Annotated in this window: 56 protein-coding genes (2 of these 56 only partly in view); 44 read left to right on the plus strand and 12 right to left on the minus strand. The window is 35.9% G+C overall.

Annotated elements, in window-relative coordinates; translation table 11 throughout:
* From spxA to HCB38_RS11620, 14 genes are all read left to right on the plus strand, one after another.
* Positions 1-378: the 3' portion of a transcriptional regulator SpxA gene (gene spxA / locus HCB38_RS11555; protein ID WP_003720569.1), read on the plus strand. 18 nt of this gene lie to the left of the window's left edge; the window shows 378 of its 396 coding nt (coding positions 19-396); the start codon falls outside the window, past its left edge; its stop codon occupies positions 376-378.
* A gap of 221 nt (positions 379-599) precedes the next feature.
* Entirely contained in the window at positions 600-1,253 is a 654-nt protein-coding gene (mecA, locus tag HCB38_RS11560) for an adaptor protein MecA (protein ID WP_185319347.1), read from the plus strand.
* 126 nt (positions 1,254-1,379) lie between these two features.
* Positions 1,380-2,495 carry a competence protein CoiA gene (locus HCB38_RS11565; protein WP_185638613.1) on the plus strand — a complete coding sequence of 372 codons (1,116 nt, stop codon included), beginning with the start codon at positions 1,380-1,382 and terminating at the stop codon, positions 2,493-2,495.
* A 72-nt stretch (positions 2,496-2,567) separates the two neighbouring features.
* Positions 2,568-4,373, plus strand: coding sequence for an oligoendopeptidase F (gene pepF, locus HCB38_RS11570; protein WP_185638615.1), 1,806 nt, complete (start codon positions 2,568-2,570; stop codon positions 4,371-4,373).
* Between the two features lie 312 nt (positions 4,374-4,685).
* Complete coding sequence (locus HCB38_RS11575; RefSeq protein WP_185319344.1) at positions 4,686-4,952, plus strand: DUF3116 family protein; 267 nt, start codon at positions 4,686-4,688, stop codon at positions 4,950-4,952.
* 215 nt (positions 4,953-5,167) lie between these two features.
* Positions 5,168-5,794 carry a heme uptake protein IsdC gene (gene isdC, locus HCB38_RS11580; protein WP_185319343.1) on the plus strand — a complete coding sequence of 209 codons (627 nt, stop codon included), beginning with the start codon at positions 5,168-5,170 and terminating at the stop codon, positions 5,792-5,794.
* Positions 5,795-5,806: 12 nt separating this feature from the next.
* The gene (locus tag HCB38_RS11585) at positions 5,807-7,525 is read left to right on the plus strand and encodes an NEAT domain-containing protein (RefSeq protein WP_185638617.1); all 1,719 of its coding nucleotides are present in this window, start codon (positions 5,807-5,809) and stop codon (positions 7,523-7,525) included.
* A gap of 85 nt (positions 7,526-7,610) precedes the next feature.
* Entirely contained in the window at positions 7,611-8,483 is an 873-nt protein-coding gene (gene isdE, locus HCB38_RS11590) for a heme ABC transporter substrate-binding protein IsdE (RefSeq protein ID WP_185319341.1), read from the plus strand.
* Positions 8,473-9,462, plus strand: a complete 990-nt coding sequence (locus tag HCB38_RS11595; protein WP_185319340.1) for a FecCD family ABC transporter permease — start codon at positions 8,473-8,475, stop codon at positions 9,460-9,462. Before isdE ends, HCB38_RS11595 begins: the two co-directional genes overlap by 11 nt.
* A complete protein-coding gene (locus tag HCB38_RS11600; protein ID WP_185319339.1) occupies positions 9,443-10,222 on the plus strand; it encodes an ABC transporter ATP-binding protein in 780 nt (259 codons plus the stop codon). The genes HCB38_RS11595 and HCB38_RS11600 overlap by 20 nt, the downstream gene beginning before the upstream one ends.
* Before the next feature lie 3 nt (positions 10,223-10,225).
* The gene (gene srtB / locus HCB38_RS11605) at positions 10,226-10,966 is read left to right on the plus strand and encodes a class B sortase (RefSeq protein WP_185319338.1); all 741 of its coding nucleotides are present in this window, start codon (positions 10,226-10,228) and stop codon (positions 10,964-10,966) included.
* 58 nt (positions 10,967-11,024) lie between these two features.
* A complete protein-coding gene (locus HCB38_RS11610; RefSeq protein ID WP_185319337.1) occupies positions 11,025-11,501 on the plus strand; it encodes a siphovirus Gp157 family protein in 477 nt (158 codons plus the stop codon).
* A gap of 190 nt (positions 11,502-11,691) precedes the next feature.
* Positions 11,692-15,135, plus strand: a complete 3,444-nt coding sequence (locus HCB38_RS11615) for a MucBP domain-containing protein (RefSeq protein ID WP_185638619.1) — start codon at positions 11,692-11,694, stop codon at positions 15,133-15,135.
* 180 nt (positions 15,136-15,315) lie between these two features.
* On the plus strand, positions 15,316-20,163 hold the full coding sequence (locus tag HCB38_RS11620; protein ID WP_185638621.1) for an MSCRAMM family protein: 4,848 nt from the start codon (positions 15,316-15,318) through the stop codon (positions 20,161-20,163).
* 47 nt (positions 20,164-20,210) lie between these two features.
* On the opposite strand, the gene HCB38_RS11625 is transcribed toward HCB38_RS11620, so the two are convergent.
* Positions 20,211-20,558, minus strand: a complete 348-nt coding sequence (locus HCB38_RS11625) for a magnetosome magnetite crystal formation protein family (protein WP_003724594.1) — start codon at positions 20,556-20,558, stop codon at positions 20,211-20,213.
* A 105-nt stretch (positions 20,559-20,663) separates the two neighbouring features.
* Positions 20,664-21,227, minus strand: a complete 564-nt coding sequence (locus tag HCB38_RS11630) for a TetR/AcrR family transcriptional regulator (protein WP_185638659.1) — start codon at positions 21,225-21,227, stop codon at positions 20,664-20,666.
* Between the two features lie 184 nt (positions 21,228-21,411).
* On the opposite strand from HCB38_RS11630, the gene HCB38_RS11635 reads away from it, so the two are divergent.
* The 6 genes from HCB38_RS11635 (at position 21,412) to HCB38_RS11660 (ending at position 28,885) form a co-directional block, all read left to right on the plus strand.
* Entirely contained in the window at positions 21,412-22,173 is a 762-nt protein-coding gene (locus HCB38_RS11635) for an SDR family oxidoreductase (protein WP_185319334.1), read from the plus strand.
* 179 nt (positions 22,174-22,352) lie between these two features.
* Positions 22,353-23,426, plus strand: a complete 1,074-nt coding sequence (locus tag HCB38_RS11640) for a GGDEF domain-containing protein (protein WP_185638623.1) — start codon at positions 22,353-22,355, stop codon at positions 23,424-23,426.
* A gap of 105 nt (positions 23,427-23,531) precedes the next feature.
* Positions 23,532-24,899 carry a sigma-54 interaction domain-containing protein gene (locus HCB38_RS11645; RefSeq protein WP_185607835.1) on the plus strand — a complete coding sequence of 456 codons (1,368 nt, stop codon included), beginning with the start codon at positions 23,532-23,534 and terminating at the stop codon, positions 24,897-24,899.
* A gap of 231 nt (positions 24,900-25,130) precedes the next feature.
* Positions 25,131-26,714 (plus strand): acyl CoA:acetate/3-ketoacid CoA transferase, encoded by a 1,584-nt coding sequence (locus HCB38_RS11650; RefSeq protein WP_185638625.1) that lies wholly within the window; start codon positions 25,131-25,133, stop codon positions 26,712-26,714.
* Positions 26,711-27,934, plus strand: a complete 1,224-nt coding sequence (locus HCB38_RS11655; RefSeq protein WP_185319330.1) for an L-lactate MFS transporter — start codon at positions 26,711-26,713, stop codon at positions 27,932-27,934. Before HCB38_RS11650 ends, HCB38_RS11655 begins: the two co-directional genes overlap by 4 nt.
* 21 nt (positions 27,935-27,955) lie before the next feature.
* Positions 27,956-28,885: a DUF561 domain-containing protein gene (locus HCB38_RS11660; protein WP_003737240.1), complete on the plus strand. Its 930-nt coding sequence runs from the start codon at positions 27,956-27,958 to the stop codon at positions 28,883-28,885.
* 43 nt (positions 28,886-28,928) lie between these two features.
* Here HCB38_RS11660 and HCB38_RS11665 read toward each other — a convergent pair whose 3' ends face one another.
* Together HCB38_RS11665 and gloA are read right to left on the minus strand one after the other, a co-directional pair.
* On the minus strand, positions 28,929-29,087 hold the full coding sequence (locus HCB38_RS11665) for a hypothetical protein (protein WP_003763485.1): 159 nt from the start codon (positions 29,085-29,087) through the stop codon (positions 28,929-28,931).
* Positions 29,088-29,112: 25 nt separating this feature from the next.
* Positions 29,113-29,502: a lactoylglutathione lyase gene (gene gloA / locus HCB38_RS11670; protein WP_010991098.1), complete on the minus strand. Its 390-nt coding sequence runs from the start codon at positions 29,500-29,502 to the stop codon at positions 29,113-29,115.
* 131 nt (positions 29,503-29,633) lie between these two features.
* On the opposite strand from gloA, the gene HCB38_RS11675 reads away from it, so the two are divergent.
* The 10 genes from HCB38_RS11675 (at position 29,634) to HCB38_RS11720 (ending at position 37,839) form a co-directional block, all read left to right on the plus strand.
* Positions 29,634-30,251, plus strand: coding sequence for an MBL fold metallo-hydrolase (locus HCB38_RS11675; protein ID WP_185319329.1), 618 nt, complete (start codon positions 29,634-29,636; stop codon positions 30,249-30,251).
* 66 nt (positions 30,252-30,317) lie between these two features.
* Entirely contained in the window at positions 30,318-30,989 is a 672-nt protein-coding gene (locus HCB38_RS11680) for a cyclic nucleotide-binding domain-containing protein (RefSeq protein WP_185319328.1), read from the plus strand.
* 252 nt (positions 30,990-31,241) lie between these two features.
* Positions 31,242-31,937 carry a Crp/Fnr family transcriptional regulator gene (locus HCB38_RS11685; protein WP_185319327.1) on the plus strand — a complete coding sequence of 232 codons (696 nt, stop codon included), beginning with the start codon at positions 31,242-31,244 and terminating at the stop codon, positions 31,935-31,937.
* Between the two features lie 69 nt (positions 31,938-32,006).
* Positions 32,007-32,885, plus strand: a complete 879-nt coding sequence (gadR, locus tag HCB38_RS11690; RefSeq protein WP_185319326.1) for an acid resistance transcriptional regulator GadR — start codon at positions 32,007-32,009, stop codon at positions 32,883-32,885.
* Between the two features lie 74 nt (positions 32,886-32,959).
* On the plus strand, positions 32,960-34,036 hold the full coding sequence (locus HCB38_RS11695) for a Gfo/Idh/MocA family protein (protein WP_185620286.1): 1,077 nt from the start codon (positions 32,960-32,962) through the stop codon (positions 34,034-34,036).
* A 15-nt stretch (positions 34,037-34,051) separates the two neighbouring features.
* Complete coding sequence (locus tag HCB38_RS11700) at positions 34,052-34,792, plus strand: sugar phosphate isomerase/epimerase family protein (protein WP_185607837.1); 741 nt, start codon at positions 34,052-34,054, stop codon at positions 34,790-34,792.
* Between the two features lies 1 nt (position 34,793).
* Positions 34,794-35,516 carry a ThuA domain-containing protein gene (locus tag HCB38_RS11705; protein ID WP_185323128.1) on the plus strand — a complete coding sequence of 241 codons (723 nt, stop codon included), beginning with the start codon at positions 34,794-34,796 and terminating at the stop codon, positions 35,514-35,516.
* A gap of 2 nt (positions 35,517-35,518) precedes the next feature.
* The gene (locus HCB38_RS11710) at positions 35,519-36,487 is read left to right on the plus strand and encodes a sugar phosphate isomerase/epimerase family protein (RefSeq protein ID WP_185319322.1); all 969 of its coding nucleotides are present in this window, start codon (positions 35,519-35,521) and stop codon (positions 36,485-36,487) included.
* 22 nt (positions 36,488-36,509) lie between these two features.
* A complete protein-coding gene (locus HCB38_RS11715; protein ID WP_185319321.1) occupies positions 36,510-37,559 on the plus strand; it encodes a Gfo/Idh/MocA family protein in 1,050 nt (349 codons plus the stop codon).
* 94 nt (positions 37,560-37,653) lie between these two features.
* On the plus strand, positions 37,654-37,839 hold the full coding sequence (locus HCB38_RS11720; RefSeq protein WP_003722282.1) for a CsbD family protein: 186 nt from the start codon (positions 37,654-37,656) through the stop codon (positions 37,837-37,839).
* Between the two features lie 144 nt (positions 37,840-37,983).
* Here the strand turns inward: HCB38_RS11720 and HCB38_RS11725 are convergent, their stop codons facing one another.
* Entirely contained in the window at positions 37,984-38,325 is a 342-nt protein-coding gene (locus HCB38_RS11725) for a YxeA family protein (RefSeq protein ID WP_185319320.1), read from the minus strand.
* Positions 38,326-38,858: 533 nt separating this feature from the next.
* Here HCB38_RS11725 and HCB38_RS11730 point away from each other — a divergent pair.
* The 5 genes from HCB38_RS11730 to HCB38_RS11750 all read left to right on the plus strand — a co-directional run bounded on the left by HCB38_RS11730 (position 38,859) and on the right by HCB38_RS11750 (position 43,421).
* Positions 38,859-41,153 carry a ribonucleoside-diphosphate reductase subunit alpha gene (locus HCB38_RS11730; RefSeq protein WP_185319319.1) on the plus strand — a complete coding sequence of 765 codons (2,295 nt, stop codon included), beginning with the start codon at positions 38,859-38,861 and terminating at the stop codon, positions 41,151-41,153.
* 55 nt (positions 41,154-41,208) lie between these two features.
* Positions 41,209-42,258: a ribonucleotide-diphosphate reductase subunit beta gene (locus HCB38_RS11735; RefSeq protein ID WP_185319318.1), complete on the plus strand. Its 1,050-nt coding sequence runs from the start codon at positions 41,209-41,211 to the stop codon at positions 42,256-42,258.
* Positions 42,255-42,692: a flavodoxin gene (locus tag HCB38_RS11740; RefSeq protein ID WP_185319317.1), complete on the plus strand. Its 438-nt coding sequence runs from the start codon at positions 42,255-42,257 to the stop codon at positions 42,690-42,692. Before HCB38_RS11735 ends, HCB38_RS11740 begins: the two co-directional genes overlap by 4 nt.
* Positions 42,689-43,015, plus strand: coding sequence for a thioredoxin family protein (locus HCB38_RS11745; protein ID WP_185319316.1), 327 nt, complete (start codon positions 42,689-42,691; stop codon positions 43,013-43,015). The genes HCB38_RS11740 and HCB38_RS11745 overlap by 4 nt, the downstream gene beginning before the upstream one ends.
* Positions 43,016-43,121: 106 nt before the next feature.
* A complete protein-coding gene (locus tag HCB38_RS11750; RefSeq protein WP_185319315.1) occupies positions 43,122-43,421 on the plus strand; it encodes a nucleotide pyrophosphohydrolase in 300 nt (99 codons plus the stop codon).
* A 45-nt stretch (positions 43,422-43,466) separates the two neighbouring features.
* Here the strand turns inward: HCB38_RS11750 and HCB38_RS11755 are convergent, their stop codons facing one another.
* Positions 43,467-43,643: a hypothetical protein gene (locus HCB38_RS11755; protein ID WP_185319314.1), complete on the minus strand. Its 177-nt coding sequence runs from the start codon at positions 43,641-43,643 to the stop codon at positions 43,467-43,469.
* A gap of 198 nt (positions 43,644-43,841) precedes the next feature.
* Between HCB38_RS11755 and HCB38_RS11760 the strand changes: the two genes are divergently transcribed.
* On the plus strand, positions 43,842-44,159 hold the full coding sequence (locus tag HCB38_RS11760; protein ID WP_185319313.1) for a nucleoside triphosphate pyrophosphohydrolase family protein: 318 nt from the start codon (positions 43,842-43,844) through the stop codon (positions 44,157-44,159).
* Positions 44,160-44,208: 49 nt separating this feature from the next.
* On the opposite strand, the gene HCB38_RS11765 is transcribed toward HCB38_RS11760, so the two are convergent.
* Positions 44,209-44,850 carry a DUF1361 domain-containing protein gene (locus HCB38_RS11765; protein WP_185319312.1) on the minus strand — a complete coding sequence of 214 codons (642 nt, stop codon included), beginning with the start codon at positions 44,848-44,850 and terminating at the stop codon, positions 44,209-44,211.
* Positions 44,851-44,905: 55 nt separating this feature from the next.
* Entirely contained in the window at positions 44,906-45,913 is a 1,008-nt protein-coding gene (locus tag HCB38_RS11770) for a YeiH family protein (RefSeq protein ID WP_185319311.1), read from the minus strand.
* A gap of 105 nt (positions 45,914-46,018) precedes the next feature.
* On the opposite strand from HCB38_RS11770, the gene HCB38_RS11775 reads away from it, so the two are divergent.
* The 3 genes from HCB38_RS11775 (at position 46,019) to HCB38_RS11785 (ending at position 48,807) form a co-directional block, all read left to right on the plus strand.
* Positions 46,019-46,873: a LysR family transcriptional regulator gene (locus HCB38_RS11775; protein ID WP_185607839.1), complete on the plus strand. Its 855-nt coding sequence runs from the start codon at positions 46,019-46,021 to the stop codon at positions 46,871-46,873.
* 68 nt (positions 46,874-46,941) lie between these two features.
* On the plus strand, positions 46,942-47,958 hold the full coding sequence (locus HCB38_RS11780) for a PTS sugar transporter subunit IIC (RefSeq protein WP_185607840.1): 1,017 nt from the start codon (positions 46,942-46,944) through the stop codon (positions 47,956-47,958).
* A 114-nt stretch (positions 47,959-48,072) separates the two neighbouring features.
* Positions 48,073-48,807, plus strand: coding sequence for a GntR family transcriptional regulator (locus tag HCB38_RS11785; protein WP_185638627.1), 735 nt, complete (start codon positions 48,073-48,075; stop codon positions 48,805-48,807).
* 37 nt (positions 48,808-48,844) lie between these two features.
* On the opposite strand, the gene HCB38_RS11790 is transcribed toward HCB38_RS11785, so the two are convergent.
* Positions 48,845-50,587, minus strand: coding sequence for a class I mannose-6-phosphate isomerase (locus tag HCB38_RS11790; RefSeq protein WP_185638629.1), 1,743 nt, complete (start codon positions 50,585-50,587; stop codon positions 48,845-48,847).
* A 213-nt stretch (positions 50,588-50,800) separates the two neighbouring features.
* Here HCB38_RS11790 and HCB38_RS11795 point away from each other — a divergent pair, with 213 nt between their 5' ends.
* Positions 50,801-51,448 carry a GntR family transcriptional regulator gene (locus HCB38_RS11795; RefSeq protein ID WP_185638631.1) on the plus strand — a complete coding sequence of 216 codons (648 nt, stop codon included), beginning with the start codon at positions 50,801-50,803 and terminating at the stop codon, positions 51,446-51,448.
* A gap of 606 nt (positions 51,449-52,054) precedes the next feature.
* Here the strand turns inward: HCB38_RS11795 and HCB38_RS11800 are convergent.
* From HCB38_RS11800 to HCB38_RS11810, 3 genes are read right to left on the minus strand one after another with little or no spacing between them, the layout of a single operon-like run.
* Positions 52,055-52,528 carry a GNAT family N-acetyltransferase gene (locus HCB38_RS11800; protein ID WP_185319305.1) on the minus strand — a complete coding sequence of 158 codons (474 nt, stop codon included), beginning with the start codon at positions 52,526-52,528 and terminating at the stop codon, positions 52,055-52,057.
* A gap of 16 nt (positions 52,529-52,544) precedes the next feature.
* Positions 52,545-53,780 (minus strand): ABC transporter permease, encoded by a 1,236-nt coding sequence (locus tag HCB38_RS11805; RefSeq protein WP_185638633.1) that lies wholly within the window; start codon positions 53,778-53,780, stop codon positions 52,545-52,547.
* Positions 53,773-54,675, minus strand: coding sequence for an ABC transporter ATP-binding protein (locus HCB38_RS11810; RefSeq protein ID WP_185319303.1), 903 nt, complete (start codon positions 54,673-54,675; stop codon positions 53,773-53,775). Before HCB38_RS11810 ends, HCB38_RS11805 begins: the two co-directional genes overlap by 8 nt.
* Before the next feature lie 194 nt (positions 54,676-54,869).
* Here HCB38_RS11810 and HCB38_RS11815 point away from each other — a divergent pair, with 194 nt between their 5' ends.
* The 4 genes in view from HCB38_RS11815 to HCB38_RS11830 are tightly spaced (at most 16 nt apart) and all read left to right on the plus strand, a layout consistent with a single transcriptional unit that may run on beyond the window.
* Positions 54,870-56,327 (plus strand): BglG family transcription antiterminator, encoded by a 1,458-nt coding sequence (locus HCB38_RS11815; protein ID WP_185620281.1) that lies wholly within the window; start codon positions 54,870-54,872, stop codon positions 56,325-56,327.
* A gap of 11 nt (positions 56,328-56,338) precedes the next feature.
* On the plus strand, positions 56,339-56,812 hold the full coding sequence (locus tag HCB38_RS11820) for a PTS sugar transporter subunit IIA (RefSeq protein ID WP_185638635.1): 474 nt from the start codon (positions 56,339-56,341) through the stop codon (positions 56,810-56,812).
* A gap of 12 nt (positions 56,813-56,824) precedes the next feature.
* Entirely contained in the window at positions 56,825-57,136 is a 312-nt protein-coding gene (locus HCB38_RS11825; protein ID WP_185319300.1) for a PTS fructose transporter subunit IIB, read from the plus strand.
* A gap of 16 nt (positions 57,137-57,152) precedes the next feature.
* A protein-coding gene (locus HCB38_RS11830; protein ID WP_185638661.1) for a PTS fructose transporter subunit IIC crosses the window boundary here: on the plus strand, positions 57,153-57,671 show its start. It continues 573 nt past the right edge of the window; 519 of the gene's 1,092 nt are visible here — the first part of the coding sequence; its start codon is at positions 57,153-57,155; its stop codon lies off the right edge, out of view.

Below are 57,671 nucleotides of genomic sequence, written 5' to 3' on the forward strand. Positions count from 1 at the left end.
TCACCTAGTTGCACATCTTGCCGAAAAGCTCGTGCATGGTTGGAAGAACATGATATCCCTTATAAGGAAAGAAACATTTTTTCTGAACCACTTAGTTTAGATGAAATTAAAGAAATTCTTCGCATGACTGAGGATGGAACAGATGAAATTATCTCCACTCGTTCAAAAACTTTCCAAAAATTGAACGTGGATTTAGATAGTCTTCCTTTACAACAACTATTTGAATTAATCCAGAAAAATCCTGGCTTATTAAGACGTCCTATCATTATTGATGAAAAACGTTTGCAAGTTGGGTACAATGAAGATGAAATTCGCCGTTTCTTACCGCGCCGTGTTCGTACGTATCAATTACGTGAAGCGCAAAAAATGGTTAACTAAGATTGATAAAAGTGGTTGCCGAGAATTCCATTCAATTGGATTCTTGGCACTTTTTTTGTAATTTAAGTAATTGTTCTTGAATTTTTTTCGTTTTTCAGCTAAGATAATAATCCACTAAGGAAAAATGGTGGTACTATTTTCTAATATGAGCTACAATGAATTTAACCAATTAAGTTTTACCCTTCATTGTCAATGACTAAGAAGGAAGGGAGAGTGTGACGATGGAAATTGAACGAATTAATGAGGATACTATCAAGTTTTATATCTCTTATCTGGATTTGGAAGAGCGTGGTTTTAATCAAGAAGATGTTTGGTATGACCGCGAGAAAAGTGAAGAACTTTTCTGGGATATGATGGATGAGCTGAAATATGAAGAAGAGTTCTCTCCAGAAGGTCCGCTCTGGATACAAGTCCAAGCCTTAAAACATGGCTTAGAAGTATTCGTAACAAAAGCTACAATTGGTGGAAAAGGCGAAGACGGATTTGATGTCACGCTTAGCTCCCCAGATGAGCTTGCAGAAGAAAAAATTGAAAAACTACTCGAAGAAAACTTCAATCCAGTGAAGAAAGAATCACTTGGAGAAGATGATACGTTAGAGTTTATTTTAGAGTTCCGTGATTTTGAAGATGCTATTTCACTTTCACGAGCAACAGGACTGGAAAATTTAGTAACTAAGCTATTCTCGTATCAAGGGAAGTATTATTTGAATGTAGAGTTTCCTGAGAATAAGTATGATGAATCTAACATTGACAATGCCGTTAGTATTTTACTTGAGTACGGTTTAGAGTCGAATTTAACTGGTTATATGCTAGCAGAGTATGGAAAAGTAATCTTTGACGTGCCTGCCTTAAAGCAAATTAGAAAACATTTCTAGAATATTATTTTAAAGATCCGTTTGTGCTGAAAAATAAGCCAAATGGGTCTTTTTTGTGATTTTAAAAATAAGAAAGGAATTCGGCAGCTTCATGGCGAATAATAATACTAAAGAGTTAATAGGAGAGTGATAATTATTTTTACAGCCAGAAATAACATGGGAAAAACTTTTACTATTACTAAGAAGAATGTGGAACGAATTAAGCAAGAAGGAAAGCTATTTTGTAAAGCTTGTGCAAGTCCGGTAACTATAAAAGCAGGACAAATAAAAATACCACATTTTGCTCATGAGAAAGCTATGAAATGCACCTTTGCTTCAGAAGGAGAGAGTGAAGAACACTTAGCGGCTAAAAAGCAAATCATGAGGTGGTTTTGTTATCAGCGTATTCCTGTCGAAGTAGAAAATTACTTTCCAGAAATAAATCGACAAGCAGATATTTTTGTGAATGGAAAGACCGTCATTGAATTTCAGTGTTCTTCTATTTCAATTAGTGAAATGGTTCAACGTACAATGGACTATTTATCGCTTGGCTTAGAAGTTCAATGGCTACTTGGCCAAGTAGTAAAGAAAGAGAAAGGTCGAATTTGTCTCTCTGCCTTCCAACAAGCATTTATTCAATCCGATAATAAACGGGGGTATCACTTTTGGCACTATTCTGCTGAGCGTGAAATTTGTACGCTGTATTATCATTTAACATTTGAAAAAGGAAACCGTTTTTTCGCAAGCGAAATGAAGTTTTCTATGAAAGCACCTTTAACAGAATGGAATAAGAAGTTAGCTAGAATTATTTCACGCCATGCCTACGTCAAACGAGATAGAGAATTAGAAAGACAAAAAATCTGTTTTTACTATGCTAAATATAAAAAACATGGCCAATTTATGCAAAAATTATTTAATGCTGGTTATTACTTGCACTATTTACCGAAAGAAATTGGGATAGATTTAGAAGAACAATTTTTAGTTATAACACCTGCTGTTGAATGGCAATTTGACTTGTGGGAAAAATTTTTAAAAGGCTTAGAGAAGGGGGATACCTTTAGTGAGGTAAGTTTTTTAGAGAGTTTTGAGTCAGTTGTAACCCAGATACTAACTATTTGGTTATCTCCCAGTGAATGTTTGAAATTAGGGAAATCATATCTTTCTTATTTAATTAGTGAGGGAGTACTATCTACAATACCAGAGAATCGATATCGAGTGAAACGGATAATGGTTTTTACACATGGCCAAGTGACGCAAATGTAATCATCTATTTTGCTTTTTTAGTTATTTTGGCTCATAATAAAAGCAAAATGATTATGGTTGGGGGTTTTAATATTGAGTAAAACAAATGCACTACCTTTAAGAGAAGAAGTACCAGAAAATCTAACTTGGGATTTAACTACGATTTATCCGAATGATGAAGCATGGGAAAAAGCATTTTCGGATTTGCAAAAAATTACAGAAGAAAGTGAGCAGTTTAAAGGGCGTTTAGCAGAAAATAGCCAAACTCTTTATGAGGCACTTCAATTTCGAGATAATGCATATGATTTAATTAGTAATTTATATGTATATGCTCACTTAAAAATGGACCAAGATACAGCCAATGCGAAATATCAAGGCTTACATAGTCGTGCAGGAAGTTTAGTTACAAAGTTAATGTCTGCACTCTCTTACTATGACCCTGAAATTTTAGCTATGGATGAAAACGTGTTAAAACAATTTTTAAATGAGAATAAAGATTTACAATTATATGCTCATTTGTTAGAAGAATTAAATTTAAGTCGTCCATATATTTTAAGTGAGAAGGAAGAAGCTTTACTAGCTAATGCTGGTGAAGTTCTTGGAAGTTCGTCCAATACATTTAATACCTTGAATAATGCAGATATGAAGTTTCCAACTATTAAAGATGAAAATGGAGAAGATATCGAAATTACTCATGGTCGTTATGGTAAGTTGTTAGAAAGTAATAATCCGCGAGTGCGCCGTGATGCATTTCTTGGAGTGTATTCTGTTTACGAAGGATTAAAAAACACATTAGCATCTACTTTGAATGGACAAGTTAAAAAATCTAATTTTTATGCTTCTACACGAGGGTATACATCAGCGCGAGAAGCGGCTCTTTCTGGTAATCATATTCCTGAAACAGTATATGATTCGCTGTTGAAATCAGTGAATGCTAATGCAAGTTTACTTCATCGTTATGTGAAGTTACGCAAAGAGTTACTTGGTTTAGAAGAACTTCATATGTATGATCTTTATACACCACTTTCTGATGATGTTAATTTGGAGTTTACTTATGAGGAAGCGAAAGAACTTGTTCTTGAAGCATTAAAACCACTTGGAGATGAATACCAAGCTATTTTAAAAGAGGCATTTGATAGTCGCTGGATTGATGTGATGGAAAATAAAGGAAAACGTAGTGGAGCCTATTCTTCTGGTTCATATAGTACAAATCCATATATTTTACTCAACTGGCAGGATAATATTAATAATGTCTACACACTTGCTCATGAATTAGGACATAGTGTCCATAGTTATTATACAAGAAAAAATCAACCGTTTGTTTATGGTGATTATTCGATTTTCTTAGCAGAAGTTGCTTCAACTACCAATGAAAATCTGTTAACTGATTATTTGCTTAAGAAATATGAAGATCCTAAGATACGGGCTTATTTATTAAATCACTATTTGGATGGATTCAAGGGAACGGTTTTCCGTCAAACGCAATTTGCTGAATTTGAACATGCTATTCATCAAGCAGATCAACAAGGAGTTGCGTTAACTGCAGATTACTTAACGGAAACATATTTTGATATTAATAAGAAATATTACGGAGAAGCGATAGTTTATGATACTGAAATCGGTTATGAATGGTCTCGTATACCGCATTTCTATATGAATTATTATGTGTTCCAATATGCGACTGGTTTTTCGGCTGCCTCTGCATTGAGTGCGAAAATTTTAACGGAAGGTCAAGAAGCGGTAACGGCGTATATTGACTTTTTGAAAGCGGGAAGTTCGGATTATCCTATTGATGTGCTGAAAAAAGCAGGTGTTGATATGGCGACTCCTAATCCTGTAGATGATGCTTTAAAAGTATTTGAACAAAGATTAGATGAATTAGAAAAACTGGTTAAATAATATATTGTGAAAAATGCTAAAAAAAGACACGATTGCAAATGTAATGCATCGTGTCTTTTTAATATATTTTTTGAGTAATAGGAGCATTTGCGTAGCAGGACAAAGATTAACTACAAAAAACAATATGTGAACTATTGAATTATACTCCTTTATATGGTATATTATAACCGTGAAATAAATCACAAACAAATACCCCCTTTATTTGATTGTGTGAATTTCTCCTTTTGATTGCGCTGTAAGAAGCCGTGGCATTTAGCTACGGCTTTTTACGTTACTTATGTTTACTAACTTAGAATTAAAGGAGGATTAAAAATGAAACTTGAAGATGAAAAATTATTACAAGAAGTCCTTCTTTTTGCTAGAAGTGTAGATACAAAAATTAATGATATGTCGCTTGAAGTAATTGATTTTGGGGATCTTCGCAATTATACAAAGAATGAAGTATTACTTACGCTTTACTGGTTGGAAGAAAATGGATATTTAACGAGAAACAATAACATTACAGAAAAAAGATATACGTTAACTTTAAAAGGCGAATTGTTATATGAACATTTTCTCAAGATAAGTGAGAATGAGTAGAGTCGTAAATATTTATTAATCCGTGGATAAACGTTGCTGTCCATGGATTTTTTTGTTGTGGAGGATGTCGAAAAACAGAATATAGTTGACAATGATAATCATTATCAATTAAAATGATAGTTGACGTATGAATTTTACATAATCTTTTACTTCACAAATGTCTGTGGGGGTTTTTTATAAATAGATGTTTTTTAATAAAGAAGGGAGAGTTAAGAGTGAAAAAAGTATTAGCCTTAGTTGCTTTTGTAGTTTTATTTAGTTTTTCTTTTCTTTCAGCTGGTGTAACGGCACAAGCTGCTCTGAAAGACGGAACTTATTCGGTTGATTATACAGTGCTTCAGGGGGATAGTGATTCAGTGTCAATGGCGAATGACTATTTTGATAAGCCTGCAACAGTGACAGTAAATGGAGGGAAATCTACTGTTAGTTTGCAAGTAAATCATAGTAAGTGGATTACTGGTCTGTGGGTTGAGGGAAATGCGGTTAGTGTAACTTCGAAAAACACAGCGAGTGATACTAGAAAAGTGTCATTCCCAGTATCAACTTTAAGTAGTCCTGTTAATGCAAAAATTAAAGTGGATATTGATGATGACGGGTTAAATTATCATCACGAATATCAAATCCAGTTACGTTTTGATGAAGGTGCAGCTAAATCATCAGGTGCAGCTGTGAAATCTTCAGATAATAATAGTACAACAACGCCAGCAACTACAAGTGATTCAAATAATAAGGTAGCAAATCCAAAGTCTAGTGATTCTAGCAAAATGTTTTTATATGGAATTATTTTTGTGGCCGCGGGGACAGGGTTAGTTTTACTTAAAAGACGTGCGATTTTTAAATAAAGGGGGATTATTATGAAGAAATTATGGAAAAAAGGTTTTGTAGCATTTTTAGCTTTGACACTTATTTTTCAATTGATACCTGGATTTGCCAGTGCGGCTGATTCTCGTCTAAAAGATGGCGGGGAGTATCAGGTTCAAGTGAATTTTTATAAAGATAACACTGGTAAGACAACGAAAGAATCTTCAGAAGCGGATAAATATATTGACCATACAGCTACAATTAAAGTGGAAAATGGTCAACCATATATGTACTTAACTATTACAAACAGTAACTATTGGCAAACAATGGCGGTTTCAAAAGATGGAACTCGTCCTGCAAAACCAACACAAGCAGAAGTTTATCAAGATAGCTACCAAGATGTTCAAACTGTTAGTACGGATGCAGCGAATAATACGCGTGTAGAGAAATTCAAGCTTAATTCTTTAGATGACATTATTTTTTCTTATATGCACATTAAAGTAGATGCAATTAGTTATGATCACTGGTATCAAGTGGATTTAACCATTGACCCAAGTACTTTTAAAGTTATTTCTGAACCGGCTGTTACTACACCAGTAACTCTGGCAGATGGAATTTATACGGTTCCGTTTGTAGCGAAAAAAGCAAATAATGACAGTAATTCAAGTATGCAAAATTATTTTGATAATCCTGCATGGTTGAAAGTGAAAAATGGCAAGAAAACTGTTGCAATGACAGTTAATGATAATAAAACGGTAACAGCTTTGAAGACAAATCTTGCTGGTACTTTGCAAGATGTAAAGGTTGTATCTGAAGATAAAGATGCGAATACACGCATTGTCGAGTTTGAAGTAGAAGACTTAAACCAACCACTTGCGGCTCATGTTAATTATGAAGCACCATTCAATGGTTCGGTGTATAAAGGACAAGCAGACTTCCGTTATGTTTTTGACTTAACGAAAGCAACAGCAGCAAGTTCGTACCCAGGTAATGATGAAACGCCTCCTGTAGTAGATCCGGGTGAAACAAATCCGCCAGTGACAAAACCCGATCCAGGTACAACAAATCCGCCAGTGACGACACCGCCAACTACACCAAGTAAACCAGTAGTAGTTGATCCAAAAAATCTACTGAACAACCATACGTACTCCATTGATTTTGATGTGTTCAAAGATGGAACTACAGAAACTTCCATGATGGAAAGTTACGTGATGAAACCAGCTTTAATCAAAGTAGAAAATAATCAAGCCTATGTTTATTTAACTTTAACAAATAGTAGTTGGATTAAGACTTTCCAATATAAACAAAATGGCGTTTGGAAGGATATGGAAGTTGTTTCTGGTGATATTAACAAAAATACCAGAACTGTAAAATATCCTGTGAAAGATGGTACGGCTAATACGGATGTAAAAACGCATGTATTAATTGAAAATATGCCAGGCTTCTCTTATGACCATGAATATACTGTTCAAGTTAAATTAGATCCTGCATCAATCAAAGATATCACAGGGAAAGATGTAACGTTACAAGAACCTGTGAAAAATGATAACTTGAATACTAGCAATTTAGCGAACAATAATAATGCTGGACCAAAATTAGCAAAACCAGATTTTGATGATACAAATTCAGTTCAAAAAACAGCGACAACAAATAACAAAGCTGAAAAAAATGCGAAAACTAGTGATTCATCAAGTATGGCATGGTACATTACATTATTTGGAGCTTCCTTCCTTTATTTAGCTTATCGATTAAAACGTAAAAGATTGAGTTAATAAAACTAGTAAAGCGAGTTAGGTCGAGGGGTTCCTTTGCTTAACTCGCTTTACCGATTTTATTTTATAAATGGGGGAATAGGTGATGAAGAAAACGGCTGTCATATTTTTGGTATTATTACTTTTTTTAGTTGGTTGCGGAAATGAAGAAGCGGCTCAGAAGACCGAACAAAAAACAGAGCAGGGGCCAAAAATTGTGGCAACAACGGTCGCAATTACCGAAATTATGGATAAACTAGACTTGCCGCTTGTTGGAATTCCGACTAGTTCTAAAAAACTTCCGGAACGATATGCTGGTGTAAAGGAAACAGGGTCGCCTATGGGGCCAGATTTAGAAGTTATTCGGATGCTAAAGCCAGATATGGTTCTTTCCACAAAAACACTAGAAGCAGACTTAAAAGCGGGATTTGAGGGTGCGGATTTAAACGCGGACTTTTTAGATTTTACAAGTATTGATTCTATGCAGGTTGAAATTAAGAAACTTGGCACAGAATTTGATCGTACCAAGGAAGCGAGTAAACTAAATAGTGATTTAACAAGGGAGATTGACAAGGTAAAGACGAATGTGGCTAAAAAGAAAAAACCAACTGTACTCATTCTTATGGGCGTTCCGGGAAGTTATTTGGTTGTGACAGAATATGCTTATATTGGCGACTTAGTCAAACTTGCTGGTGGAGAAAATGTGATTACGAACCAAAAGGTAGAATACTTGGCTTCTAATACAGAATACTTACAAAATGCTAATCCAGATATTATTTTACGAGCTGCACATGGTATGCCAGCAGAAGTAGTAAAAATGTTCGATGAAGAATTTAAAACAAATGATATTTGGAAACATTTTGATGCTGTGAAAAATGATCGTGTATATGACTTGGATGAAAATTTATTTGGGATGACGGCAAGTTTAAACGCTCCAGAAGCACTACGCGAAATGGAAAAGATGCTTTATGACAATTAAACAAAAAAGCTATTTTGGTGCAGTTGTTGTTTTGCTTTTTGGGACGATTTTATGGGCAGTTCAGGCGGGAAGTTTGCAGATGTCTATTCCAACTTTTTTAAGAGGTCTTTTTAGTGGTGGAAATGAGATGGTGGATGTTGTCATTGATTTGCGTTTCCCGCGGATTATTATTGCCTTGCTTGCTGGTGCGGCGCTTTCAGTTTCTGGGTTGTTGCTTCAAGCTGTGATGAGGAATCCGCTTGCTGATGCTGGTGTGATTGGTATTTCAGCGGGAGCGAAATTTTTTAGTTTTGTCATTATTTTATTTTTACCGGAATTGTATTTTTGGTTGCCACTTTTTTCTTTTATTGGTGGGGCGCTTGCATGTTTTTTAGTCTTTTTATTTAGTTATCGTTCTGATTTTAATCCACTTCGCTTCATTATAATAGGTATTGCAATTAACGCGGTTTTTACAGGGCTGAGTGATGCCTTATCTTCTCAGGTAGCTCTTGTTTCTAGCCAATCTGCGAGCAGTGCAGCTAGCCTTGCAATGAAAAAATGGTCAGATGTGGAGACATTGGCAATTTATGTAGCGATTGGACTTATTTGTGCGCTTTTACTTGCAAAATGGTGTAATGTTTTGGGACTTGAGAATAAAATGGCTAGAGGTTTTGGTGTTCCGGTCAATAAAACGAGGATATGGCTGGCGCTGATTGCTGTCTTACTTGCTTCAATTACAACAGCAGTCGTCGGTGTTATAGCTTTTGTAGGTTTACTTGTACCCCATATTGCTAGAAAACTAGTTGGCGCAAATTATCAAGTTTTAGTTCCATTTTCGATTTTATTTGGCGCTTTATTACTATTATTTGCCGATACACTTGGCAGAACGTTATTTCAACAAATGGAAATTCCAGCCTCTGTGATTATGCTTATTATCGGTGGTCCATTCTTGATCTTTTTAATGCGAAAGGGTGATTTTTATGGAAGTAAAGGACGTTAGTTTTAGTTATAATGGAACAGATGCGATTTTAAAAAATGTCTCATTTACTATCCAAAAAAATAAAATTAATACGATTGTTGGGCCAAATGGTAGCGGAAAATCTACTTTGTTAGAAATTTTGGCTAGACTTCTTTCGCCAAGTTCTGGAGAAGTTTTATTAGAAGAAAAATCGATTTTTGAATGGAAAGCGAAAGAATTTGCACAAAATGTGGCGATTGTTCATCAAAATAATATTCTTCCGAGTGAATTGACGGTGAAAGAATTGCTTTATTTTGGACGGCTTCCTTATAAAAATTGGCGAATGACACGGACAAAAGCGGATGACTTAGCTGTAGAAAAAGCTTTAAAGCAAACGGAGCTAAGCGAAAAAGCAGAGATATTTGTTGATAGTTTGTCTGGTGGGGAGAGGCAACGTGTTTTCATTGCGACTGCTTTAGCTCAAGATACGCCAATTTTGCTATTAGATGAGCCGACGACATTTCTTGATATGTACTTTCAGCTGGAAATTTTAGAGTTGGTAAAGCGTTTAAATCAAGAGGAAAATTTGACTATTGTAATGATTTTACATGATTTGAACCAAGCGCTTACGTATAGCGATCAATTAGTTGTTATGAAAAATGGGGAAGTGGTAGCGAAAGGGAATCCCGAGACTTTATTAACAACAGAGCTGATAGCAAAAACGTATGGTGTCGTTGCAGAGGTGCTTTGTGATGCGAAAACAGGGAAATACATTGTTCCTCAGAAACGAAAGGAGTTTTAGAACGTGAAAATGAAGTCGTTTTTGGGGAAAAGCATATCTTTAGTTGTATTAGCTGTGTTTCTTTTTTCTGGTTGGAAAATCGGTGTAGAACTTTATGAAAACAACCATAACCGTACAATATTAGATGATGCGAAGGCGGTCTACACGAAAGAAGTGACTACGACTAATGTAAATGGTGAAGTGAGAGATGAACTTAAAGCTTTGCAAAAATTGAACAAAGATATGGCTGGTTGGCTAACGATTGCTGATACAGAAATTGATTACCCGATTTTACAAAGTACGGACAATGACTATTATTTGCATCATAATTACAAAAATGAAAAAGCAAGAGCGGGAAGTATTTTTAAAGATTATCGAAATACAAATGAGTTTTTGGACAAGAATACGATCATTTACGGGCATAATATGAAAGATGGCTCGATGTTTGCGGATTTACGAAAATATTTGGACAAAGATTTCTTGACGGCACATCCAACATTTTCGTATGAATCAGGACTTGCAAATTATGAAGTAGAAATTTTTGCTGTATATGAAACGACGACGGATTTCTATTATATTGAAACGGAATTTCCAGAGCCAAAAGACTTTGACAATTATTTGCAAAAAGTGAAGCAACAATCTATTTATCAATCAAATGTCAAAGTAAGCGGTAAGGACCGAATTATTACACTTTCTACTTGCGATACAGAAAAAGATTATGAAAAAGGACGCATGGTTATTCAAGGGAAACTAGTAGCAAAATGAGAAAGCGCCAAATAGGATGATTTTTGGGGCTTTTTTACTTTTGGAAAGGGTGCGAACGATGAAATTGTATGAATTAACCGATAATTATTTACGGGTGCAAGAACTTTTGGAAGAAAATAAAACCGAGGCTGTGGAAGATACATTAGATGCGCTCACAGATGGTTTTCATGATAAAGCAGAAAATATTGTTAAAATAATTAAATCATTAGCAGCAGATGCCGAAATGGCAGGGAATGAAGCGAAACGGCTTCTAAAACGAAAACAAGCATTAGAAAATAATATTCAGAGATTAAAAAACTATTTACAAATAGAAATGGAACGAATGAAAATTAGAAAAATTAATAGTACACTTTTTACGATTCAAATACAGAAGAATCCAGCAAGCGTCGAAATAGTGGAAGAAGCTTTACTAAAACCGTTCTTTATACTACAAGAGCCGAAAATTGATAAAAAGCGAATCGCAGAAATACTAAAATCTGGTGAGGAAGTAAAAGGCGCTAGGTTAGTAGAAAGCAAATCAATTCGAATAAGATAAATAAACAACCAAAATCGTTGGAATTCTAATGATTTTGGTTGTTTTTGTTAATTATAACTATTTATATAGATGAAAACGTAAAATAGTTCACATTTCTGTAACAAACTGCTCTATTTTTTGCACCTTGAGAACATTTCACTGTCTTCTCCTATGAAATAATTAATCTTGAGTAAACAAAGGAGGAGCGAATGTGAATCGTTTGAAAAAATTAGTAACTATATTAATTTGTACTTTGCTTATAGTTTCACTTCTTCCATTTTCTGTCTGGGCAGAAGACCAAGAAGGGGCTGAAACAAACGTAGGAGAAAATGCTACGAAAGAAAAGATTACTCAGGAAATAACTCCGAATGAGACTACAAAAGAAACTACAGCAAATGAACCAATAAGCACAAAATCATTTCCTACGGGGAATTATTCTGGGGACTTTAGTATTAATTCTCAAAAAGATGTGATTGAGTCTGGTCAGACAGTGAACTATAACATCTATTTAAAAATCACTGGACCAAACACAAGTTATAGAAATGCTAAATTGGTAATCAATTTACCGGAAAATGGGGAATTCACACAAGCACTAAATGAACTTAAAATCGCAGGTGTTACGCCTAGTTATAACAAAACAACTCGTCAACTTGTTTACACCTACCAAACGCTAAATAGCGGTGTAGTTGACAAAGTTATTCTAAAGCTTTCTACCAAAAATGGTTATACACCAAATGGTACGAAATTAGAAGTAACAGGCGAATTTAGTGCAGATAATTTATCAGAAAAAGTAACGGAGCAAGCTGAAACAATTGTAAATGCAACAGCTACAACGGCTTTATCAAATGATTTTACTAAAGTAGAAAATAGTATCAATAATAATCCGAGCCAAGGTGACATTGGAATTTGGTCTTTCAATCTAAATATACCGAAAAAATCTACTGGAAGCCTTTTTATTGAAGAAGGAAAGAAGATTATTATTGAATATACGTTAGACGATAAGCTAGATTATTTAGGAGTAGCAGGAGATACACCGGAGCCAACAAAAATCGAAGGACAAAAACTAACTTGGGAAATTGCAACACCTACATATTTGGAACAAGAAAAAGCAACTAGTTTACTTAATAAGACTTTCCAAATTAGAACGTTCTTCCAAACTACTATACCAAATTTTGCGACGGTGCAAAATAAAGCAGTAGCAACAACAAGCTTTGTTACTTTAGCTGATAGTATTATAGACACTTCAAATGCATCTGTCTCCGTCTCAGCAAGTGATCCAGCGACAATTCCGCCGACTATTGGAAGTGTCTATGCCCCAGCACACAGAGGACCGGTGGATGCAGATTGGGGAATTGCTACTGTGACCGGAAACCCAGATATAAAAGCATATGATAGTGCCAAATTAGGCTTTAGTTTGATGCTAAATTCAGCGATGAATGATTCTCCTTCATATGACTTCCTTTACTATGATGTTTACTACAATATGGATGATAATTTAAAATTGGATTATTTTCGAAGTGGCGATTTTTATTTTAAACCAAATATTAATTATCCAGGCTGGCCAAAGCTAAAAAAATCACCTAAATATAATTTGCTTGTAAAATACGGTGATGATACTGACTGGACGACGTTAAAAGAAGATGTAGAACTAGGCAAAATGTATTCAAGAAAAGATCTTGGAATTCCAGATGATAAACATGTAAGTAAAATATGGCTTCATTTCACATATGCACCAGCTGGAATGTACGGAGCAGATCTATCTTTCTTTACAACAGTCAAAGAAGGGTATGTAGGCGAAGTTAGAAATAGCACACAAATCAACATGTATGGAGCGGATAGCCAAGGTTATATCCATTATCATGATGAGACAAATCCTTGGCCGGAAAATTGGCAAAAATATGCCGGTGACCGGACGGCTCAAATTATACCGCAACCAATTGGGAAAAATAAATTTGTCCAAGGATCGGTTGCATTTGATGATACCGATGGAAATTTAATCAACATAGGCGATAATTCAGTTTCTGTTAATTTAGAAAGCAATAAAGCTTCCATATCACGATTAACTGGTCCTTTTGAAGCAATGGTTCTTTTACCTTCTGGCGTGAAAATGAAAAACACGGATCAAGAAGGCTTCAATGTCAGCGTGTTAAATAGTAATTACCAAAATTCAGGACGTCAATTACTAAAAGTTAAATGGGACAAAAAGACGCTTTTCCCAGCAGAAAAATTAACAGCAAAAATTAATGTGAGCGTATCAAAGGACACACCAAGTAATATGTCTATTGAAATGTTTGGGTTCTTGCAGGATACAGATTTTAATGTGCCAGAAGTGACTGGTACTCCAACAATTTCTGATACAAAAATGGAAATTGACTCAGATGACATTAATCGAAATGGGAATTCGGAAGAGTCTAGAATCACATCGGGAAACCATTACATTTTAAATACGAGTAATCATTTGAAAATTAGTAAAAAAGCTAAGGGTAATCGCGATAAAGAATACAGCGGACTGGCAAATGCCACAACAAATTCCATCGTGTCGTATCAATTATTACTAGAAAATGATTCGGACGAAAAAATAGCCAACATGGTATTAATGGATGTTTTGCCAAGTGAAAAAGATTTAGGAATTACAGATAACAGCGAACGTGGTAGTAAATTCAACTTGGAGCTAACGAAAGCAGTAGCAATTCCAAATGAATGGAAAGATAAGGTCGAAGTAACTTATAGTACTGCCAAAAACCCTAAACGCGCGGGCGTTCTCGATAAGCACACGATTTATCCAACTGGTTCAGAACCTCTAGTTGATAACGCAGAAGCAACAGAAGCAGATTGGTTAACCGCATCAGAAGTACAAGATTGGTCCAAAATTTACTCTTTTAAAATGGAACTAAAAGAAGGTATTGAGTGGATTCCTGGGAAATCCATGAAAATTCAATTTGATTTAAAAACACCAAAGAAAAACCAAATAGGTAAGGAACTTTTAAAACAGCAAACGAAAAAAGAAGACCGAGCTGCATGGAATTCTTTTGCTGTTGCTGTAAATAATTCTCAAGTAATTGAGCCGGCCCAAGTAGGAGTGGCTTTAGATGACAGTGTTGCGCCAGTTACAGTGCAATATGTTGATCAAAACCATAAACAAATTGCCAGCCCAGAAACATTAACTGGGGCTTACGGAGAAAAATTCACTGCAAAACAGAAAAAAATTGCTAACTACACCCTTGTAAAAACACCCGCGAATGTAAGTGGAACATTTAACGAAAAAGCTCAGACAGTTACTTTTATTTACCAAAAAGTGACAGCCGGAAGCATCATTGTTGATTACGTCGATAAAGATGGTGCGAAATTAGCTGATTCAATTGTCTTAACAGGTAATTTAAATTCCAGTTATCGAACTTCAGCAAAAAAAATCTCGGGATATAAATTGTACCAAACACCCAAAAATGCAATGGGGAAATTTTTGAACACTTCACAAAAAGTAACTTATGTGTATGAAAAAACTAGCGCTTTATCAGTTTCTTCTAATGAGGGAACTGAAAATGGGGAAAAACCGGCAAAACTACCACAAACTGGAGACTCAAAGAAAAATAATTTGTGGTTTATCCTTGGACTACTCTTACTTTCAAGTACTTTTGTGATTATGAAGAAAAAATGATTTATCAGTAATTTAAAAGGGTTTTAGGAAGTTTTTGATTATTATTGTTCACTAAAAAGACACAAATTATTTTATTTTTTCGTAAAAAGTAATTCATGGGTTCATTTATTTGGTACAATTCAACAAGTCTATAAGAGATTTAACAACATTTAGAAATAGATTATAGGAGGACTAAACGTAGTGAAAAATATCAGACAGTGGAAGAAGCTAGTTATTGCAATGGTTATCGGTTTACTAGTATTCCAAAATGTTTCACCTGTATTAGCAACGATGACAGGAGATGAAACAACAAAATCAACATTAAAAATTATTAAAGAAGATAAAGATACAAAGGAAAAAATCAATGGTTCTTCCTTTGAGATAAAGAATAAAGAAACGGGTGAAACAACTGATTTAGCCATTAGTGCAGATGGTGAGGCAACTATGGATTCTCTTTTACCGGGTGAGTATCTGGTTAAAGAAAAAGTTGCAGCAAAAGGTTACATGCTAGATGAAAAAGAATATAGTGTAACTTTAGCAGAAAAGGAAGAAGTAATTACTTCAGTTTCAACAAAAGAAAAAGAAGAAACAACTAAAGAAACAACGACACCAATTAAAAAATCTACCCAAAATGCAAATCTAAAAGCTGCTATTACAGAAAATATTTTTACTAAAGTAACATTAAAAGATGGTAATGGGGCTGAAATCAACACTTCAGATCGGATTCAAAATGGTAGTGGTGTTGTACTTAATATGAATTTTGCTTTTACTGGAAAAAATTACAAAGCTGGAGACACCTTTACAACAGTTTTACCAGATGCATTTAACTTTGGGAATAAAAACCTGAGTGGAAATTTCTTGCCTTCCACAGAAGCAGAATGGACGCTTGATGTTACAACACGTGAACTCACAATTAAATTCTTAAAAGACGGAATTCAAGAAGGCGATTATGATGTGAATATTAGTACCGCCTTCAAAGTATTTACAGCGACAGAAGAAACAATACAAGAAGTTGTTTTTAAAACAGCTGGGAAAGATACTATTTATCAAATTGAAGTAGTTCCAGTTGTTGCATATCCAACTACAGTATCTGTTACAGCAAATCCAGGTGTAGTTAATCCAACAAAAGGACAAGTTGATGCAAAATTCAACCTAACTAAAGAAAAAGACGCTAAGGGTGAGCTGAAACTTAATGATTATGCTTCTGGTGGAACAACAACCATAGATAGAGATAGCATTAAAGTTTATTCAAGTGATGTCAGTGCTGGTGGTACCTTTATGGGTACAAAAAAATTACTCGTTGAAGGCACAGATTATACATTGACGTATTCTTCGACAGCTTTAGTAGTTTCGCTTAATGGTGGGCTTGCTGGGAAAGGCTATCAAGTAACATATGACCGAACAATTAATAAACCAAGCGATTCACTTTCTTATATGTCTACCCAAGCATACACAGTTGGAGATTCAGGAATACTATCAAGTAATTCGTCTTATGTCTATTTAGCAATGACCAATTACAAACATTTAGAGAAAAAAGCTACTTATAACGGTACGACACAAAGTATTGATTGGGTAATTAATTTCAACTATGACCAAGATGAAATTTCTCCTTCTACTGTACTTACCGATGTGTTAGCAGATAATGATGTAGAGTATGTTGCGGATTCACTCAAAATCAAACGCGTAACATTTAATGCGACAACTGGTGTACCAATTATTGGTAGCGATGCATCAAGCGACTGGACAACATCGACAATCTCAAATAATGGGAATTTTAATTTAACGTATAAAGCTACTAATACAAACGCATATCAAATCACTTATTCTACTAAAATAACTGATTTTAAAGATCGTAAAATTAAAAATGAAATTACGGATGAAAATGGCGTTTCAGCTGATGCAACCATTGCTATTCAACCTGATTTGCTGAAAAAAGAAGCAGGAAGCATTGATTACTTCAATAATACAATGAGTTGGAAAATCACTGCTAACTCAGACAAAATTAAAATGGATAATCTTAACATTACAGACAAATTTTCTACGGGTGTTAAAAGCCTAAAAAGTTACACTGTTCGTGCTTATACAGATAATTTCACTAGCGTAGTATTAACAGAAGGAAAAGACTTTACTATTAATAAAAATGTCACTCCAGCAGGATTTTACATACAATTAATTGGTGATTATGCTTCTACAAATAAAAAAATTGTAGTAGATATTGTTACTAATATTGACTTATCTGATGTAACGAACACAATTGATAACAAAGCATTTATTTCATACTATGATGGGGGAACTATCAAATACGTAGAAGAAGTAACTGCTTCAGCTACACCAGATGCAAAAATGATGACAAATGGTGGGAAATACGGTGCGTACAATGCAACAACAGGGAACATAGATTGGATTGTTTCTGCAAATGCAATGGCGAAAAGCTACGATAACTTGATTTTGGATGACCCAATTCCGACTGGATTAACTTATGTAGAAGGTTCTTTACAATATCGTAATGTGGAGTCATCAACCGAAATGATGAGTTTACAAATTCCACTTAATTCTACTGGAACATTGGCCAAAGCAGGGGATAAAAATTACCCAACCAAAGTAGATACAACTGGAAATAAAATACATTTAGAATTTGCCAATTTAGATAACACTCGTGTATTTATTAAATATAGTACCAAACCAGATGAAAATTGGTATTTTTATAAATATGTGCAAAACATAGCGAAAGTTACTGATAATGGTACAGATGAGCACACATATTCTTATCAAGCCTATGCAAGCAAACTTTTCAATGCGATGACAAAAACGGCTACCATTGATTCAACTTATAATAATAAAGTTAACTGGACTGTAACACTTAATAATATTTCAAAAGATCGTCCTATTAATAACCCAACATTAACTGATACGATGAAAAGCGGAACAACAGGAGCACAAGTTGTAAAAAGTAGTTTTAAAGTAATTAATGAAACAACTGGGGACGATATTGACTCAAAATACTATGATATAACGTTTACGGATAATAATTTTACTATCCAGTTTAAAGATTACAAAGCAACAGATCCAATCAAAGTAACCTATAGTACAGTTAGTTTGATGTCAGGTTTGATTAGTAACACAGCTACAACAGCATCACCTGACTATGGTAGTCTCCCATTGTCATACAAATCCAGAACAACGAATATTTCTCCAGCTTTCACCATTGGTAGTGGTAGCGGGACGGCGACAATTGGTTCACTTGAAATTACCAAAGTTGATAAAAAGGATAATACAAAAAAACTAGCCGGAGCTAAATTCCAACTTTACACGCTTGAAGGAGATAAAGCTGGGCAAGAAGCAACAACTGATTCAGAAGGAAAAATCGTCATGGACGGACTTCAATCAGGAAAATATAAGCTAGTTGAAACAGCAGCGCCAACAGGATATTCAATTAGTGATGAATACAAAGACGGTAAAGAAATCACGATTACTGCTGATGCAGCGACGAGCGTTACAATTGAAAACACAGAACAAACTGGTGGCGCGGTTCTGCAAAAAGAAGATAGTGTAACAAAAGATGCTATTGCTGGCGCAGAATTTGAATTACAAAAAGCAGACGGAACAAAAGTATCCGAAAACTTAGTAACAGATACAGATGGTAAAATTGAAGTGACTGATTTAGCGCCAGGGGACTATCAATTTGTAGAAACAAAAGCACCAACAGGCTATGTACTTGATGCAACACCAACGAAATTCACGGTGGAGTTCAACCAAACAGCAGCTGTAGTTGTTACAAAAGAAAACACAGCCAAAGCTGGTAGCGTAGTTCTAACGAAAGAAGATAGCGTAACAAAAGCTGCGTTATCTGATGCGGAGTTTGAACTGCAAACTGCTACTGGAACTAAAGTAAAAGATAATTTAACAACGAATGCAAGTGGTGAGATAGAAGTAGCTGATTTAGCACCAGGCGATTACAAGTTTGTAGAAACAAAAGCGCCAACAGGCTACGAATTAGACGCCACACCGGTTACATTTACTATCGAATTTAACCAAGCGACTGCAGTCAAAGTAACAAAAGAAAATGTTGCGAAAACTGGTAGTGTAGTTCTTACTAAACTAGATAGTAAATCAAAAAGTAATTTAGCTGGGGCAGAGTTTGAATTACAAACAAAACTTGGGGTAAGTTTGAAAGATAGGGTAGTAACAGAAGCAAATGGTCAGTTGCAAATTGATCAATTAGCACCGGGTGACTATCAACTAGTAGAAACAAAAGCACCAGCAGGTTATGAACTTGATGCCACACCGGTTGAATTCACCATTGAATTTAACCAAAAAGATGCAGTTCAAGTGACTAAAACGAATAAAATGTCTACTGGATCTGTTGTGTTAACTAAAACTGATGGGCAAACAAATGCACCTCTTGCAGATGCGACGTTCAAATTAGTAGACGCAGATAATAACGTCACAGAAAACCTAACAACAGATGCTTCTGGTAAACTGGAAATAACTGATTTAGCTCCTGGAGATTATCAATTAATTGAAACAAAAGCACCCGCGGGTTATGAATTAGACACCGTTCCAGTAGATGTGAAAATCACTTTTAACCAAAAAGAAGCACTTCAAGTAGCCAAAACAAATTTAAAAACTGTTGTAAGTGGTAAAGTAATAGCAGAATTTGTTGATACGAAAGGGAATGTATTAGCAGAACAAGAGATTCATACCGGTTTAGTGGGTGAGAAATATGTAACGAAGGCAAAAGCTATCTCAGGGTATAAACTAACAAAAGACCCTACAAATAAAGTTGGTTTATACAAAGAAACAGAACAAAAAGTAACCTTTGTATATGAGAAAAATAAATTACCACTCGTTGTCGACCCTACCAAACCAGTAAAACCTACTAAACCAACAAAACCATCAGTAAGCCCTTCAAAACAAGCTACAGTGAAAAAAGTACAAAGTCTTCCTTCAACAGGAGATAATTCACTAGCTAATCTAATCATTACGGGATTATTCGCTAGTGCACTTGGACTTTTCTTACTAAGAAAATCCAAGCAAGTAAACAAATAAAACAGCAAAAAAGCTATCCTAAGAAATTTAGGATAGCTTTTTTCATTTTAAATCCAAGCATCTTCTTCATTTTTCGTTAAAAGCATTTGAATACCTCGAACAATATTAAAGATAAACAGTCCAACAATAGCTATTAGTGTAAATATAAATAAGCTACCGGTAACGAAAAATGATACATTTGCAAGTAAACCGCCATTTGTCAAAGCTGTAACGAAAACACTGGAGAAACACAGAACACCAGCGATAGTCGGGATAATGTGAGTTAGTAATGCAACTTTAGCATGATGAGTAACATCCTCTGATTTAGCAAAAATCCAAATCAATACTGGCACAATAACTGGCGCAAAGAGGATACTAAAATAACTTAAAGCATTTAAAATACGATGATCATTCATAATCAACACACCTTTCTAAGATGTCTTTATTATAGCAAGACTAGGATTTTGAAGCCCTCGTTTCAAGTTACAAAAAAGGAAAATAATATAACAAATATGTAAGAATTATACGATTGGATTTTTAGCCTGAATAATATGAAGAAGTTGCTCTGACATAAACGCCGGTGAATGAGCAAAACTTTCTTCTGCCCAAAAAACAATCATGCCGAAAATCGCATGTGCTTGATAAGACGCAAGTAACACGGGCTCTATCCTCGATTTATCAGCTGAATAGTCAAAGTCATTTAAAATAAGTTCCCGTATAACATCACAAACTTGATTTTGAAAACTGGGACGGATTGTTGATTTTATAACTTGTGTATAAAAAGCTTGATGACCGTAAACATGATCAAAAATTTTTATCATGGAAGGTGTAAGTGTTTGGATGGAAAAAGGCGTCTTATGTGTATAAGGGTCTTGATACGCTTTTTGTAAATCAGCCAGCACTTCATCAATAATACTATCTAAAAGTTCTTCTTTGTCACGGTAATGTTTATAGAAAGTGCCTCGATTAACATCTGCTACTGTAACAATATCCGTAATAGTAATCTGTTGAAAAGGTTTTTCATCAAGAAGAGTAAATAAAGCTTGGTTTAAGGCTTGCTTTGTTTTTTTAATCCTTCTATCCATCATTTTGAAACCCCCATCTGAGAAAATTTCCTATTACTATACATATAACGCAAAAGTGTTGCTTAATCAACAAAACAGGCTTTCTTTACATATTGAAAGCGTTTTACTGCGGGGATATAATTGAAATAAGAAGGATAGATATTTATCTTTCTTAGCGTAATAAAAGTGAAGGAGGAAGTTATTTATGGGGAAATTAACTGGAAAAGTAGCAGTGGTAACAGGGGCAGCTTCTGGAATGGGGCAACAAATTGCCATTCTTTTTGCGAAAGAAGGAGCGAAAGTTGTTGTTGCGGATTTAAATTTAGAGGCGGCACAAGAAACAGTAGCTTTAATTGAAAAAGAACAAGGTACAGCACTTGCGGTTGTTGCGAATGTAACGAAACAAGATGATATTGAAAGCATGATTAACAAAGCTACTGAGACATATGGAACATTAGATATTTTAGTAAACAATGCGGGCATCATGGATAATTTTGTTCCGGCCGGTGAATTAACAGATGAGCTATGGGATAAAGTGTTTGCGATAAATACAACTGGAGTAATGCGAGCAACTAGAAAAGCACTTCATATTTTTGAAGAAAAGGGACAAGGAGTTATCGTTAATATTGCATCTGCTGGAGGTTTGTTTGGTTCAAGAGCAGGGGCAGCGTATACAGCTTCTAAACATGCTGTCGTTGGTTTTACAAAAAATGTTGGCTTCCAGTATGCTAATAAAAATATCCGTTGTAATGCTATAGCGCCTGGAGCTGTCAATACAAATATTGGTACTACTATTTATGCTCCAGATCAATTTGGGCAAGAACGAGCTATGATTGGAATGGGAACAAACCCTCGAGCTGGTGATGCTTCTGAAATTGCTAAAGTAGCTCTGTTTTTAGCTTCGGATGATGCTAGTTTTGTTAACGGTACGGTAATTACAGCAGATGCTGGGTGGACAGCTTATTAAATAAAATAAATCCGCATGAGAAATATTTTCTTTTGCGGATTTTTTATGAGAAAATAAACAGATAGATATTTTTTAACAACTTCGCATTTAGGGGTTGTTTCTTTGTGTAAAGAGTATGAATGAATAGTTGTGAGCATAATGGGGTATTTGAATAACAAAGTGAAAGGCGGGGATGCTTTTTGGTTGAACAGTTGGTAAGTAATGCAGCGATATTACTCGCAGGGTTTTATATTATTTCATTAGTTTATAAAGAACCAATTACAAAAGAATTATCGACAAATAGAAAAATGGGAGTAGGCGTATGGGCGGGATTACTTGGATTTGCTCTAATGATTTTTGGGATACCGATTTCAAATAATGTGATTGTTGATTTGCGTCATATTCCTATTATTATGGTAGGGTTTTACGGTGGTCCAATTCCTGCAATTGTTTCTGCAGTTATTATTACAGCTTCACGCTTTATAATATCAGTGAATGTGGCAGCAGTGATGGCTGGAATAGTGATGATGTTAATTGGCGTCATAACAGCTCTTTTTAGCAAACGATTGGAAAAATATAGTATTTGGGGCGTTTTTATTTTAAATATTATTGCATGCGGTTTTGTAGTCGTGAACTTACATTTGATTTTAGCAAAAGAGCCAGACTTCTGGGTTAATATGTTTACATTTGTATCAATCGCGCTTGTAATTGGCGCTGTTTCCGCAGGTTTAATGAAGAATATGATTAAATCAAAGCAATTATTTCAAAAATACGAACAAGACTCTACGCTTGATTATCTGACTCGGTTATCGAATGTAAGGCAATTTGATGAAAAAATCAACCATGTGATGGATGCTGGTAGTAGACAAGTAACATTAATGTTAATCGATATTGATTACTTTAAAAATATTAACGATACATATGGCCATGACGCTGGTGACGCCATTTTGAAACAATTAGCTATTATTTTAAAACGAAATACATCAGATGGTTCAGAGGCTTTTAGAAATGGCGGGGAAGAATTTTCCATTGTCTTATTAGATTGTCCGATTGAAAAAGGTAATTTTTTTGCTGAACAAGTTCGTAGAGAAACAGAAGAGCACGATTTTATTATACCAAGTGGAAAACTAGTGAAAATTACGATTTCCGTTGGAGTTAGTAGTAGTAAAGATGGTGCTAATACTAGTGAAGGTTTGTTTAAATCTGCCGATGACGCTCTGTATAAAGCAAAATTAACAGGTCGAAATCGAGTTTGTGTTGCTGATAGAAATTAGCGTGTCGCAAAAAAACGAGTACTTCTAGTAGATGTCTTATGTTATAATAGATTGTGTAATGATGAGCAAATAACTAGGAAACTAGTCCAAAAGGATGAGCTTTTAATGTTTGACTTAATGGATAACTTGCTGGGAGTACAGTCATTTGGCGAATTAAACAAGGACATGCCGACAACGCTTTTTGTCACAGATGCAGACGGTAATATTTTAATTTCGAATAAATTCACTGCACTTACTGTCGGAATGTCGCTCGAAGAATTACTCCGTTGTAATGTAAGAGATTTAGTGGAAGACGGTGTGTACAATGATTCTGTCACACTAGAAGCAATCCGCACCAAACAAAAGAAAACTAAGGTTATCAATACGAAGAAAGGTTTTAGTATTCGTTCGACTTCTACCCCAATTCTTTACCCAGATGGCACAGTCCATCTAGTTGTTACTATGTCAGATGAAACGCAACCAGATAGTTTTAAAACATGGCGAGGGGAGGCAATTTCGGGCAATAAAGAGTCACTTCTTCTTGAAGATTATAAGGAAAATGATGGTACCGTGATAGTAGCGGAGAGCGTCGCGATGAAGCAAATAGTTCGGGTGTGCAACCAAATAGCTCCGTTTGACAGTAAGGTTCTATTATACGGAGAGTCTGGTACTGGTAAAGAAGTTTTGTCGCGCTATATTCATGAAAAAAGTGAACAAGCTGCTGGGCCATTTATTTCGATTAACTGTGCGGCGATACCAAAAGCGCTATTTGAATCTGAGCTTTTCGGACATGAAAAAGGCTCATTTACCGGTGCTGATATCGAAAAGCCCGGGATGCTTGAACTAGCTGATGGTGGTACATTGTTTTTAGATGAAATTTCTGAAATGCCACTAGAACTTCAAGCGAAAATGCTCCGAGTTCTTGAAACTGGTGAGGTAAGAAGGCTTGGTTCGACAACCGAGACGAAACGCCGCTTTAGACTTATTTCAGCGACCAATCGAAATCTTGGCGAAATGGTTGAAAAAGGAACGTTTAGGCGTGATTTATATTATCGTATTAACGTAGTGCCGGTTCACATTCCAGCACTCAGAGAGCGACCGCAAGATATTATTGGTCTTGCACGTCAGTTCATTCAAAAATTTAATCAAAAGTATCAAAAAGATTTTCAGTTAAGCGGCGATAAAACGAAAGAATTACTTTCTCATAACTGGCCAGGAAATGTACGTGAACTTAGAAACCAGATTGAACGCTTAGTTGTTATGTCTGGAAATAAAGAAGTGACAGTTGCGGAAACAGATGATTTTGCACTAGACTTACATTTTAAAGAGCAAACGAAAAAAGAATCACTTCATCTAAAAGATTATTTACAAGACGTGGAAAAACACTTTATTTTGCGAGTGCTCGAAGAAAGTGATGGAAACGTGACAAAAGCAGCTAGTGTGCTTGGGATTCATCGCTCTGTCTTATATCGAAAACTAAAAACACTTCATTAATTTAGAAAACCTAATCGGAATACGCGATTAGGTTTTTTTTGTTGCGTTTTCGCGACTGTTATTTGTAGTGGTACTAATTTTTATGTCGCTTTCTTGCGACAATTACTAACGCTTAAATTTATGAAAGCTGATATAGAGCCATTTTTAATATTGGCACGAAAGTTGCTTTATAAGTAATTGCATATCATTACAAATTTATGTGAATAATTGAACAAATGAGGAGTGAGGAATTTGTCAAAAGTAATAAAAGCAAGTGAAGCAGCAAAATTAATAAAAGATGGCGATACTGTTGCTTTTAGTGGTTTCGGTTTAGCTTGTGTTAATGAAGAAATGGCTATCGCGGTTGAAAAGCGTTTTTTAGAAGAAGGTGCTCCGCGTAATCTGACAGTTATGCATGCTAGTGCGCTTGGTGATCGCAGGGAAAAAGGAATGAGTCACTGGGGACATGAAGGATTGATTAAACGCTGGATTGGCGGGATTGCGATTGCTTCTCCTAAAATGGCGAAATTAATTGAAGAAGACAAGTGTGAAGCATACAATTTACCACAAGGTGTAATTACGCAACTTTACCGGGAAATTGCTGCTAAACGACCAGGCGTTATTACAAAAATTGGTATGGGAACATTTGTAGATCCACGTATTGAAGGGGCAAAAATGTCCGCGAGTTCCACAGATAACTTAGTCGAGCTATTGACGATTCACGACGAAGAATGGCTATTTTATCCAAGTTTTCCAATTCAAGTTGCGCTCATTCGAGGAACTGTGGCAGATGAATTTGGTAACTTAACTTTAGAAAAAGAAGGCTTACATATGGAAGTCTTACCAATCGCGCAGGCAGTTCGAAATTCAGGCGGAATTGTTATCGCTCAGGTAGAATCAGTCGCTAAAAAAGGGTCGCTTAATCCAAAAGATGTCCGCGTTCCTGGGATTTTAGTTGATCATATTGTTATTTCAGAACCAGAAAATCATTTCCAAACTGAAAATACGCAGTACAACCCAGCATTTTCTGGGCATATTCAAGTTCCACTCGGAGATATTGAACCACTTCCGTTAGATGACCGTAAAGTGATTGCACGTCGTTCAGCAGCAGAACTAGAACCACAAACCATTCTAAATTTAGGTGTAGGAATTCCAGTGAACGTCTCAACTGTTGCAGCGGAAGAAGGCGTGAGTGACCAATTAATACTAACAACGGAAGCAGGATCTGTTGGCGGTGTTCCAGCTGGTTTAGCAGATTTTGGTCATGCTTATAACAGTGAAGCTATTGTCGATCATCATTCGCAGTTCGATTTTTACGATGGTGGTGGACTTGATTTATCCGTACTTGGTTTGGCGCAAACAGATGAATCAGGTAATGTGAATGTCAGCAAGTTTGGCTCAAGAGTTGCTGGCTGCGGTGGATTTATTAATATTTCTCAATCAGCGAAAAAATTAATTTTTGCTGGAACTTTTACAGCAGGTGGTTTAAAGACGCGTGTAGCTGATGGCAAATTAGAGATTTTACAAGAAGGAAAAGCTAAAAAGTTTATCAAACAAGTTCAACAAATCACATTTAGTGGCGAATACGCTTCAACGACTGACCAAATCATCCTTTATGTGACAGAGCGAGCTGTATTCCGTTTAGAAAATGGCAAAATGGTTCTAACAGAAATCGCACCAGGAGTTGATTTGGAAAAAGATATTCTTGGACAAATGGAATTCGAACCCGTTATTGCAAGTGATTTAAAAGTAATGGATAGCGGTATGTTTAGCAAACAATGGGGCGGTTTAAAAGCTATTATTGAAAAACAAACAAGAGAGGGAGTATCTATATGACAAAAGAAATAAACCGTTGGGGAGTCTTAATTGGTTCTGTTGGCGTTCTACTTTGTACTGGGGCAGTATACGCATTTAGTGTATTTGCTGGACCGCTTAGTGCTGCTCATGGCTGGACAATTCCACAAGTTATGATGGCATTTACAATTAATGCGGCGATTGGGCCGATTCCAACTATTTTAGGTGGGATTTTAACGGATAAAGGGAAAGCAAAATGGGCCATTTTAATTGGAGGTATACTGTTCGGGCTTGGTTTTGCGCTAACAGGCTTTGCTACCTCGACCACAATGCTTTACTTATCTTATGGTGTCCTTGCTGGGCTTGGACAAGGCTTTGCATATTCAGGATGTCTGAGCAACACGATTCGACTTTTCCCAGATAAACGTGGTCTTGCTTCTGGACTTATTACTGCTGGGATGGGTGGAGCGACAATTATTGCTGCACCGATTGCGAACCACTTAATTGAAACATATAACGTAATGACAGCATTTAAAATTATGGGAGCTGTTTATATCGCAGTTGTCATTGGATGTAGTTTCCTTATTCGCGTTGCACCAGCTGGTTATGCACCAAAAGGTTGGACGCCACCTGCTGGAAATGCAGCTGGCATGGTAAATGTACCTTGGACGGGAATGGTTCGAACAGTTACTTTTTATCTGATTCTTTTAATGCTAGGTATTGGTGCGTTTTCAGGCTTGATGATTGCTTCTAATGCATCTTTAATTGGTCAAAATATGTTTGGCTTAACGGCTGCATCGGCTGCTGCTTACGTTAGTATTTATTCACTAAGCAACTGTTTAGGTCGAGTAGTTTGGGGTGCTGTATCTGACCGTCTGGGTAGATCTAATACTTTAATGATTATTTATACAGTAATTGCTCTATCTTTATTCGCACTTGCAACTCTTCAGTCTGTTGTAGGTTTTGTTATTGGAATCATCGGACTTGGACTTTGTTTTGGTGGTACAATGGGTGTTTTTCCATCTATTGTTATGGAAAATTACGGTCCGAAAAATCAAGGCGTCAACTACGGAATCGTCTTCATTGGTTATTCTACAGCTGCCTTCTTTGCTCCAAAAATGGCAGCGCAAATCGCCGGTCAAAACGGTGGCGACTTCACACAAGCTTTCTATATAGCTATCGCCCTTGCTGCTGTAGGACTTTGTATTAATATTGTTTATAAATTACGTGAGAAAAAACAACCAACTAAAGAATTAGCGTAAAAATAGAGAGGAGAAAAGAAAATGAGTTTAACTGAAATGCTACAAATCAAATATCCAATTTTACAAGGGGCAATGGCACAAATTGCCACATATGAATTAGCTTCGGCGGTATCAAATGCAGGTGGGCTAGGAATTATCGCATCAGGTGGAATGTCAGCAGACACATTACGAGAACAAATTCGTCTTTGTAAAGAAAAAACAACGAAACCGTTCGCTGTAAATATCATGTTGATGATGCCAAATTGTCCAGAACTTGTAGATGTCATTATTGAAGAAGATGTGCGAGTTGTTACAACTGGGGCAGGAACACCTAAACCATTTATGGAAAAATTTAAAGCAGCTGGAATTAAAGTTATCGCTGTTATCCCATCTGTAAAAATTGCACAAAAAATGGAAGAAATCGGTGTAGATGCAGTTGTTGCAGAGGGTACAGAAGCAGGGGGACATGTTGGAGAAACTACAACAATGGCACTCGTTCGTCAAGTCGTTTCAGCAGTAAATATCCCTGTCATTGCAGCAGGCGGAATTGCAGATGGTCACGGAATGGCTGCAGTTTATGCGTTAGGCGCAAGTGGTGTCCAAATCGGCACACTTTTCCTTGTTGCTGAGGAATGCCCGGTTCCAGCTAGCTTTAAGCAAGCGGTACTTGACGCAACGGATACGAGCACAACTGTAACAGGCCGCCGAAATGGTGCGCCAGTTAGAAGTATTAAAAACCCAATGATTCAAAAATATGTAGAACTAGAAAACGAAAATGCTTCTAGAGATAAATTAGAAGAATTAACACTTGGCTCCCTTAGAAAAGCAGTCCATGAAGGTGATGTCGAAAATGGTTCCGTCATGGCTGGACAAATTTGCGGAATGTTAACTGAAATTCGTTCCACAAGTGATATTATCGAAAATCTGATGAAAGAGTCAAAACAAGTCGCAAGTAACCTAGTCATTCAATAATAAAAAGGGCCAGCAGAATCTAATAGATTTTGCTGGCCCTTTTTCATTTGCGTCGATACATTTTGGTTAAATCTACCATTAAATAAACGAGCAATACTGCTGTAATGATAACAGCGATAAGATTAGCTACATCATTATGGAATAGAAAACTAATCCCATTGATGGCTAATGCAATTAAAATAATTATGAAATATTTTATCATTAGAAGTCTCCAGTTCTCTTTCTAATTATAAAGCGCCATCTTGAATGATTTCTGTTTTATAACCATCTGGATCTGTTAAGAAGTAATAGAATGGATCTTCACCTGGAAGTCCTTTTAAGTCTGTAACGGTGTAACCAGCTTCTTTATGTTCCTCAAGTAAAGCACGTACATCAGGAACGCCAACAGCTAAATGGCCATAACCGTTTCCTAAGTCGTAAGCTTCTTTTTGGTCATAGTTGTATGTTAATTCTAGTTCAAAACCGCCTTCTTCAAACGCCATATAAACTAAAGTGAATTCGAAATCAGGGAAATCTTTACGACGAACTTCTTTTAACCCTAATGCTTTTTCATAAAAAGCAATGGATTCAGTTAGATTTTTTACGCGGATACACGTATGTAACATTTTTGCAGTCATTTTTTCTTCCTCCTTTTAAACTTCTTTCTTCATTGTAGTATATCTCGGAAGTGAATACAAACAAGGAATATTGATGGAAGTAAAGCCACTTTTTCGGTATAATGATGATTGTGAAGAAAGGCGGAAGTGAAATGACAAAAATCAAACGAATTATGACAGGAATAATCCAAGAAAATTGTTATATCATTTATCAAGATAATTTAGCATTAATTGTTGATCCGGGCGAAGAAGCTAATAAAATTGAAGCGGAAATTGCTAGTCTAGGAGTGAAACCGATTGCTGTTTTACTAACGCATTGTCACTATGATCATATTGGCGCTTTAGAAGAAATTCGCTCGACTTATCAAATCCCGGTATATGTTAGCCCCTTAGAACAAGAATGGCTTTCCAATCCAGATTTAAACCTATCTGCGCAAATCGCTGGAAAAGCAATTATTGCAGAGCCTGCTGAATACGAGTTTACATTGGGTGAGTATAATATAGAAGGTTTTCGCTTTAAAGTAGTTCCGACACCAGGCCATTCAATCGGCAGTGTAAGTTTTATTTTTGATGATTTTGTAGTAGTAGGTGATGCGCTCTTTAAAGGAAGCATTGGTCGAACTGATTTATATACAGGAGATTTTGATACATTAATTAATAGTATTAAAACACAATTATTTATACTACCAGATGATTTAGCAGCTTATTCAGGACACGGAGATGCAACTACTATCGGACATGAAAAGAAAACAAACCCATATTTCAACTAAAAAAGAACTTGCAGAAGCATCTAGTCTGCAGTTTTTTTGTAATTAATATAGAGAGGATGTTAGAACATGCATTCAGATGAAGAAATTTTCAAAGATACGACAACTAAAGCCCTACTCCAATTACTAAAAAAAGATATAGATTTTCATGAACATTGTTACCAAGAAATTTTTCCAAGAGGGAAAGAAATCAAAATGAATGATAACAAAAACTTCAAGATTTATCTAGTGGAAAGTGGTTATTTTGCTTATTGCCTCAAAAATGAATATGGCGACTTTGGAATTATTAGTTTTGTTAGTAGTGAGGTTGCTATTAATTTAATTCCATTAATCCAAGAAGAACCGGAAGATGCTTTTTTACGCTGTTTAACTCAAGTTCGTTGCTGGGTGCTTGATCCTGATTTTGTTGGGCGAGTGTTAGACGAAACTAATCAAAAAGCTAATTTCTTATTGTCGAACTTACTATACACAAGAAAAGTTTATTTTAAAGCTAGTAAACGTACTTTTATGAAAAAAGAACTTCGTATTAGAGCTTGTCTTAAAGAAGTTGGTTTATATATGGGAAGAGTAACGAAAGATAAAGAATATATTTTACCAGATGAAATTAATAATTCTATTTTAGCTCAATATGCAAATACTACAAGAGAATATACAAATATTATCGTATTGAAATTAAGAAAAGATGGAATTTTAGATGATAGTCATAAGCCATGGATAATTAAAAAAATGGATGCGTTATAACTTATAAAACTTAATATTTATTGATTTTATTGCTGTAAAAGGTGGAAAAATTAAAAAAGTATCTAAAAAAACGTGATAAAAAATGTCACAAAAAGTACTTATTTAGCTATTTTATACCTAAAAAATGTTGGTTTTAACTATATAATAGTGAAAAAAATCTTGTTTTATGCTAATAATGTTATTTTATTTGATTTATACCTTCTCTAGAGTGTTTTCATTCTGTGATATTATACTTTAGAGGAGGAATTTGCAATGAACACATTAGAAAAAAGACAACATGAAATTTTGACCAATCCACTTCATTTTTGTAAGAAGTCTGGAGATTTTGCTAAACATAGTATGAGTATTAAGCTTTCTAAAAATGAGCTGTTTGATGTTGATTTTGTAACAGGAATCTATTTTGTTGAAAAAGGGATTGTTATGAAAGGAACACAAATAGATGATTATATAGGCTATGATCAATTATTGAAGCATGGTGATGTATGCAATTTTTCATCTTTTATGTCCCCAGATTTAAAACGTAATATTAGCGCAAAATTATTATCGCCTAGTTCTAGTGTTATTACTGCAGTTGATAGAGATTTTTTTATTTTTATGGTAGAGAAACATGTAAGTATTGAAGAATTTATGTTGTATCAGTCTAAAAAAGAAATTATGATATTGCAACGTCGCTGCTTATTGAATACGCTAAAAGTTAAAGACCGTGTTAAGCATGTGATTGCTGCAATTGGCTATGAATATGGTATTTCAAACGGTGATAATATTCAAATTCCGCAAGAATTATCTACTACATTTTTATCTAAGTTTATGGGAATCACAAGAGAATATCTTAGTCTGACACTTAGCGAACTAAAAAAAGAAGGTTATCTATTAAATACTAAAATTCCTTTGATTATTAATGTAGAAAAACTATTCAATGAAATTCCATACGAATCATTAATTTTATAAATAAAGGAAGATAGTCTAACGGCTGTCTTCTTTTTTATGCTAAAATGAAAGAAAAAAAGGAGTTCCACTATGAGTGAATACTTGGAAATCCCAGAATTAAATAAAGCTTTCCCATTTCGTTCTTTTATCAACGAAGGAGGAGTCCTTGTTTATCCTCATTGGCATAAAGAAATCGAGATTATTTATGCATTAAAAGGCAGTCTTAACCTTGGCGTAAATGACATGCCGATTCAACTTCATGAAGGCGAAATTCAAATTATTAATGGCGGAGATGTCCATTATTTTTTAGCTTCACCAAATAGTGAACGTATCGTTATTCAATTTGATTTAAGCCTATTTCAAGAAGAAATGCAAATGGATGGACAAAATGACTCGCTTCGAGAAATGCTCACGGAGATGGCTCGTTTAAGTCGAGATTGGTCTGAAGAAACGACTGCGAAGATGCAATCACTTATTACAAATATCCATTTAGAATCAAGCAATGATTTACCTGGCAAACATTATATTCTTAAAGCAGATTTGCTAGCGATTATCGGTTTAATTTATCGCGAAATACCGCAGAAAAAAACGCAACCTGATAGTGTGATTTCTGAACAAGCTGTGCTTAAATCAAAAGAAACACTTCAAAAGCTAGATCAAATTTTTTCCTATGTAGAAAAGCATTATCAAGAACCGGTTAGTCTACAAGAAGTAGCAGATTATACTGGATTTAGTACGTATTACTTCACGAAATTCTTTAAACGAAATACAGGCATGACATTTGTGACTTTTTTAAATGATTACCGTTTAAATAAAGCGAAATGGATGCTGTTAAATGAGGCATTCCCTGTAACAGAAGTGGCCGAATTAGCTGGGTTTAGTAGCGTGAAAACCTTCCATCATGCCTTCAAACGAGCAATGGGTATCGCACCATTAAAATATAGAAAGACAATATACGGGAATAATTAAGCAATAAATTAGGAAGATTTACCTCGAGTAGTTTTGTATGATGTAACTATCAAAACTATTGGAGGTTTTTTATTATGACATTAAAAGTTGGGATTATTGGTTGTGGAGGCATTGCAAACGGGAAGCATATGCCAAGTTTATTAAAAGCTGAGAAAGCAGAAATGGTTGCTTTTTGCGATATCGTTTTAGAAAAAGCGAAAGTAGCAGCAAAAGAATTTGGCAGTGAAAATGCAAGCGTATACACAAACTATATAGAATTGCTTCAAGATAAATCCATTGATGTCATCCATGTTTGTACACCAAATATTTCCCATGCGGAGATTTCTATTGCAGCAATGGAAGCAGGAAAACACGTCATGTGCGAAAAACCCATGGCGAAAACTACAGCAGAAGCGAAAAGTATGATTGAAGCTGCAAAACGTACAGGAAAAAAGCTAACTATTGGTTACCAAAATAGATTCCGCAAAGACTCGGATTACTTACATCAAGTGTGCGAGAACGGCGAATTAGGCGATATCTATTTTGCAAAAGCAAAAGCGATTCGTCGCCGAGCTGTACCAACTTGGGGTGTGTTTTTAGATGAAGAAGCCCAAGGTGGCGGACCACTTATTGATATTGGAACGCATGCACTTGATTTGACGCTTTGGATGATGGACAATTATAAACCGAAATATGTCGTAGGAAACAGTTATCATAAACTTGCAAAAAAAGAAAATGCAGCAAATGCATGGGGCTCATGGGATCCAAGTAAATTTACAGTAGAAGATTCTGCTTTTGGTTTTATCACAATGGAAAATGGAGCGACAATTGTATTAGAAGCAAGTTGGGCGCTTAACACACTTGATGTTGGTGAAGCGAGAACGTCGCTATCAGGAACAGAAGGCGGCGCGGATATGGAAGACGGTTTACGAATTAATGGCGAAGCACACAGCCAAATGTACGAAAAGAAAATTCAATTAGAAGCAGGCGGCGTTGATTTTTATGATGGAACTGGCGATGACCCTGCATTAATTGAAGCAGAACAATGGTTAGAAGCAATTGAAAAAAATACAGAGCCTGTTGTAAAACCAGAACAAGCACTTGTTGTAACACAAATCTTAGAAGCTATTTATGAATCATCGAAAACAGGACAACCAGTCTATTTTAATTAAGGAGGAAGTGCCTTTATGAAAGCAAAAATTGCATTACAGTTATGGAGTGTTAAGGAAGCTTGCGAAGATGACTTCTTTGGAACGCTAGAAAAAGTGGCGAAAATGGGTTATGACGGTGTGGAATTCGCCGGCTATTACGGCAAATCTGCCAGTGAAATTAAAGCGAAATTAGCCGGACTGGGACTAGAAGTAGCTGGATCACATATTAGTAAAGAACAGCTTGAAGCAGATTTAGACAAGGTAATTCTGTTCGAACGCGAATTAGGTAATAAATACATTATCTGTCCGTATGCAGATTTTAAAACGAAGGAAGGCTGGCTAGAATTCGGTGAAGAGCTTCGCAAAATTACAAAAACTATCCGACAAACTGGGATGCATTTTGGTTATCATAATCATGCCCACGAATTAGATAAATTAGATGGTGAAATTATTTTGGACGACCTCCTCAAAAATGTACCGGAAATGGTTGCTGAATTAGATACTTACTGGATAGAGTATGCTGGTGTAGGAGTTATCCCTTTTATTGAAAAATATCGTAACCGTGTACCTCTTATTCATATTAAAGATAAATCGAAAATGAACAAAGAAAGTACCATTATTGGTGAAGGAGTTCTTGATGTTCCAGGTTTCGTGAAAACAGCTCTTGAATCAGGAACAAAATGGCTAATTATTGAACAAGAAGCATTTACGCAAGATCCGCTAACAAGTGTTGCTAAAGGCTATACGTATTTAGCGAATGTATTGGAGGAGAAATAATATGACACGTGTAACAGTGTGGAACGAATTTTTACACGAAAAAGAAGATGATGCAGTGCTAGCCATTTATCCAGATGGAATTCATGGGCAAATTGCTAGCTTCCTAAAAAAAGCAGGAATAGACGCAGGAACGGCTACTTTAGAAGAGCCGGAACATGGACTTACGGAAGAAGTACTAGCGAATACGGACGTACTGATTTGGTGGGGACACATGGGGCACGACCGAGTAGAAGATAAAGTTGTCGACCGTGTGCAAAAACGTGTTTTAGAAGGTATGGGGCTTATCGTACTTCATTCTGGACATATGTCAAAAATCTTTATGCGCTTAATGGGCACGAGTTGTGATTTAAAATGGCGTGAAGCAAATGAAAGGGAGCGTCTTTGGGTAGTAGACCCGACACATCCAATCGCAAAAGGTATTGGCGAATTTATTGAATTAGATGAAGAAGAAATGTATGGTGAGCATTTTGATATACCAGCACCAGATGAACTCATTTTCTTAGGCTGGTTTGAAGGGGGAGAAGTATTCCGAAGTGGTATCACATATAAAAGAGGCAATGGACGGATTTTCTATTTCCAACCAGGCCATGAATCCTATCCAACATACCACCATCCGGATATACAACAAGTCATTATTAATGGTGTACATTGGTGTGCAGAAGGTCGAAAAAATTATCCGGCATACGGAAATCATCAACCACTTGAAAACATAGGGAGGAAATAAAAATGAAATTAGGCGTATTTACACCATTATTTGCAAATTTATCATTAGATGAAATGTTAGATAAAGTAAAAGCGGCGGGACTTGATGCTGTCGAAATCGGGACTGGTGGGAACCCTGGAAATCATCACTGTCCAACCGACGAACTTTTAGCGAGTGAAGCAGCTCGCAAAGAATACTTAGAAAAATTTACTAGTCGAGGATTAACAATTAGTGCTTTTAGTTGCCATGATAACCCGATTTCTCCTAATAAGGAAGAAGCAACAGCATCTGATGAAATTTTGCGTAAATCAATCAAACTAGCTTCTTTAATGAACGTTCCGGTTGTTAATACATTTTCTGGAACTGCTGGTGATAGTGACGATGCCAAAGCGCCAAACTGGCCGGTAATTCCTTGGCCAACTGTTTATAGCGATATTAAAACATGGCAATGGGAAACAAAATTAATTCCTTACTGGAAAGAAATTGGCGAACTTGCAGCGGCTTCTGGTGTTAAAATTGGTATTGAATTGCACGGTGGTTTCTTATGCCATACACCATATACCATTTTAAAACTGCGGGAAGAAACAAATGACGCTATCGGCGTTAATTTAGATCCAAGTCATTTGTGGTGGCAAGGAATTGACCCAGTTGGCGCTATTAAAATCTTAGGGAAAGCTGGAGCAATTCATCATTTCCACGCTAAAGATACGTATTTAGATCAAGATAATATCAATATGTACGGCTTAACTGATATGCAACCATATGGTGACGTTCAAACAAGAAGTTGGACATTCCGTTCGGTTGGTTGTGGTCATAGTTTGACAGAGTGGTCGGATATTATGAGCGCACTTAGAACATATGGGTATGATTATGTAGTCAGCATCGAACACGAGGACCCATTAATGTCGATTGATGAAGGATTCGACCGAGCTGTTACAAACCTACAATCAATCTTAATTAAAGATAAACCACTAGATATGTGGTGGGCTTAACAATAAGAAAGGATGTCTTAGGATGAAAAAATATCAATTAGTAATTGTTGGTTACGGCGGAATGGGAAGCTATCATGTAACACTTGCATCGGCTGCTGATAATTTGGAAGTTCATGGTGTATTCGACATTCTAGCAGAAAAACGTGAAGCCGCTGCTCAAAAAGGCTTAACAATCTATGAAAGTTTTGAAGCCGTTTTAGCAGACGAAAAAGTAGATGCTGTTCTTATTGCGACGCCGAATGATAGTCATAAAGACTTGGCTATTAGCGCACTCGAGGCTGGTAAGCACGTCGTTTGCGAAAAACCAGTGACAATGACAAGTGAAGATTTGCTAGCAATTATGGATGTAGCAAAAAAAGTAAATAAACATTTTATGGTTCATCAAAATAGACGTTGGGACGAAGATTTCCTTATTATTAAAGAAATGTTCGAACAAAAAACGATTGGCGAAATATTCCATCTAGAATCACGTGTCCACGGGGCAAATGGTATTCCTGGAGATTGGCGACATTTGAAAGCGCACGGTGGTGGCATGGTACTTGATTGGGGTGTACACTTACTTGACCAATTGTTATTCCTAGTGGATAGTAATGTGAAGTCCGTATCTGCTAATTTAAGCTATGCGCTTGGAGATGAAGTTGACGACGGCTTTGTAACATTCATTACTTTTGAAAATGGCATCACTGCACAAATCGAAGTAGGAACAACGAACTTTATTAAACTTCCTCGCTGGTATGTGAAAGGGACAGGAGGAACTGGCATTATCCATGATTGGGATTTAAGCGGGGAAATCGTCCAACCAACTGCCCTTGCTAAAACATCTGAGCCAACACCAATTAAGGCTGGTCAAGGTCTAACAAAAACAATGGCACCACCAAGTGAAGAAGCTACGAATACATTATCACTTCCGGCACCTGCCAAATTAGCTCCTTCTTTCTATAATAATTTTGTCGATGTATTAAATAATACGAGTGAACCTATCGTTCAAAATGAAGAAGTTTATCAAGTTTTAAAATTGATTGAAGCCATATTTGAAGCGGCTGAGACAAATCGAACGATCCATTCTATTTAAAAAAGATGTTTTAGCTTCCTATATTGTGGAAAAGACTACTATGGAGATAAAGATTCTTCATTAGAAAATAAATTCTAATTAGGAGGCAATATCAATGAGCGAAGATAAAGGTATGAAAGACAAAGCAAAAGGACTTAAAGACAAAGTAGTAGGTGACGCAAAAGACAAGTTCGGTAAAGCAACAGATGATAAAGGCAAACAAGTAGAAGGTAAAGCTCAAAAAGCTAAAGGCGAAGTAGAAGATAAAACGGGCGACGCTAAAAAGAAATTATCCGAATAAGTTAAAAAAACAGGCTTGAATTTTCAAGCCTGTTTTTTCTATAGAAGATGAGTTCAATCGTGTCTTCCTCCATATTGTTACACTTAATAAATAAAAGAAAAAATGCGTTGCTTAGCCTTTTTGTAAGACTATAGCAACGCATTTTTATTGTTCTGCTAAATATTTAATTTTGTCTGGGACATTTTTTATTTTTTTGTAATTAACAACCATTTTGTTTTCACCAATTAATACTTTAAATTGGTTGTTTTTAGTTAGTTGTTTTTCAGAATAGAAAGTAATATTTTTTTGTTTTCCTTTATCATCATAGACTTTAGAAACGTATTTGTAACCTTTAAATTGATTCTTTGTTACCGCTTTTCCATTGTCTTCCACTTTAAGGTAGTAGGATTTTACTGCGGCATCGGTTGGCATCGCATACTCCCAAATAGCACAAACAGCTAGAAGAACTGTTGCTAACACCATCAAAACTCTTTTTTTAGTAAACATTTCTCCTTCATCCTTCCTTTTCTTTATTACATTAAGTTTACAATGAATGCAGAAAAATATCCTGTTTGTTAACTAACAATATCATCTTATAACCTTACAATTTTGTCAGAATGATAATAAAAATGCACCATAAGATTGTGAAGTTATAAAAAACTGTATTTTAATCTACTAAATGTAGAAATGATGAGAAAAATAGGCACTATAAGTTGTGGTGTTTCTAGTGGCTTAATGTGCAAGGAAACACATGAATTTACTTAGAAAATTTTTTTATTTGCTAAAAACCTTGGTGTAATCGTCGTTTTGGAGATTTCGTTGATAAAATCAAAGCACTATATCTTGCATTCACAATGAAAAAGTTATACTATATATAGTATCGAAAGCGAAATATTGCTTCATCGCCTTTTAACTTTTATTGAGGGGAATTTGCTCCTTTAAAAGTTAATTTTTTTGCTCCATGGAACGACCACAAATAGTTCAGCGGACGAATGAAAAGCGCAAAATGAATCAGATATTTTTACAACGAGGAAAAAAGGATGAAATGGGGATTGCAAATGACAACTTACATAGTGAAAGACGGGGGAAACAGAAAGCTACCTTTTGACAAAAGCCGATTGGATGGATATTTAGAGAAAATCCATGAAGAATTTCCAAAACTTGATTTAGAAGATTACAAACGTAAGGTTTTTAATTTTGTAGAGAAGAAGGAAGATTACGCGGCTGACGAATTAGTCGATTATTTAATTAGGGAAGCTGAAGCTCGTACAGATATTCATATTCCTGAATGGGAACATTTCGCGGCACGCCTTTATTTAAACAAATTATATAAAAAAGCAAGTAAAAATCGTTTCTATAATGATGATGATAAATATGGTTCGTATGTTGGACTTCAAGAAAGTTTAGGCGAACGTGGTATTTATTCTGGTAATATTTTAAAAAATTATTCTAAAGAAGATTTGATTGCAGCAGGGAAATTAATTGACCCTGAAAAAGATAAATTATTTACTTATAATGGTTTGTATTTACTTGCGACACGTTATTTAGCAACTGACTCTGAACGTAATGTGTACGAGTTGCCACAAGAGCGCTGGTTAACTATCGCCCTTTATTTAATGCAAAACGAACCAAAAGAAAAGCGTATGAAGTTAGTTGAAGAAGCTTACTGGGCGCTAAGCAATTTATATATGACTGTTGCAACTCCAACTCTTGCAAATGCTGGAAAAGTTGGTGGGCAATTATCTAGTTGTTTCATTGATACAGTAGATGATAGCTTGCAAGGTATTTATGACAGCAACACCGATGTTGCTCGCGTTTCTAAGCACGGCGGCGGTGTTGGAGCATATCTTGGTTATGTTCGGTCAACAGGAGCAGCTATCCGCGGCGTAAAAGGCGCAAGTGGTGGCGTTATTCCTTGGATTAAGCAATTAAACAATACCGCGGTGAGTGTAGACCAACTAGGTCAACGTAAAGGTGCGATTGCTGTTTATTTAGACGTTTTTCATAAAGATATCGAATCTTTCCTTGATTTACGTTTAAACAATGGAGATCAACGTTTACGTGCCCATGATGTGTTCACAGCAGTTTGTATTCCGGATATTTTCATGGAAGCTGTAGAACGTCGCGGCGAGTGGTATTTGTTCGACCCACATGAAGTAAAAGCGAAAAAAGGCTGGTACCTGCAAGATTTCTACGATGAATCAAAAGGCGAAGGTACTTTCCGCGAAAAATATGACGAATTAGTAGCTGATGAAACAATCAGTAAAAAAATTGTTAAAGCAATTGATATCATGAAACGTGTTATGATGAGTCAATTAGAAACAGGGAATCCATTCATGTTCTACCGTGATGAAGTAAACAGAATGAACCCTAATAAACATGAAGGCATGGTGTATTCTAGTAACTTATGTACAGAAATCATGCAAAACATGAGCCCAACAAAAATGATTCAAGAAATTATTTCTGGAGATCAAATCGTTATTACAAAACAAGCGGGAGATTTTGTTGTATGTAACTTATCCTCTGTAAACTTAGGTCGTGCCGTTGTGGCGGAAGAAGAAGGTACTTTAGAACGTTTAATCGAAGTAGAAGTACGAATGCTAGATAATGTTATTGACTTAAACGAACTGCCAGTACCACAAGCAACCATTACGAACCAAAAATACCGTTCGATTGGGCTTGGAACATTCGGTTGGCATCATCTGCTTGCTCTTAAAAATATCGCATGGGACTCAGAAGAAGCTGAGAAATATGCCGATGAATTATACGAACAAATTAACTATTTAGCTATTCGCGCAAGTAATAAACTAGCACAAGAAAAAGGTGCTTACAAAGTCTTCAAAGGCAGTGACTGGAATACAGGAGAATATTTCGCACGTCGTAACTATAACTCACCTGAATGGCAAGAATTAGCGAAAGAAGTAGCAGAAAAAGGCTTGCGTAATGCTTACCTTGTAGCTGTTGCGCCAAATATGAGTACTGCTCAAATTGCTGGTTCAACTGCTTCGATTGATCCAATTTACAGCGCATTCTATTATGAAGAGAAAAAAGATTACCGTCGTCCAGTAATTGCACCGGACTTAAACCTAAGCACATACCCGTACTACGAAAAAGGTGCTTATAAAGTTGACCAATTCGCAAGTGTACGTCAAAACGGTCGTCGTCAACGTCACGTAGACCAATCACTAAGCTTTAACTTCTATGTACCAAGTGGTATTAAAGCAAGTAAACTACTTGAACTACACATGACTGCTTGGAATGAAGGGCTTAAAACAACTTACTATGTCCGTTCCAATGATATCGATGTAGAAGAGTGCGAATGGTGCTCAAGCTGATAAATCTCTAAAACATTTTATTAATAACACAATAAGAAAGGGAGGGCTTGCCTAGATGGCTAACCAAAAAGAACAACTGACACGTATTAAAATTTTAGAACCTTTATTTCCTAATCGTTCTACTTCAATCATAAACGGAGAAACTAGCGGGATTTTGAATTGGAATGATATCCCTTATCCATCTTTCTACCGTGCTTATAAAGAACTTTCTACTAACTACTGGATTCCTGATGAAGTAGATATGAAGAGCGATGCAAAACAATATCCTGCTCTTTCCGAACAAGAAAAATATGCTTTTGATGCGATTATTGGCTTACTTGCAACACTGGATTCTCCGCAAACACGCTTTATCTATAACATTGCGGAATATATTACCGACCCAGCAGTTCATGCAAACGCAGCAATTATCGCACAACAAGAAGTAATTCATAATGAGAGTTACTCGTATGTACTTGCTTCTATCACAAATTTACAAGAGCAAAATCGCGTCTTTGAACTTGCGAGAACACACCCAACAATCATTAAACGTAATGAACCAATCATGACAGCATATGATGATTTTATGAATAACAAAACAGGTGAAACGCTTGTAAAAGCATTAATTCAATCTTCTATTTTAGAAGGAATTAATTTCTATAGTGGCTTTGCTTACTTCTACAATCTTGTTCGTCAAAATAAAATGACTGGAACAGGGAAAATCATTAGCTTTATCAATCGTGATGAACTAGCTCACTCGAAGTTTATTTCAGAAGTAATCCGGGCAATCCTTGGGGAAAATCCAGAATTACAAACAGATGAGCTAGTGGAATATACACATGAAGCTTTCCGTCACGCTGTTGAACTTGAAACAGAATGGTCTGAAGAAGTGTTGCAAGGTATTGAAGGTATTGATGTGGAAGAAATGGTTGATTATGTGAAATATCGGGCCAACAAAATGCTCGGAATGCTTGGTATTCCTGAACTTTATCCTGGACACAGTGATAATACAATGACATGGATTAAAGCCTACGCAGATAACTTTACAGAAACAAAAACCGACTTTTTCGAAATGCGCAATTCAAGCTATAAAAAAACGAATATGGATAATGGATTCGACGATTTATGAGGATTTTGTTAGCCTATGATTCTCTGAGCGGTAATACGAAAATGGTGGCTGATGAAATTGAAGAGATATTAATAAACGAAGGGCATGAGGTTGTGTCCTTTCGTGTATCTCCTTTAGCCATGTATCCGCTAGATGAGGATTTTGACTTGTACATGTTGGGGGCATGGACAGTCGACTACGGAAGAACACCGCCGGATATGAAAGATTTTATCGCGGAACTAGCCGTTAAGCCCAAGAATGTAGCCATTTTTGGCACTGGGGAAACACAATGGGGTATGGAGTTTTATTGCGGAGCTGTCGACCGAATGGCAAAATACTTCGGCACAAGCTACCCAACTTTAAAAATAGAACAAATGCCACACACAGAACAAGATGTGGCTGATATAGACAATTGGGTCAAGAAAATTTTAGTATTAAGGAGTGAAATCAAATGACAAGTATTGAAATTAAATCACCGGAAGAGTTCCAAGCTCATATTAATGGGGAAGAATTAGTATATGTAGATTACTGGAAAGATAATTGTCCTAATTGTAAAATGCTTGATCTTTCTTTTGCTGAATTCAAAAACTCTGAAATCGCAGGCAAAGTGAAAGTATTAAAAGTAAAATTAGAAGAAATGGGCGAAAATTTCTTTTTTGATCGTGATGTACAACAAACACCAACACTTGTACTATATAAAGGTGGCGAAGAAATCCACCGTTTAAACGGATTTATTCCACCAAACAAAATTGAAGAAGCAGTTTCATTAAACGCGTAATTTAATGAGTAGCAAGTCTCCTTATAAAAAGGCGGCTTGATGCTCATTTTTTTATAAGATTTTGCAATATTTTTCACAAATAAATTCTTCTAAAGGAGCTAAAATAGTGAGACAACTACAAGATGAAATTACTGCTTTTCTAAAAGAACGTGATTGGCTAGATCAATACAATCATCCAAAAGATTTAGCAATTTCGTTGTCACTTGAAGCAGCAGAATTACTTGAATGCTTTCAGTGGAAAACAGATGAAACAGCGCTAAAAGAAAATCGTGAAGAACTTTTAAAAGAAGTAGCTGATGTAATTATCTATGCCCTTCAAATTGCAGAAAGTATGGGAGCGAATGGTGAGGAACTTGTTCGAATGAAATTAGCAGAAAATCGTATGAGAACTTGGCCGGAAAAATAGAAAAAAGCTACTTTACCACAGATTGTGATAGAGCAGCTTTTTATTTTAATAGGAATAAGAACGTTTACGGCGTTTTTTGGAACGGACCATTGTAAAAATTCCTGCTATAACTAAGATAATAGAAATGATACATACACCAAAACCAATAAGTCCAGTAATGCTAAACGAAAAGCCAAAACCAATCAAACCAATCAGAAGTAACACTAAGCCAGCTAGTTTCATTTGAAAACTCCTTTCAGAAATCTTATCTCTATTATATAGGAATTATCTGAAAAAAATAAGACTTTAAAGATAAAAAATTTTTAAAGATGAAAAGCATTGATAGAGCACCAGTTCGCATAAGTTGGAAATAGTCAAGACTGCAAAGGAAAAAATTTATCTGTTATAGTAAGAAAGTGAGAGAAGCAAGGAGGAAAACATATGGATTTTAAAGAGTATCAAATTTTAGCAAATAGAACTGCTGCAACACACGAACAGGCGTTAACAAATTACGGGCTTGGTATTACTGGCGAGGCCGGTGAAGTTGCCGATTTGATTAAGAAATATGCTTTTCATGGACATGATTTAGATAAGGAGTCCCTAACAAAAGAGCTAGGAGATGTCCTATGGTACGTATCACAAATTGCTAAATGGGCAGATATAAGTATGGAAACAGTGGCAGAATCAAATATCGAGAAATTGAAGCGGCGTTATCCTCAAGGTTTTTCGACCGAGCGAAGTAAACTCAATATCAATTAAAAAAACGTTTGTATTTAAGAAAATTAATTTTCCTAAAATACAAACGTTTTTAGTTTTTTAGTGAGCTAGAAAACCTGCTAAATAGCGTATAAATTACATATTGGATAATCGAAAAGTAAAATACAAAATTCCAAAATGGCCAGTGAAAAACACTAAACATAATTTGTAATGAATCAATTGGTTGCGTAAGTAAATGGATGGAGTGTAAGCGAGAGAACCGTCCGATGTATATCGCATAACTAGATAATAAAATTAACCCAATCAAAAGTAATTGATAACTTAGTAAACTAGTCCAATTAAATCGTCTTCTTATTTCAGCAAGCATCTTTGCGAAAGACCAAAATCCAATAAATAATCCAAAGAACACACCGACGATAATATAAGTGAAATGTCGCCATAACCAAGGCGCTGTTGAAAGTATTCCTTCTGCTCCGTAAATTTCTAAACGTTGTAAATGAAGTAAATCAGTTAAAAGATACGGTGCATTTGGGAAAAATACTAGCCAAACAATCCCTAATGGCCAAAAAATCCACCAGACGCGAGGTTTTTTTGTGAGAAATACTGCTATTTCGAAAGGTATATAAGCAAGCCCGACATTTAAAATTAGAAAAGTGTAAGTATCTGCAGTGAAATGCAGAAAAAGAAAGTATCCGAGTAAGAACGCTCGGCAAGTCCAAATTGCTTTCGTCATGAAATAGTCACCTCGTGTTTGCTATTGTATCATAAATCGGGGTGACGAGGACATCTTAACCTGCTAAATGAAACAAAAGTACTAAAGCTAGACCAAATGCTGAAAGAAAAACAGAACCGATTAACGCTGCAGCAAAAGGTTTTCCACCCATTTTTCCGAACGATGGCAAGTGGACATTTAAACCGAGTCCACCCATTGACATAGCAATGAGGAAATATGCGCAGATGACAAGAAAATCAGTTACAGAGGTTGGAATAATTCCAAAGCTGTTAATTGCACTAGTAGCTAAAAAGCCGAAGATAAACCATGGTACAGGAAGTTCAGCCCATGAAAAGCGGTTTTTAGTTCCAGCATTAACCATCTTTGCAACAACAAAGCAGACTGGAACAAGTAAGGCTACACGTGTTAATTTAACGATAACCGCCATATCAACAGCAGATGAGCCGCCTGGATCTGCAGCTGCAATAACGTGGGCAATTTCATGAAGAGTAGCCCCTGCAAAAATCCCATAACCATCTGGTCCGAGTGGTAGAATTGGATAAATCAACGTATAGATAATGGTGAAAATAGTTCCAAGTAGTGCAATAATCGTAGCAGCGACAGCCGTTTGGTTGTTATCAGCTTTTACTTGGGGAGAAATCGCAACTACTGCAGCCGCACCACAAATTCCCGTACCACAAGCGACCAGAATAGCTAGTTTTTTATCCACCCCAAAAAGTTTGGCTAAAAAATAAACAATAGTAATACCAACGCTAAGACATAAGGCAGCAATTAGAAATACACGCCATCCAGCATGATAAATATCAACTAAGTTCAAGCGAAAACCAAGTAAAATAATCCCAGCACGAAGAATGACCTTGTTGGAAAACTGAATACCAGTAAACCATTTATCTGGAACTGGGAAAAGTGCACGAATGATAATACCAATTAAAATAGCAGTTACAAGTTGTCCAAGAATCATTAAGAATGGTAACTTCGCTAAAAAATAAGATAAGGTAGCAATACAGAAAGTAAGCGCAATACCATACCAAAAAGTCTTCGTTTTAAATAAAATTCGACTCATTTTTATCCCCCTTTCTTTTATACTTTTACTTTACCATTCCTGATTTTATTAGTAAAATTTATATTAATTATATTATCGATAAGTTATTTTTATGGAGGTGTGACGATGGATGAGGCATTAAGAACGTATATCCGAGTAGTAGAATTGCAAAGTTTTACAAAAGCAGCTGAAGAATTACACATTTCGCAACCCGCAGTATCGTTGCAATTAAAGAAATTGGAAGAACTTTACGAAACAGAACTTATTTACAGACAGGCTAAAAAGTTTATTTTAACAGCAACAGGAGAAATTTTATATCACCGTGCCAAGCAATTAGAAGGGCTATATAAACAAGTGGAAGATGAAATAAGTTTATATCACCATCATTTAAAAGGTCGACTTCGAATTGGTGCTAGTTTTACGATAGGAGAGTATTTTTTGCCAGAAGTGGTTGCGAAATTTCATGCCCTTTATCCGGATATTACAATAGAACTAATTATTGAAAATACCGCGAAAATTGCTGACAAAGTGGAACTTCTTCAAGTCGACACAGGGCTTATTGAAGGCCAGGTAAGTAAGAAAGATTTGGAGATAAGTGCTTTTTCGGATGATGAGATGTGTATCGTTGGTCGAGCAGACGGTTCACTTACAGAAATCGAACAAGGAGCAACTTGGATTGCGCGAGAAGAAGGCTCAGGAACGCGTGAATATTTGGATCATGTATTAAGTACCAATGGCTGGAATGTTGCTGAAAAAGTTGTTGCTTGGAGTAATATGGCGGTCAAACAAATGGTTCTTGAAGGAATGGGCTACACCGTTATTTCTAAGTGTGTTGTTCAAACAGAAATTACATCAGGAAAACTGCAGACGTTTAATGAGGCTGGAAGCTTAATGCGGAAGTTTTCGGTACTAAAAAACAGACAAAGACTTGAAAATCGAATTGCTGAAACCTTTTTAACATTTTTAAAGGAAAACCAGTAAATAAAACTAGCTTTTTAACAAACTAGTGATTACAATGAGAAAGAATACATTTTAGAAAGGGAGAAGCAATGAAAGAATATTTTATAGATCGTTCCTATAAGGCTTCTATGGGAATTGCGAATGCGGTTCTTGTAACGCTTGGAATTGGACTTCTTTTGCAAACAATTGGGCAGATGACAGGGATTTCATTTCTTGTTACAGTTGGCGCAATTGGTAAAACGATGTTAATTCCGGGAATTGGTGTTGGTATTGCGATGTGCTTGCACGCAAATACGCTTGTGACGATAAGTGCGGCAGCCTCTGCTGTTATTGGTGGTGGGGCAGTGGCGACGTTAGCTGGTGGCGGAGTTGCTATTACTAGCGGAGAACCAGTCGGAGCTATTTTGGCTGTTATTGTGGCGGTTTGGACTGGGAAGCGAGTCACTGGAAAGACAAAATTTGATATGATTTTAATTCCTGGTGTTGCACTTTTAGCTGGTGGACTTAGTGGTATTTTATTTGCAAAAATCATGGCGCCGATTTTAGCTTCTGTAAGTCTTGGAATTAGTTCATTAATTGGTGGTTCACCGCTGATTTCATCGATGGTTATTGCTTTTGTGTTTGGCTTACTGATACTTAGTCCAGCTTCATCTGCTGCGCTCGCGATTGCGCTTCAACTTGATCCAACTGCAAGTGCTGCGGCATTGATCGGTTGCTCGGTTCAATTCGTGTCTTTTGCAGTATTAAGTTACCGGGATAATAACTGGGGTGCATTTTTTGCCCAACTTATCTGTACACCAAAATTACAAACACCCAACATCATTAGAAAACCTAGCCTTATGTTAGTACCACTCTTAACAACACTAATTGCTGGACCTCTTGGTGTGATGGTATTTCACATTCAAGCCGCAAGTGAAGTCGCAGGTCTCGGATTATGCGCCTTTGTTGCACCACTTTATTTAATAGCAAATTACGGATTCAGCACACTTGCTGCTTTTATTTTGGTAGCAGTTGTCTTGCCAGGTGTTATTGCACTTATTGTCAGACCGTTTCTTATTAAAAAGGAACGCTTGAAAACAGGTGATTTAACGATTGAGCTACAGTAGAAGAGTATAGAAAGTAGAGCTTTATCGCTCTACTTTTTATATTGGAATTTTGAATAAGCTTATGCTATGATTTATTGTAATGACAATAATACAACTTGAAAGGGAAGACCTAAAATGGTTAGAAAATTAAATAAGATGAATGATGCATCGCCACTTTATGCACAAATAGCGGATGACTTACGAGAAAAAATCCAAACAGAAATTTGGCAAACTGGAGACAAAATTCCACCAGAGCTTGATTTATGTGAGTTATACAATGTCAGTAGAATTACTGTGCGGAAAGCGATTGATGAGCTAGTTCGTGAAAATTTACTTTATAGAGAACGTGCGAAAGGTACTTTTGTACGTGACTGGGAAGAAGCAGAGGATGAGCACTTTACGTTAGTGCGCAGTTTTACGAATGAGATGAAAGAACTTGGTAAAAAGGCGGCTACGCTACATGCGGAAGTAGAAGTGATCAATGCCGATAAAAAAATTGCGTTACAGCTAGGGCTGGCTGTCGGGGACAAGGTGCTACAAATTAAGCGGCTACGCGGTACGAAAGACTTGGCGTTTGCACTGTTTATCAGTGTGATTCCTTATAATCAAGAGTATTCACTTCAAGCAGAAGATTATTACGGTTCTTTTTATGAATATTTGAAAGGCTTCGGTATTATCGTTAATCAAGAAAAGGAATATATTGAAGCGATGCTGCCAAATCGTGAAGTTCAGGAAGCTCTCGCAATCGACAAACAAGAACCAATTTTGAAAAGGGTGCGGATGACGAAACAAAAAGAAAGTGATTTTAGAGAATACAGCGAATGCTTTTATGTAGGAAAGCATTATCGATATTATATTGATTTTGAATAAAAGAAAGCCTATCAACATTTTTGATAGGCTTTCTTTTTTATAAATTGCGTACAAATGCTTGAATAACTGCCACTTCTTCACTATCGCTTGTATTTCTAATTTGATAAGTACCGACAATCGCAGGAACAATAAATGTTTCTCCGTAATGCACTTCAAATGGCGCGAAAGAATCGTCAATACTTTCAATGACAGCACTTGTTCCTTCTACTAAATTGAGCATATTGACACTGTCGTTTGTGTGGATGACAACAGTTTCTTTAAACCAGTGGCGGTGGGTTTCAATAAATTCTAATTCATGCAAACCAGTGCGTTCTACTTTGGAGTCATTATCTTCATGTAAAGTTTCGAATTGATTCATTAGGTTCTCTTTCACCCATTTTGTGTCACGGTCAAGTTGTAGGTTTTCTTTACCATGTTCTAAATGTACCGGGCGTGGAACCCCGTCTAAACCAGTACGTTCCCAATCCCATAGTTTAAAAGTAAAAATATAAGGAGTCGCACTAATTTCTAAAACTACTGTATTCGGACCTCCACAATGAATCGTCCCAGCAGGAATTAAAATATGATCATGCTTTTTCACTGGGAAGACGTTAATGTATTTTTCATCAGGAAAACGATAATTTCCTTTTGAGGCTTTTTCTAAATCAGCCATAATTGCTTCTTTCGTTATACCTTCTTTGGTTCCAAGGTAAACGGTAGAGTCGCTATCTGCTTGTAAAATATAGTAACTTTCATCTTGTGTATAATGAATGCCAAACTTATCTTGCGCATACTCTACTAATGGGTGGACTTGAAGGCTTAAATTACCACCGCCCATAGTATCAAGGTAATCAAAACGAATCGGGAATTCCGTGCCGAAGCGGCTATGTACTTTAGGCCCAAGTAACTCATTCGGGAAATGGTTCACAACATTCGTAGATGGGACTTCAACCCGGATATCTCCAAAACGCATGTATAAGCTATTTTCTTCTGGAACACCATCAAATGCCCAACCATAATTATCAGCAGAAGGATCCAGTCCAAAATTATTTTTCATCCACTGGCCGCCCCAAACACTTGCATCAAAGTATGGGACGACTCTAAATGGTGCTTTGGAAACTTGTTTTAAGCCATTTCGGTAATCTTCCCCGCGTACCATTTTTGGTTCGTTTTTTTTATTTGTATCAAGTAAGAAATTTACTTGGTGATAGAGTTTTTTCTTTTGACGGTCAGCCATGCGCCATTCAAAAAAGTACCCACGTTTAAATTTACGAAGCGCATCTTCAGCTGCATTGTCTGCCTTCCAGTTAGGTTTATTTTCCTTGCGATAGCGGCATTGAATCTCCCAGCGAGCTAAATCTGCATAAATTAGAATATCCGGATTTGGCGCTATAACGGTCGCTCCCGTTCCATAAATAACAATTAGCCCATTAATAGCTGAAATTTCTCTTTGAATTTCTGCAAGTTTTTCAGCGGAATAAAAATCGCTCACTTCAAAATGAGACATAATACCAAAAACGCGATCATCTGTTAAATGAGGTTCGATTTTGGTCGTTACTTCCTTATTATTTAATGCCCATTCATCTGCAAAAATGGCTTTTTCGATGGGTAATAGTGGAAGTAGCTTAGTGGCAATTTCTTCATTTCTCGTTCCTGGGTAACATTCAATGGCTACGATAGTTTGTTTTTGATTCTTTCTTTGAATGGCAGTTTGTAGTTCCTCGGCAATATTTTTGTAACCAGCCCAAGCACCATCAAATTGGTTGATTTTCACTTCAGGTGCTAAATCGTATGTGATCAAAAAAATCACTCCTTGTTTATATTGTTATTACATTATAAATATAACATTATATATTCCATCTGTCATCACAATTAATTGTCTATTTTTCTTATAACAATTCCATTTTTTTGTAACAGAATGTACACAATTTTTTTCGGGAAAATCATATCTAAATGGTTTTTTTTCGTGTAAAATATAACATTGAAAGCAATCAAATTTAAAGAGGTTCTATTTATGGAGAAAAGTGGATTTGTTGCAGATCCCATATACGGAGAAATCAAGAATGAGATTATGACTAACACTTTGGAAAATGGCGATAAAGTGGATATAGAAGACATCATGAAACGATTTCAAGTCAGCAAACGAGTAGCTTTTGGCGCGCTCCAATGTTTACATAAAAGCGGTATTATTTGCAAAAAAACTGGAGAAAACGGTTTTTCAGTCGCAATCCATAGTGAAGCTGAGCATCGCGAAAAATCACGTTTAAAGTTAGCTTTTTTTCATCTCAATTATGCAGTACAGAAACTTCAAGAAAAAAATGCAGAAATATGCGCAACCTGTCTTCGTAAAGAGCTAGTTTATATCAAGTTAGCCGCTAGGGAGCAAGATATAAATGTATTTAGTAATCATGTGAAAAACTTTTATGCTTGTATGATTCACTATACTGGAATGCCAGCGCTTGAAAAAAATATCGATATTCTTAACCAAACAATTCTAAATATGAAAGATAACAATGAAAAATTGTGCTTTGAGGCTTTTATGCTTGATCTAGCTGAATCATTAGAACAGTTAGTTCTCTCGTTAGAAGCGAAAGAATTTGAAAAATGCCACTTAGTCATTCAAAAATTCTACGATGAAAATATCTCAATCTTATTTTCCTAATCGAAAAACCCCGTACGGCTAATTCGCCACACGGGGTTTTTCTTTTCGGATGAGCTTGTCTTGCCACTCATCTGATGGGCCGGACCATGTCTGGATGTTTCTGAATAAACATACAACATTCGGAAAACGGTGAGGCATTTTCAAACAAGTAGGCGAATTCTTTATCTTACTACTTACTTCTCAAGATATTCTAACTAGCGAATAAATGAGCGCCCGTAACTTGTCCAAATAGTGGCCATAAATGATACGATACTTTATTCGCTTATTTACCAATTTAGTGAGGATAAAAATATTGATAAACGAGCGACGTAACGAAATTCCGTCTTCCTACAACTAAGTTAGCGTAAAGTCCTTGACGCGGCGTATACTCCTCGCCTTCCTCCTGTAAACTAAGCGTTAGTTGCTTGACACTAAAATCCTTCACCAGACGTTTGCCGGCATATGACAAAGCTGAGAAAAAAATCAGCTTGTACACCAAGTTTTTGTCATTCGCATCACCTTTTTTTGTTCGTTGTACTCTATATATAACCGTTCTAAATAATTGTAAACGCTTTATCTTAAAAATGATTATAAAGTCATAGTTCTAGCTTTAAATAGGGTCTTTTGTCAGAGGAAATAAGCCATTAAAATATCATCTACATACTTACCTTGAATAATAAACTCTTTTTCGAGACGACCTTCTTGTTTAAAACCATTTTTTTCATAAAAGCGAATTGCCTTTTGATTAATTGACAGCACCCGGAGAGAGATTTTTATAAAGCTTTTTTCTTGTGCAACTTCTTTCATTTTGTCCATTAAAAGTTGACCGATGCCTTCGCGCTGAAAATCCGGGTGAACGGCAATATCTATCTCTGCTACATGTTTGTTGGATGGGAGTGGGATAGGGGATTTATACCCAAGAATGCCAATTATTTTCCCCTCTTTTTCAACGACTATTTTGGAACCAGGAGGATTCTTTAATAAAAATTCAGCCTCACTATCAAAACGGACATCACCAGGAGTCGTCCCAGGCGTCCAAACTAAATGTTCTAATTCAATCATTGAAGCTGAGTCTTTTCTTTCAGATAGTCTGATTTGCATAATTTACCAACTCTCTTTATTTTCTTTTGGCGTAGGAAAGGGAGGTTTTCCAAGTTTTCCATAGACCATCATTACTGTAAAGCAACACATTTCCTTGATAAAGGCGAACAGTTAGGAAAAATGCTCCAACGACACTTGCGACTAAAATTGCTAATGAGCTAAAAATACCAATCGTTGAAACAGACAATAAGTCCATCCGCGCTAACATCATCATCGGTGAAAAAGTTGGAATATACGAGCCGATAATAACAAGTAAATTATCCGGCGCATTAGCAGCTGCAATGGAACCCCAATAACCAATAATAGCGAGAATCGTCATTGGATAGATAAACTGAGCTACTGTTTCTACATTTGGCACCATCGAACCAATCATCGCTGCGAGTAAAATGTATAACAATAAACCTAAAATAACAAATACTAAGTTTAAAACAAGATAGTAAGCTGGAAAAACAGCAATTTGATCTAAAATGTTTTGGACCATATCCGTATTTCGGCCAGCAACAAGAACGACAGCTCCACAAACAACATAAAAGCCAATTTGGGTGAGAAGCATAAAAATAATGGCTGTTAATTTAGCAAATAAGTGCGTTCTAGCAGAGACACTTGATAAAATGACCTCCATTATTCGAGTGCCTTTTTCTGTCGCGATTTCAGAAGCAACAATGTTTGCATAACTCATGACGAAAATGAAAATAACGAGGGTTAAAATCAATACTGCTGCGCTCATAACGTCTTTTTCATGATTAGTTAGTTGATTATTTGATTCTAAATCATTTGTCACAGAAACAGGGGAAGTAATTGATTGTAATTGCTCATTGGTGATTTTATACGCCGCTGCTTTTTCAGCAATTTTTGTAGCGGTGAGATCTTCTGTTAAACGGGTTAAAACATCTTGCCCTGCTGTTTCTTGCGTTGTATAAACCGCACTAACGGTGTCATTTTTTTGTGTAATAGAGACGAATCCGTCAATTTTACCTTTTTTTAGAGCGGACTGGGCAGATTTTTTGTCATTAATGGCAGTATTTACTTTAAAATGGCTCTTGTCCTTAGCGAGTGACTGGGCAAAAATCGGATTATCAGAAAGTACGGCAATCTTTGCAATAGTTTTAGTAGAGTCGAAATAATCGACCATTTTTGGAATGCCTGCAATTAAGGCGGCAATTAAAACAGGAAATAAAAGTGAAATTAAAAAGGATTTGGTTTTGACACGTCTTTTGTAAACTTGCTTTGTTATCACCCAAAATTTACTCATTAGATTCACCTGCTTTCCATTTGAAAATTTCTTCAAGCGTTGGTGTTTGGAGGCTGAAAGTTGGGATGAAGCCATCCTTTGTTACATATTCAAAAATCTTTTCGGCATCTGTTTCATTAGCAATTTCAAGTTGAAAAACGCCGTCCCGATGCGTTTGGATATTTAAAACGCCTGGTAAATTAGCCAGTTCCTCTACTGTATGACTAGATTCAATCAAAATTCGTTTGCGACCAAAAACAGACTTTACAGATTCAGTCGTGCCTTGAAGCACCGTACTTCCTTTTTTCAGCATTAAAAGGGAATCACAAAGTTCCTCCACATTTTCCATTCGGTGACTCGAGAATATAATGGCTGCTCCAGACGCACGTAAATCAAATACAAACTTTTTCAAAATTTCTGCATTGACAGGATCTAGCCCACTAAATGGTTCATCTAAAATAACAAGTTTAGGTTGATGAATAATTGTACTTAAGAGCTGGATTTTTTGCTGATTTCCTTTAGATAAGGTTTTAATTAAGTCGGTTTTTTTGCCAACAATTTCCGCACGTTCCAACCAGTTATCGATTTCTGCTTTTATTTTTTGTTTCGGGTAACCTTTTAATTCAGCAAAAAAGATTAATTGTTCTTCAATCGTAACATTAGGATATAAACCGCGTTCTTCTGGTAAGTAACCAATGATATTTGGATCTATTCTGCTTACTTCCTTACCGTCCCAAGTAATTTTCCCTGAAGTTGCTTCTAAAAAATGTAAAATTAGCCGGAAAGTAGTTGTTTTACCAGCACCATTTTGACCAATTATTCCGAGTATTTTCCCTGGTTCTACTCGAAACGACAAATCATTAACTGCCATTTTTTCCCCAAACTTCTTCGTAACATTATGTAGTTCAAGCGTCATAAAAGTACCCCTTTCTAAGTCTTCTCAAATTTCATTATACTTTTTTACTGGTAAATTGTCTTGCTAGAAGATAAAGACATTACTAAATCCACTTTCACAAACCATGCCAAAAAATTGTCTAGTGTAGTGGACATAACTTGGTGTAACCGTTTTCTTTTATTTGTGTATAATAGAGCGTAGAGGGAGGTGATGAAATGCTTCTAACAAAAACGGAGCGTGCATTAATTAACTTATTTTTAACGAAAAATGATTTTTTAACAGCAAATCAACTTGCTGAAATGCTCGAAGTTTCCTCTAAAACAGTTTATCGTAAAATTAAAAATATCAATAGTGCCACTGATGAAAAAGAGATTATTATCTCAGAAAAAGGGCGTGGTTATAAACTGAATTATAAAGCATATATTCAAGCAAAATTAGAAACAACTAGTGATATTTTCGGTTATACACCATCTGAACGTCGTGAAAAGATTTTACTTCAAGTTTTGTTTAAATCACCGAAGTACTTAAATATCGCAAAATTATATGAAGGTTATTACGTTGGATATAATTCGATAAAAAATGATTTTGCACTTTTAAATCAATCTATCGAGAAATACCATTTAACGCTTGAAAAAAAGCAAAAAGAAATCCGCGTTGTTGGGACAGAAGAAAATATTCGTATAGCTATCAACGAAGTCATTAACAACTTAGATTTATCTAGATATGATGATTTGAAAATAGAACATAGTAATCTCAATAATGCAGATGTAGAATTTATCGTCAGGCAGATGGAAATCATTGAAAAAAAGTTAATGATCAGTATTCCGTATCCGTATGATATCAATATTTTTTCCCATTTATACATTTTAATTAATCGTTTTCGCCAAGGTGAAGTAGAAGATTTTGACGAACCAAAAGAAATTTATTTAGTATCAAATGAAAGACTTCATAGTATTGCGGTAGAAGCCATTGAAGCAATTGAACAATATTTAAAAAAGGAATTACCTAAACGCGAAACTTTCAATTTTTTACAATATTTAATTTCCTCTCGCTTTAATCACGAAATTGAATTAATTTCGAGTAAACCTTTACCAATCGTAGAGGAAATGACTGATTTTTATATTAATCACGTAGCCAAAAAAATTGCTATACCTATTAATAAAAAACAATTAAAAATTGAGTTGCTTAGCCATATAAAACCAATGGTAAACCGAATGAATCATCAAATTAACATAAAAAACAACCTATTAAGCGATATTAAATTAGAGTACGGTCAACTATTTGAAATTATTAAAGAAACCGCTCGTGATGTGGCGGAGACGTTTAAGTTAAAAACAATATCAGATGATGAAGTCGGCTATATAACGATATATTTCGCCAAACATATGGAAGAGTCCCCACCCATAAAACGAATTATTATTATGTGTTCAAGTGGCATCGGAACATCGGAACTTTTAAAAGTAAAGGTTCAAAAAGCTTTTCCAGATGTCGAAATAGTAGACGTTTTATCATCTACTAAATTCAAAAATAGCTTGCAAGACTATCAGAATATTGATTTTATTCTAACAACAATCAACGCAGAAAGTACAAACGAAATTCCTTCTTTACTTGTGAGCGCAATGTTTACAGAAAAAGATAAAATGATGGTGAAAAAATTGATGGAAAGATTATAGGAGGCGGATTCATGGATATTTGGGAATTAGATATAAGTAAAGTAATAAGCCCGGCGCTTGTAAATTTAGAGTTACAGGCAACGACAAAATTAGAAGTAATTGAAGAATTAACAGACTTACTTGTTGAAACAGGTGCAGTAGTGGATAAAGAAACTTTTATTGCAGATGTATTATACCGCGAAGAAGAAGGGAAAACCGGGCTTGGTGAAGGGGTAGCAATTCCGCACGGGAAATCAGCAAGCGTCACTAATACATCTATTGCAGTTGGCAGAACAAAGACTCCGGTAGAGTGGGAGTCACTTGATGATAAACCAGTCAATATTATTATTCTTTTTGCTGTGAAAAACTCAGATGCTACAACCACCCACATTAAATTGCTTCAAAAAGTAGCCATTTTACTTGCAGATGATGAGGTGATAAATCAATTTCAAACTGTTCTAACCAAAGAGGATTTTATAAAATTATTAGCAAAAAACCAAGATTAGGAGGCACTTATCATGAATATTATTGGAATTGCTGCTTGTACATCGGGAATTGCTCATACGTATATCGCGAAAGAAAAACTAACGAAAGCGGGCACCGCACTTGGACATACTATTCATATTGAAACACAAGGAACGATTGGGATTGAAGACGAACTTTCAGCAGAACAAGTAAAAAATGCGGATGTCGTTATTATCGCTGCTGACATTAAAATTAGTGGTAAAGATCGTTTTAAAGGGAAGCGTATTGTTGAAATACCGACAAATTTAGCAATTAAAGCACCAAAACAAATTATTAATAAAATAGATAACGAAATAAATAACTAGGGAGTGAACTAGCATGATGAAAAAACTGCAAATCAAAAAACATGCACTTACAGCGATTTCGTATATGTTACCGTTAGTTGTTGCCTCGGGATTACTTATTGCCATTGGAAATTTAACAAATGGGCAAGTGATTGAAAACTATAAAGCACCATATTCTATTCCAGATGCACTCGTTTCTCTCGGTGTTCTTGGTATGGGGCTACTTGCACCAGTTATTGCAGGGGCGATTGCCTACTCGATAGCAGATAGACCCGGGATTGCACCTGGATTATTAATGGGGTTGATTGCTAATTCAATTGGAGCAGGCTTTTTAGGTGGCATGCTAGGAGGTTACTTGGTCGGTTATTTTGTACTAATCCTTGTGAAATATTTAAAGGTACCAAAGTGGGCACAAGGTTTAATGCCAATGATGATTATTCCGCTTATTAGTAGTTTAGTCATCGGATTGCTAATGTATTTTGTAGTAGGTGTGCCAATCGTTTGGGCAACAGAGGCGATGACAAGTTTCTTACAAGGTATGCAAGGGAGCATGCGG

The sequence above is a fragment of the Listeria farberi genome, assembly GCF_014229295.1.
GTDB lineage: Bacteria > Bacillota > Bacilli > Lactobacillales > Listeriaceae > Listeria > Listeria farberi.

Coding starts and splice junctions, on each gene's coding strand:
- mecA (WP_185319347.1), top strand. CDS start 600: ATGGAAATTGAACGAATTAATGAGGATACTATCAAGTTTTATATCTCT.
- HCB38_RS11575 (WP_185319344.1), top strand. CDS start 4,686: ATGAAACTTGAAGATGAAAAATTATTACAAGAAGTCCTTCTTTTTGCT.
- HCB38_RS11585 (WP_185638617.1), top strand. CDS start 5,807: ATGAAGAAATTATGGAAAAAAGGTTTTGTAGCATTTTTAGCTTTGACA.
- isdE (WP_185319341.1), top strand. CDS start 7,611: ATGAAGAAAACGGCTGTCATATTTTTGGTATTATTACTTTTTTTAGTT.
- HCB38_RS11595 (WP_185319340.1), top strand. CDS start 8,473: ATGACAATTAAACAAAAAAGCTATTTTGGTGCAGTTGTTGTTTTGCTT.
- HCB38_RS11600 (WP_185319339.1), top strand. CDS start 9,443: ATGGAAGTAAAGGACGTTAGTTTTAGTTATAATGGAACAGATGCGATT.
- HCB38_RS11610 (WP_185319337.1), top strand. CDS start 11,025: ATGAAATTGTATGAATTAACCGATAATTATTTACGGGTGCAAGAACTT.
- HCB38_RS11625 (WP_003724594.1), bottom strand. CDS start 20,558: ATGAATGATCATCGTATTTTAAATGCTTTAAGTTATTTTAGTATCCTC.
- HCB38_RS11630 (WP_185638659.1), bottom strand. CDS start 21,227: ATGGATAGAAGGATTAAAAAAACAAAGCAAGCCTTAAACCAAGCTTTA.
- HCB38_RS11635 (WP_185319334.1), top strand. CDS start 21,412: ATGGGGAAATTAACTGGAAAAGTAGCAGTGGTAACAGGGGCAGCTTCT.
- HCB38_RS11645 (WP_185607835.1), top strand. CDS start 23,532: ATGTTTGACTTAATGGATAACTTGCTGGGAGTACAGTCATTTGGCGAA.
- HCB38_RS11655 (WP_185319330.1), top strand. CDS start 26,711: ATGACAAAAGAAATAAACCGTTGGGGAGTCTTAATTGGTTCTGTTGGC.
- HCB38_RS11660 (WP_003737240.1), top strand. CDS start 27,956: ATGAGTTTAACTGAAATGCTACAAATCAAATATCCAATTTTACAAGGG.
- HCB38_RS11665 (WP_003763485.1), bottom strand. CDS start 29,087: ATGATAAAATATTTCATAATTATTTTAATTGCATTAGCCATCAATGGG.
- gloA (WP_010991098.1), bottom strand. CDS start 29,502: ATGACTGCAAAAATGTTACATACGTGTATCCGCGTAAAAAATCTAACT.
- HCB38_RS11675 (WP_185319329.1), top strand. CDS start 29,634: ATGACAAAAATCAAACGAATTATGACAGGAATAATCCAAGAAAATTGT.
- HCB38_RS11680 (WP_185319328.1), top strand. CDS start 30,318: ATGCATTCAGATGAAGAAATTTTCAAAGATACGACAACTAAAGCCCTA.
- HCB38_RS11685 (WP_185319327.1), top strand. CDS start 31,242: ATGAACACATTAGAAAAAAGACAACATGAAATTTTGACCAATCCACTT.
- gadR (WP_185319326.1), top strand. CDS start 32,007: ATGAGTGAATACTTGGAAATCCCAGAATTAAATAAAGCTTTCCCATTT.
- HCB38_RS11695 (WP_185620286.1), top strand. CDS start 32,960: ATGACATTAAAAGTTGGGATTATTGGTTGTGGAGGCATTGCAAACGGG.
- HCB38_RS11700 (WP_185607837.1), top strand. CDS start 34,052: ATGAAAGCAAAAATTGCATTACAGTTATGGAGTGTTAAGGAAGCTTGC.
- HCB38_RS11705 (WP_185323128.1), top strand. CDS start 34,794: ATGACACGTGTAACAGTGTGGAACGAATTTTTACACGAAAAAGAAGAT.
- HCB38_RS11710 (WP_185319322.1), top strand. CDS start 35,519: ATGAAATTAGGCGTATTTACACCATTATTTGCAAATTTATCATTAGAT.
- HCB38_RS11715 (WP_185319321.1), top strand. CDS start 36,510: ATGAAAAAATATCAATTAGTAATTGTTGGTTACGGCGGAATGGGAAGC.
- HCB38_RS11720 (WP_003722282.1), top strand. CDS start 37,654: ATGAGCGAAGATAAAGGTATGAAAGACAAAGCAAAAGGACTTAAAGAC.
- HCB38_RS11725 (WP_185319320.1), bottom strand. CDS start 38,325: ATGTTTACTAAAAAAAGAGTTTTGATGGTGTTAGCAACAGTTCTTCTA.
- HCB38_RS11730 (WP_185319319.1), top strand. CDS start 38,859: ATGAAATGGGGATTGCAAATGACAACTTACATAGTGAAAGACGGGGGA.
- HCB38_RS11735 (WP_185319318.1), top strand. CDS start 41,209: ATGGCTAACCAAAAAGAACAACTGACACGTATTAAAATTTTAGAACCT.
- HCB38_RS11740 (WP_185319317.1), top strand. CDS start 42,255: ATGAGGATTTTGTTAGCCTATGATTCTCTGAGCGGTAATACGAAAATG.
- HCB38_RS11745 (WP_185319316.1), top strand. CDS start 42,689: ATGACAAGTATTGAAATTAAATCACCGGAAGAGTTCCAAGCTCATATT.
- HCB38_RS11755 (WP_185319314.1), bottom strand. CDS start 43,643: ATGAAACTAGCTGGCTTAGTGTTACTTCTGATTGGTTTGATTGGTTTT.
- HCB38_RS11760 (WP_185319313.1), top strand. CDS start 43,842: ATGGATTTTAAAGAGTATCAAATTTTAGCAAATAGAACTGCTGCAACA.
- HCB38_RS11765 (WP_185319312.1), bottom strand. CDS start 44,850: ATGACGAAAGCAATTTGGACTTGCCGAGCGTTCTTACTCGGATACTTT.
- HCB38_RS11770 (WP_185319311.1), bottom strand. CDS start 45,913: ATGAGTCGAATTTTATTTAAAACGAAGACTTTTTGGTATGGTATTGCG.
- HCB38_RS11775 (WP_185607839.1), top strand. CDS start 46,019: ATGGATGAGGCATTAAGAACGTATATCCGAGTAGTAGAATTGCAAAGT.
- HCB38_RS11780 (WP_185607840.1), top strand. CDS start 46,942: ATGAAAGAATATTTTATAGATCGTTCCTATAAGGCTTCTATGGGAATT.
- HCB38_RS11785 (WP_185638627.1), top strand. CDS start 48,073: ATGGTTAGAAAATTAAATAAGATGAATGATGCATCGCCACTTTATGCA.
- HCB38_RS11795 (WP_185638631.1), top strand. CDS start 50,801: ATGGAGAAAAGTGGATTTGTTGCAGATCCCATATACGGAGAAATCAAG.
- HCB38_RS11800 (WP_185319305.1), bottom strand. CDS start 52,528: ATGCAAATCAGACTATCTGAAAGAAAAGACTCAGCTTCAATGATTGAA.
- HCB38_RS11805 (WP_185638633.1), bottom strand. CDS start 53,780: ATGAGTAAATTTTGGGTGATAACAAAGCAAGTTTACAAAAGACGTGTC.
- HCB38_RS11810 (WP_185319303.1), bottom strand. CDS start 54,675: ATGACGCTTGAACTACATAATGTTACGAAGAAGTTTGGGGAAAAAATG.
- HCB38_RS11815 (WP_185620281.1), top strand. CDS start 54,870: ATGCTTCTAACAAAAACGGAGCGTGCATTAATTAACTTATTTTTAACG.
- HCB38_RS11820 (WP_185638635.1), top strand. CDS start 56,339: ATGGATATTTGGGAATTAGATATAAGTAAAGTAATAAGCCCGGCGCTT.
- HCB38_RS11825 (WP_185319300.1), top strand. CDS start 56,825: ATGAATATTATTGGAATTGCTGCTTGTACATCGGGAATTGCTCATACG.